A 54,032-nucleotide genomic window follows, 5' to 3' on the forward strand; every position below is an offset into this window, starting at 1 on the left:
GTGTTCGCCCGCCGCCTCCACGAGGGCTGGCGTCGGAAGTCGAACGGCGAGTGGCGCCACTTCCAGTCCCACGAGTTCACCGACAGCACGGTGACGATCGTCGGGCTGGGGTCGATCGGGCAGGCGGTCGTCCGGCGCCTGCAGGGCTTCGAGGTCGAGACGATCGGCGTGCGCTACACGCCCTCGAAGGGCGGTCCGACCGACGAGGTCGTCGGTTTCGAGAACGAGGCGATCCACGACGCGTTCTCACGGAGCGACTACGTCGTGATCGCCTGCCCGCTCAACGACCTCACGCGCGGGCTGGTCGGTCCGGACGAACTCGCCACGCTGCCGCCGAACGCGGTCGTCGTCAACGCCGCCCGCGGCGGGATCGTCGACACCGACGCGCTCGTCTCGGCGCTGCAGTCGAGCGGGATCCGCGGGGCCGCCCTCGACGTCACCGACCCCGAACCGCTCCCGAGCGACCACGTCCTCTGGGACCTGGAGAACTGCCTCATCACGCCCCACACCGGGGGCCACACCCCGAAACACTGGGACCGGCTCGCGGACATCGTCGCCGCGAACGTCGAGGCCCTCGAGACCGGCGGCGACCTCACGAACCGCGTGCGAACGCCGGATCCGGAGTAGAACGCCGCTCGTTCACCCGCCTCCGGTGCGGGCTGCGGTGGGCGCGAGCCGTGGCCGCCGCGACCGCTGCGGGGTTTTTATTCGGCCCGCTCCGATCGACGAGCGTGCGGACCTTCAGAACGCTTCCCGCGGACCGTCCGGATCCGGACACCCTGCCCGACTGGTGCGACGTCGACGTCCGGTCGATCCCGGCGGTTCCGGAGTGGTGCATCGAGACCTTCAGCGACCCCGGGGACGCCGTGATCGACCCCTTCGCGGGCTTCGGCACCACGATCGCCGCCGTTGACCGACTCGACAGGGACGGCTACGGCATCGAACGCGACCCGCGCCGCGTCGCGTACGTCCGCGATCGTGTCGAGCATCCCCGTCGCGTCGTGGTCGGGGACGCCCGCGACGGCCGGTCGGCATTTATAACCGATGCGTCGGCGGATCGGGAGGGATTTATAAGCAGCGACGGGAGCAAGCGGAAATCGCTTATAAATGGTGACGACGATGAGGAGGATCACGAGGGCGGCGGCGTCGATCCGCCGTCGTTCGACCTTTGTTGTACCGCGCCGCCATTCATGCTCGACTGGATGGACACCGACCCCTTCGAGGGATACGACGCCGACGGCTCCTACGAGGCCTACCTCGATGACGCTACCGTCGCCTTCGAGGCGATCGCCGACCTGCTCGCACCCGACGCCGTCGCGGCGGTCGAGGTCTCGAACGTCCGGTTCGGCCCCGGGGTGAGCACTCTCGCGTGGGACCTCGCGGACGCGGTCGACGACGCGGACGGCCTCCGGTTTCGGACCGAGATCGTCCTCGGATTCGAGGACGGCGACGGTAGAGTCGAGGATGACGTCGACCGCGACGATGGGAGCCGGGTGGATGCTGGAAACCGGGCTGTCGACGCGGCCGACGACGACCGGACGTGGAGTCCCGAAACCGGGCGCTACGGCTACGGCTACGACCACTGTTACTGTCTCGTCTTCGACCGCGACGCGTGACCGAGCGCTGAAGGCCGCATCGATGTTCGTTTATAAACAATGCGGGACAGCGTCGACTCGGTTTATAAACACGACCGCCGAGCCCGATCAGTCGTCGGCCGGCGAGGCGGCGGCGCCGTCGCCGGCTCCGAGGTCGGTCGCGACCGGTTCGATCCGGTCATCGGGAAGGGTGCCGTCCTCGCGGAGTCCGCGCGCCTCGTAGTACTCCTGAATGGCTGCCTCCAGGTCCGGAATCTCGTAGGGGAGGGCGTCGGCGTCGGCGTCGATCCCGCGCCGGTTGTTGAAGTGACGTTCGCGCTCGATCGTCCGCGCGCCGACCGCGAGCAGCTCCTCGTAGTCGGTCTCCAACAGCGCGGCGAGGCGCTCGTCGGTGATGTGACCGCTCGCGAAGGCGCAAACGACCGCGGAGTCCCGGATCGCGTTGCGGTTCTCGTGTTCGACGAGGAGGTCGGCCTTGCCGAGCGTCCCTTCGGGGTCGATCTCGCCGGCGTACTCGGGCGAGAGCAGCCCGCCGTACATGTGGTCGGCCCCGCGGTTCGCGACCGCATACGAGAGGCCCTGTCCGTGCAGCACGCGACCGTCGTGGGCAGCGAACTCCATCCCCTTGACGGTGTAGTCGTCGACGCCGAGCTGGTCGTGCACACGGTGCACACCCTCGGCAAGGTCGTCGCCGATCCCCTCGCGGTGGGCGATCTTCTCGACCGTTTCGCGGGCCAGCTCGGCGTTTCCGAACTCGTCCTCGCTCGCGAGATAGGCCGCGACGGTGACCCCCGCGGAAATGGTGTCAAGTCCGAACCGGTCACACAGTTCGTTCGCCTTCATCACGTCGACGATGTCGCCGACGCCCTGGTTCGACCCGAACGCGTAGACCGTCTCGAACTCCGGTCCCTCCGTCTCGAAGCCGGTCTCCTCGTCGCGGGTCGGCAGCTTGCAGGCGTAGGCACACCGCGAGCACGCGCCCTTCTTGTACTTCTTCTCCTCGACGGCGTTTCCGCCGATGTCGGCGGCCGACTCGAACTCGTACTCGGAGAAATAGCGCGTGGGCAACGAGAAGTTCTCGTTGATGAACTCCGTGTTGCCGGTGGTCCCCTGCCGGCGCATCAGGTCGTCGGAGGTGGCCGCCTCCCGGTGGATCTCCATCTCCGGCGGGTCGGGGATCTCGATCTCGGGGGCCGAATCACCCTCGAAGGTGACCGCCTTGAGGTTTTTCGACCCCAGCACCGCGCCCAGTCCGCCGCGCCCGAACGCCCGGGAGTCGAAGGTCATCACCGACGCGAACCGGACCCGGTTCTCGCCGGCGGGGCCGATCGCGATGCAGTTCTCCGGACCGAGATCCCGCGTTTCGGCGACGTGATCGGAGACCTCGGGTACCGTGGCGCCGGCGAGTTCGGGAACCGGCTCGAACTCGACCCCCTCGTCGGTGACGTGGGCGATCAGGAGCTCGTCGCTCGCCCCCGTCACCTCGAGCGTCGAGATGCCCGTCGCGGCGAACTCCCGGGAGAGGAAGCCGCCGGCGTTCGTCGAGACCAGCCCGTCGGTCAACGGCGAGAGGCCGGTCATCGAGAGCCGCCCGGTGAAGGACGTGCTCGACAGCTGCAGCGGGCCGGTCGCGAGGTACGCGCGGTTCTCCGGCCCGAACGGGTCGGCGTCGAACGGGATGCGGTCGTGGGCGAGCGCGGTCGCGACGCCGCGGCCGCCGATGAACGACTCGAGGACGTCGTCGATCGGCGTTCTGGTTGCCGAACGCTCGGTCAGGTCGATGGTGAGCAGTGGGCCCTCCGCGTGAAGCATACGTGTAGCCTCGCGGTAGATCCCCAAATAGCCTTGCCTCGCGGGACGAACGTCGGCCTCGCTATCGACGTTCGGCCCGCGCCGCAGCCACCAACCGATCGACCATCCCGGAATCGACGTGACGGTGTGCGTAGGTGCCGACGGTGCGATACGCGGTCAGCCCGTCGTGGTCGCCGTCGATCCCGTCGCCACGACGGACGTCGAAGGCGAACCTGGCGTCGACGTCGGGATCGATCGTGTGCTCGGAGTAGTGAAACTCGTGGCCGCGATGCGTCTGGCCGTCGGTCGCCGCGGGCGTTCCCCGGACGGCCCGAAGCTCGACGTGGTCGAGCGCCTGATACCGGTCGTGCATTCGGACGTCGCCGGGCAACACGCCGGCCATCGGGTACGTCTCCCCGCCGGCGGTGGTCAACGACTCCGAGAGAGCCATCAAGCCGCCGCATTCCCCGAGGATCGGGAGCCCGTCCGCGGCCCGATCGGCGATCGTCGACAGCGCCGGCGAGTCCGACAGCGCCTCGGCGTGCAACTCCGGATAGCCGCCGGGCAGATAGACCGCGTCGCAGTCGGGCAGGTCGTCCCCGGCGGCCGGCGCGAACGGTTCGATCGTCGCGAGCGCCGCGAGTCGTTCGCGAACCCCCGGATAGAGGAACCGGAACGCGGCGTCCTCGGCGACCGCGATCGTGGGCTCGTCGCCCTCGGTACCTGTCGCCGCTGCCGACGCACCCGGACGCTCCGGATCGGTGGCGGAACGCGTTCCGGAACCGGACTGCGCCTCGAGATCGGAGACGGACCCTGCCGATCGACGGGCGACCGACAGGAGGCGATCCACGTCGAGGGCCGACGCGGCGGTCGTGAGAACGTCCGGATCGATCGGGTCCTCATCGCCCATTCGCAGGCCGAGATGCCGGTCGGGGATCTCGAGGTCCTCCGTCGGCGGGATCCGACCGAGGTAGGCGATCCCGTCCGGCAGTGACTCCCGAATTCCGTCCGCGTGCCGACCCCCGTGAGCGCGTTGGGCGATGACGCCGGCGACGTCGAGGGACGGGGGATCACCGTCGAACGCCGTTCGAACGTCCTCCGGGAGCGGGCTATGCGCGGCATACTCACGGAACCCGAGCGCGGTCGCGCCGACGCTTTGCATTCCGGCGCTCGCGTCGACGACGAGGACGACCGGGAGATCGAGGGCGGCGGCGGTGGCTGCGGTCGAGGTGACGCTGCCGTCGTACAGCCCCATCATCCCCTCGATCACGGCGACGTCCCCGTCGGCACGCGCGATCGAACGACGGACGCCGTCGACGCCCTGCATCCAGGTGTCCAGGGTTCGTGAGGGGGTCCCGGTCACGGCGGCGTGGTGGCTCGGATCGATGAAGTCAGGGCCGGCCTTTGCCGGAACCGGGTCGTACCCGGCGTCGTCAATGGCCTGGAGGACCGCAAGCGTCACGACCGTCTTGCCGACGCCGGAGGCGGTGCCGCCGATGACGATCCCGGCTTCGGGGGCGGTCGTCGGACGAGTATCAACCATAGGAAATCGTTCGCGAGGAACGGGTTCATCCTTCCGGTGGCCGCCGATCCCTCCCCCCGGGCGTCTCGCGGGACGTCTCGCCGATCGTCGCGCGAGGAGCGTGGGCGGGGTGGATCGACCAGAGACCCGCCGATCGACCATCGGTCCGCCGGTGAGAACACGGGAATCGAGTGAACGAAGAAATGCTCTTAGAAACCGTTATGAAGAATCTAAGAGCATCTCAGGCGTTTCTAAAACGTTAGGGTGGCCTTTTGAAAGGTCGTAAAACGTCGCGAGTCGGCGTTAATCGACGTGAATCTGCGCTAACGCTCGTCCTATTATATACTCCTGTGGACCAGTGATGAAATCGAGGCAGGTGACACAGATGTCGAACCACTCCCTCCGACCCAACACGACGCTTCCCACGCGGCTCCGCCGGAGCACCGGCCGACGGCTCCGAGCGGTGGCCTTCTGGGCAGCGGTGTTGCTCCCGCTGACGTACCTCCCGGTCCTGCACGGGATCGTCATCGACGCGAGCGCGGAGCTGTTCCTGCTCCTGCTGGCGTCGAACGTCGTGGCCGCATACGTCGGTCACGACTACAGTCCCCGCACTGACCACGAATCGACCGCCAGGAACGCACACAACCTATGAGCACCAACACCACCAGCACGGACGGATCGTACGGCTCCCCGAAGGCACGGCGACTCGCGGATTTCCTCCGCGAGGAGGCCAAGAACGGCGAAGTGTACATCAAGGGGAAGTTCATCGCCGACGACGTCGACCTCTCGCCGAAGGAGATCGGTGCGCTGATGCTCCAGCTCCAGGGCTCGCTCCCCGACCTCGAGATCGAGAAGTGGTCCTACACCGGCGCGACCACCTGGCGCGTCCAGTCGCAATAGCGACCGGGTACCCCGTCGATCGTCACCGCATCGCGGTTCGGTTTTCGATCGCCGTAACCAACGCACATTTACGCCTGCTCGTCCGAGAACCGGTGAATGAGCGCGGACCCGAGCACGGCCGAAGAGATCATGGCCGGCGTCCATCACGCCCTGCGTGAATACGGGTACGCGGACCTCACGATGCAGGACATCGCCGACGCCTGCTCGAAGAGCAAGTCGCTGTTACACTACCACTACGACACGAAGGAGGATCTGCTCGTGGCGTTCCTCGACCACCTCATTACGACGTTCGAACGGTGTGTCGAGGCCGGACGGGACCGTCCTGCGACCGAGCGACTCGTCGAGTTCATCGCCTGGTTCGGCTTCGATCCCGACGAAACCGACCGGGAACACTTCCACATCGCGCTGTTGGAGTTGCGGTCACAGGGACCGTTCAACGACCGGATCCGCTCCCGGCTCCAGCGGAGCGACCGGGTCTTTCGGGACACGGTCGCGGAGATAATCGAGCAGGGCATCGAGGAGGGCGTCTTCGAACCGGTCGACGTCACCGAGACGGCCGCACTGCTCGTTGCGACGCTCGACGGTGCGCGGACGAGACAGATCACGCTCGGAGAACTCGACGTCGACGGCGACACCTACACCCGGACGGTGGCACGAACCCTCATCGACAGGGTCGTCGACCCGATCCTCGTCGACGGGGTGGAACTCCCCGACGTCTCGAGCGTCGAGGTGCTGCTCCCCCGTGACGAGCCGGTCGCGGTTCCGGCGGTCGACGACTCACCCTCAACCGGCGACGACCGGTGACGATAGTCGTCGGTCGTCGTTGATAGTCGTCGGTCGTCGTTGATAGTCGTCGGTCGTCGTTGATAGTCGTCGGTCGTCGTTGATAGTCGTCGGTCGTCGTCGATAGTCGTCGGTCGTCGTCGATAGTCGTCGATCGACGCCCCGAATTCGTCGGAGCCGATCCGGACCGCCTCACTCGATGTATAACGAGTAGACGATCACGCCGAACCCAAACGCGGTTAGGACGCTGTTTATCGCGATCCCGATCGCGAGATCGAGGTTGAGTACCTGATGGGAGATCCCGCCGAGCATCGCCCCGACCGTCACGACCCCGAAGCCGATCGACAGGGCACGTAACGAGGGATCCCCGGTGCGGCGGTACGCGCGCCCCGCGTAGTACGTGATGCTGCCACCGAGCAGTAGGATGGCGGTCTTCGCGGCGATGATGAGCAGGTTGATGTACACGTCAGTAGCCATTGGTTGGTCCTCCGTGTGCGGGTGTCGTGGGTCGATTCATGTTTCCTCTCTGACCTGTGACCAGAGGGCGGCGAGCCGTTCGTCCGTCGCCCGCTCGGGTCGCGAGAATTCGATCGACAGCGTGTTGTCCTCGTCCAGTTCGACGGTGACCGAATCGAAGGCGACGTCGTACCGCGTCGTATGCTGGCCGTCACGGCGGATCTCCGTCGATTCCTGCAACAGGTCGGCCTCGGTCAGTCGTTCCAGCTTCCGATAGGTGGTCGACAGCGGGATGTCACACTCCTCGGAGAGCTCGCTCGCGGTTTTCGGCGCGTCGAGCGCGGCGATGATGTCGACGGCGTCGTCGTCGCTCAACGCCGACAGCACCGCCTGCGGGTCGGGCGGTTCCTCGTGCCGTGACGGGTCCCGCACCATACACGGGCCTTCCGCTCGGATCGGTTAAAGGCACCCGATCCATCGCGTGGAAGTCGTCCTGAAGACGGCGCCGTGGAACTCGTCCTGGGGACGGCGCCGTGGAACTCGTCCTGGAACACCATCACTCGACGTCGAGACTCTCGATCCCTACTCCCTCCCGGAGCCGGACAGCCGAGCGTACACTGGCCAGGAGGAATCGCCATCCGGCGGACTCGTCTCCTCGCCGTCAATGACGACGCGGACGCTTCCGTCGTCGCCGTTCTCATCGGAATCTCGACGCACCTCGCCGACGATCGCAGCCGGGGTCCCTCGGTCCTGAAGCGCCGCCACGACGTCGCCGGCGACCGATGGGGAAACCGCAGCGAGGAGGGTGCCGGCGGTCGTGGCCCGCCAGGGGTCCATCCCGAGCGCGGTGCAGGTCTCCTTGACTCCGGGTTGCCACGGGACGTGATCGGTGTCGACGCGAAGCCGGACGTTGCCGGCGCTCGCCAGTTCGTGGACCGCGCCCAGCAGACCGCCCTCGGTCGCGTCGTGCATCGCGTGGATTCCATCGTGATCAGCGATCACCATCGCGTCCTCGACGAGTCGAACATCGTCAAGGCGCCGCTGGGCAGTCGCAACCGTTTCGGCCGACAGGCCATCGAGCGCCTCGGGATACAGCGAGGCGAACAGGCCGGTCGCCTCGACGGCCGGGCCCTTGGTCACCACGATCCGGTCGCCCGGGCGCGCGCCGTCCGGACGCACGATCCGGTCGGGATCGCCCCGGCCGATCGCCGTCGCGGCCCCGACCCAGGGAAACGTGCTTCCCGGATACCGCGCGGTGTGGCCGGTCGTCACCGCGATCCCGAGATCGGTACACTCCTCGTGGATCGCGGTCCAGACTCCGTCGAACGCCTCGTCGGTCATTTCCCCGGGCAGCGAGAAGGCGATCGACAGGTGGCTCGGGGCGATCCCCGAGACTGCGACGTCCGAGAGGACGATGTGTAGCGCGAACCGGCCCGCGCGCTCGAACCCGAGATCCGGCAGGATCGAGATCGGGTCCGTCGCGAGCACGGTCGCGGTCTCCTCCTCGGGGCCCCGGATCACCCCGAAGTCGCAGCCGTGTTTCGGTCCGAGCCGGACGTCCTCGCGGTCGGCCCCGAGCCGGGTCGCAATGTGGCGCCGGAAGAACGTCTCGGAAATCTTCCCGTCAGCCGGCATTCCGGTCACCTCGCGCGCCGACGCGTTGCATACGGGATCGTTGCCAGGAACTATTTATAAACGCGGCGAGACGTGTCGATATGCTCCGCGAGGCGATCGCGACACCCGGCCGCGGCCCCGACGTCGTGGCGACGGTGCTCGCCGGAACGGCCCTCCTCGTTCTCGGTCGGATCGCTGCCCTGGCCTGGTTCGTCGGCGTCGCCGTCGATCCCCGTGTCGTGGCCCTCCTCCCGATCGCCGGCGCACCGCTGTTCATCCTGCGCGGCTACGACGTCGCCGTCGTTCGGGCCGGGATCGAGGGCGATCCCGGCGCACCCGCGTTTCGAAATCTTCCGTCGCTGTACGTCGACGGCGTCAAGTCGATCGTGCTTTCGATCGGGTATGCGCTCCCGGTGGCACTCGTTCCCGTGATCGGGATCGCGGCGGTGACCGTTCAGTCCGCCCGCGAGTCGGGCGTCCCGGTCGGTGATGCGCTCGTGTGGCCACGATTCGCAGGCTCCGGCGTGTTCGGAGGCGGGGCGGAGGTCACCCCGATCGGAATCGTGCCGGGGCTGATCGAGGGACTGTGGTCCCTCGCCGTCGCGATCCTCTCCCTCGTTCCCGATCCGGGGAGCGCATCGGTCATCACGATCGCGATCGGCGTCGTGACGATCGCCACGACGTGCAGCGCGGCTGCGGGGGCCATCTACCTCCAGCCGGCGGGGATCGCCTGCTTCGCCGCGACCGGCCGCCTTCGTGACGGACTCCGTCCCCGCCGCATCCTTCGCGTCGCCGGCTCCGGGGAGTACGTCGTCGGCTGGCTCCTGGAGGCGGTCGTTGGCATCGTCGGCACGGCGGCGGCGATTGCGCTGTCGCCGTTCCTCGTCGGAATCGCCGGTCTGTTCGTGGTTCGGGTAGTGACCCGGTCGCTGTACGGTCGCGGTGCCGCCCCCGCGCTCCGGCCCGATGGCGGCGGTAGCGGGGGCGGTAGCGGCGGCGTCGACAACGGCGATGGCGGTGATGATCACGATGGTGACGATGGCGGTGATGGTGACGATGGTGGCAATGACGCTGATCGCAACGACGACGACCGACCTCCAGCGGACGACCGTGTCGCGATCGAACCCGATGATCGGGCGGAGCTCCCGGTCGGTCGCGAGACGGACCCGGCGATCCAGGTCGGACGCCGCGTCGGTCCCGTCGATGCCGGTGGGTCGGACGATGAGTCGGCCGATGGGTCGAGCGGTGAGTCGGCTGACGAGTCGGCCGACGGATTCGTCTGGGGTGCCGGCGGGACGACGGACCGAGAAGCCAAGCGTTGATACCTCGGCGGGCGAACCGTCGGTATGCGAATCACGGAGCGCGGCCACGGGGAGGAGGGACGCGAGCGGATCGCCCTCGTCCCGGAGACCGTCGACGACCTCTGGCACCTCTCACACGTCCTCGAACCGGGTGACCGCGTCGAGGGGGACACGACGCGGCGGATCCAGCGAACCGACGACCGAATGCGGGACACCGGCGGGGAGCGGGAGCACCTGTTCGTCACGCTCGCGGTCGAAACGGTCGAGTTCGCCCGGTTCGCCAACCGACTGCGGGTCGGGGGCGAGATCGTCGGGTGCTCGCGGGAGGACCAGCTCGGACAACACCACACGATCAACGTCGAAGAACACGACGAGATAACCGTCGAGAAACGGTTCAAACCGGACCAACTCGACCGGATCGAGGAGGCGACGGAGGCCGCGGAGAACCCCGACGTCGCGATCGCGACCGTCGAGGAGGGGGCGGCGTTCATCCACACGGTCGAACAGTACGGCACCGAGGAGTACGCCTCCTTCACGCGGCCGACCGGGAAGGGCGAGTACGCCCGCCCGCGGACCGAACTCTTCGAGGAACTCGGGTCCGCGCTCGTCCACCTCGACGCCGACGCGGTCATCCTCGCGGGACCGGGATTCACGAAACGGGACGCACGCGAGTACGTCGCCGAGGAGTTCCCCGAACTGGACGCGTCGATCCGCGTCGTCGACACCGCGAGCGTGGGCGACCGCGGCGTTCACGAGGTCCTCAAGCGGGGCGCCGTCGAGGAGGTACAGACCGAAACCCGGATCGCACGGGAGGCTGAACTCATCGACGAGCTGACCGAACGGATCGCCGAGGGCGCGAAGGCAACCTACGGCCCGGCGGACGTCGCCGAGGCGGCCGAGTTCGGCGCGGTGGAGACGCTGTTGGTCGTCGACGACCGGCTCCGGACCGAGCGACAGGGCGAGGGCGACTGGCCGATCGACGTCAACGACGTGATCGAGTCGGTCGAACAGCAGGGCGGCGACGTCGTCGTCTTCTCGAGCGAGTTCGCCCCCGGCGAGCAGCTCCGCAACCTCGGCGGGATCGCCGCGATCCTTCGGTATCGACTCGAGTGAAGCCTTCCGGGACCGACAACCCGTCTACGCGCGCCTATCGCCCCGTGAGCGCCTCGCTGCCGGGCGATAGGGAGATCGTCTCTCCACGCCCCCGATCGACGGCGCGTTCGTACAGGAGGTGCGCCGCCGCGACGGTCTCGATCCCGGTGCCGCCGGAGTCGAAGACGGTCACCGCCTCCGGGTCCGTGCGACCCGGCGCCGATCCGACGATGATCTCGCCGAGTTCGGCGTGGACGTGTGCCTCCGGGTCCGCCTCGTCGATCAGCCCCGCGTCGATCGCCGCGAGGAACGACCCGGCGTCTTGCATGACACGGTCGCGGAGGTCGGGCACGTAGGTGGCCCGGGCGACCGTCTCCGGCGGCAGTTCGTTCTTGCCGGGCGTGTACTGTCCCATCGCCGTGATGTGGGTCCCGGGCTCGACGTCGGCGTCGTCGATCACCGGGTCCGAGGCGTTCGTCGCCGTGATCACGACGTCGGCGCCCGCAAGCGCCGCGGTGGACGAGTCGACCGCCTCCACGGGAATCGACACCGTTTCGGTCATCTCTGCGGCGAACGTCTCACGGCTTTCGGGGGTCGGCGAGTACACCCGGACGGCCTCGAAATCCCGAACCGTGGCGGTCGCCCGGAGCTGGCCACGGGCCTGTGCGCCGGCCCCGATGACGGCGACCTCGGTGGCATCGTCGCGCGCGAGCGTGTCCACGCCGACCGCGCCTGCCGCCCCGGTCTTGAAGGGGTTCATCGACGCGCCGTCGATGAGCGCAAGCGGCTCGCCCGAGTCGGCGTCGAACAGCGGCGTTATGAACCAGACGTCCTGCTCGCCGAAGCCGGCCGCGTACATATACCCACCCATCGCGCCGGTTTCGGGGAGGATCGCGGCGTAGGTGGTCAACATCCCCGCCGGGTCCCGGTTCACGAGTTTCGTTCGCGGCTCGGCGGGCGCACCCTCGCCGACCTGCCGGTAGCCGTCACGGACGGCGTCGACGTACTCGGCCGGCTCCGCGAGCCCCGCGACCTCGTCGCTAGTGAGAAACAGTGTCTCTGTCACACTCGTCGTTCGGCGGCAAGCGATAAAACGGTTATCGAGATTCGAGATTCGAGATTCGAGATTCGAGATTCGAGATTCGAGATTCGAGATTCGAGATTCGAGATTCGAGACCGAGCGATCGTGGACGACCTCAGTCCGCGTTCTGTGCGGACATCCCGGAGTTACCTGTGGGCGTCCGTGCGGCGTGATCGACGCCGGCGGCGCCGCGACCGTCCCGGTCGATGGAGGGCGTCTCGGGGACTGGACCCTTCACGAACATCGCGTGGCCCATCAACCCGATCGCGACCGTCGCGCCGGCGGGAACCGCCGACACCACGGGGAGGCCCACGAGGGTCAACGCGAGAGTGATCCCGATAAGCGTCGCGGGGATGAGGCCGAGGATGTAGTCGTAGTATCCAGACATAATACATCAGATGGTACGTGAAATGGGTATATAATTGTTTCCCGTGACACCTATATCACAGCTGTATTGTATTTTTATACTATTCTCATAACTTATGAGATCGCCGCGACGGACGGCGACCGCGATCGACGACCACGGCCGTGGATCGGTGCGATAAACAGTCCCCGCCACGGAGCTACCGGGCGTGAACCGCAACGATCGATCCATCACCGCCGTCGTGGTGCTGGGACACGGGATGGTCCACACCTACGAGCTCGCGATCCCGATCTTCGTCACGATCTGGCTGACGAAATTCTCGGTCATCGACCTCGGCGTGGTGACCCTCGAGGTGACGACCGCGACCCTCGGCGTCGTGGTGACGATCGGCTACGGCCTGTTCGGGCTCGGCGCGCTTCCGGGTGGAATCCTGGTCGACCGCATCGGATCCCGGCGGCTCATCACGTGGTGTCTGGTCGGGATGGGCGTCTCCTTCGGCCTGCTCGCGCTCGCTCCAAGCGTGGTGGTGATCACGCTGGCGCTCGTCGTGTGGGGACTCGCCGCCTCGGTGTATCACCCCGCCGGCCTCTCGCTCATCTCGAAGGGGATCGAGGAGCGCGGCACCGGCTTCGCGTATCACGGCATCGCCGGCAACCTCGGTATCGGTCTCGGGCCCCTCATCGCGGCCACGCTGCTTTTGGTCCTCGACTGGCGCGTCGTCGCGGGGGTCCTCGCGATCCCGGCGCTGTTCGCGGCGGTATACGCCTTCCGGGCGAACATCGATCCGGCGGCTGCCGTCGAAACGGACGGAAGCGACGGCGCGGGCGACGCGACGGACGACGACGAAGCGGGCGACGGTACCGAGGACGGCGGCGCGGACGACGCGACGGACGACGACGCCGCGGCGACCGCCGGCGTCGAGTCGCTTGCGGCGTTCCGGTCGGAGTCACGCGCGCTGTTCGCGGGGAGCTTCGCACTCGTCTTCCTGGTCGTGATGTGTTCGGGACTCTACTACCGTGGCTTCCTCACGTTCCTCCCGGAGCTGCTCGGACGTCTCGAGGGGTTCGAACCGATCGCGGTCGCGTCGCTGCTCCCCGAGACCCTCCACGGTCCGCTGGGGATCGACCCGAGCGACGGGAACACGCTCGCGCCGAGCGACTACTTCTACTCCGGGCTGTTGCTGGTCGGCGTGATCGGCCAGTACGTCGGCGGCAAGTTGACGGACCGCCTGCCGGTGGAATACGGGATCGCGGTCGGATTCGGCGGCCTCACGGTGCTTGCGCTCGTCTTCCTTCCAGCGGCCGGGATGGGACTCGTGCCGCTTGCGATCGTCGGGGCGTTGATGGGCGTGTTCCTCTTCGTCGTCCAGCCGCTGTATCAAGCGACCGTCGCGGAGTACACGCCCGCCGGCACGCGCGGGCTCTCGTACGGCTACACGTATCTCGGCGTCTTCGGCGTCGGGGCGCTCGGCGGCGCGATCGCAGGGACCATCCTCGAGTACGCCACCGAACCGACGCTGTTCATCGTCCTCGCCGGATTCGCGGCCGTCGCGTCGATCACCGGGATCGTCCTCGGTCGTCGAAACGCGGCGTAGCGCGGCCCCCACGCGACGACGGCGGAGCAGTCCGTCGTCGTCAGCCCTCGTACCCCGCGTACTCCATCAGGTCGGCGAAGATGTCGGTATCCATCGCGTCGCGGTAGACGATCGCCGAGAGCATCCCGCCGGGATAGACGCTCCCGTTCATCACGTGGTCGACCTTGTGACAGTGCATCGGGTAGATCCCGGGATCGGCGTCCGCCGTGAACTCGACGGTGTGTCGCTCCGCCGGCGCGACGTTACAGACGTCCATCTCGTGGCGCGCGGCCTCCGGGATCGTGCCGCCGTCCTTCTCGGTCCGCGTGAACCGGTGGTTGTGGATGTGCAGCGGGTGGCTCATGTAGCCGGCGTTGACCCAGTGGAGCCGGACCGTGTCGCCGTGGTCGACGATCATCGGCGAACCGTCCTCGGGGTGGAACGTTCGGGGAGCGACCTTGCCGTTGACCGTAAAGACGTCGGGGTTTCGGTTTCGCGGGCTGTAGGAGACGTCCTCGCCGGCCATCATCCGGTTGAGCCGGGAGTCCCAGTCCTTCACCGTCATGAAGTACTCCCGGTCGGCCGGCTCGTAGCCCGCCGGATCGACGCGGAAGACCCCGTACATTCCCATGTCGATGTGCCGCTGGGTCTGGAAGTGGCAGTGGTAGAAGTGCGTGCCGGGGACGTTGGCCGGGATCTCGTAGGTGTGCGTCTCGCCAGGTGCGACCGTGACCCCCGTCGTCGTCGGGACGCCGTCGTCCTTCCAGGCCTTCTGCGAGCCGTGGAAGTGGATCGTGTGGGGTAGGTGGCCGTCGGTGTTGTCGAGGGTGACCTCGATGTCCTCGCCCTCCGTCGTCCGGATGATCGGCCCCGGCACGCTCGGGTCGCCGTCGTCAGCCTGAAACGCCCACACGCGGGGCAGCTCGACGGGGCCGCCCATCGAGTCGAGCGGGTGTGCGGCGTGGACCGCCGGCTGGGTCGACAGCGTCACCGAGCCGCCCTGCTCGTCGACGTCGACGACCTCGGGCGGGCTCGTCCGCGGCAGCGACTCCTCGGACGTCTGTGCCGGCGTCGAGTCGGTCACCGCCTTCGCGCCGCCGCCGTTCGAGGGCGCCTGACAGCCCGCCAGCAGCGCGGATCCGACGCCGCCGGTCGCAGCCAGGAATTCGCGTCGCGACACGTCCGATCCGGGGGCACCGATGCGGTCGTTCATCACGAGTGGAACGAAGAGACCGTCATAAATAGGGGGAAAGCAGGTTCCCGACCCGCGAGAAGGGCGGCGAACGTATTCGACCGGATCCACATAAAGAACGGAACGTGTTCGACGTCGCCTTTATGTATCAATGCGGAACAACCGACACGACCGTCCACGTGACGACTCCGGTCGACGGAACCCGATCGTCGTGACCGGTCCCGAGCCGAACGTGGAACCCACACCGCGGATCGACGTCGATCTCGGGTCCGGCGAGTCGCACCGTCACCTGACCTTGAAGTAGAGGGTCCGCCAGACGGCGAGCGCGACCGCACCGGTCACGACCATCACGACCACGAAGATCGCCTGCACGCCGCCGTGGAAAAACGGGGTCGCTCGGAGCCCGAGCCCGATCAGCGCGGCGGGCACCCACGACCGAACGACGAGCGGAACCGACGCCTTCGCTGACTCGATGGCACCCGGCGAGTACGCGCCGATCAGCGGCGCCACGAGCACCCACCCGATCAGGAAGGGTGCGTAGATCCCGAGCAGATACAGCGGGTTCTCGATCAGGAAGTCGGTCGGATTGTGCTGGTTCGCGCCGATCGTCAACACGATCACGATCGCGACGATATCGCCCACGGCCAGGGGGATCGCCGCCCGGTCCAGGCGGGTCTCGAGGAACGTTTCGACGTCCATACCCTCGATCCGGACGGGGGGCCCTTGGGTCGTGCGGATCGTCGTCGCGGATCCCCCCGTGCGGATCGTCGCCGAACGAATCTCGCCGCAGCGGTCGACGTACGCGGCCCCGCCGCAGCGGTCGACGTACGCAGCCCCGCCGCAGCGGTCGCTCAGCGGTCGGCGTCACCGCGCTCCGGAACTTGCCCGACGACAGTGTAGGTGAATCCCCGGTCGAGAACGGTCGCGTCGAACCCGGTCGTCTCGAGATCGCTGCGGAGGTCGTCGGGCTCGAGGAACGTCGAGTCCATCCCGATCGCTCGTTCCCCGACCGCCAGGACGCGCCCAAGCGGGTGGGACGGATCGAACTCGCGAACCACGACGACGCCGCCGGGACGTATCGCCCGAGATAGTTCCGTGAACGCTCCGGGCACGTCGGGGAAATGGTGGAGCGCGTCGACGATCACGGCCGCGTCAACCGCGTTCGAGTGGACCGGGAGCCGCGCCGCATCGCCGCGAACGGCGCCGAACCCGCGGTCCTGAGCCCGTGTGAGCATCCCGGCGCTCGCGTCGACCACGACCGGTCCGTCGGCGTCCAGGCCGGCGGGCAGCGCTGCGGACGCGCGTCCCGAGCCGCCCCCGACGTCGATCACGCGTCGAACCGGCCCGGTCGCGACCGCAAGCGCGTCCGCGAGGACGTCCGGATCGGCGCCGGGCATCAGAATATCGTACAGCGGGGCAACGAGGTCGAAAAAGTTGACGTCGCCGGGGCCGAACATCGGCGGTTAAGAGAGGCGTTCGACCGGAGCAACGAAGACGATCTCCGTCCCGGCCGGTCCCTCCCGACTCGTCTTGTGGTTGAACCCGTTCGCCCGGTAGAACTCCCGGCTCGTCGGGTCGTCGTGTGGAACCGTCGTGCGGATCGCTTCCACCCCGTCACGGGCCAGCGAGCGCGCGACGTTGCCGAGCAAGGTCGTTTCGACGTCGTCGGTCGCGTGGTCCGGATGGACCCACAGCGCGAGCAACTCGGCCTCGGATCCGTCGGCATCCGGATGGGCGAGCGCCACGCCGATCGGCTTGCCGTCCGATTCGACGAGGAACGAACAGTCGGCCGTCGCCGCGGCCTCACGAACCCCCGCCGCGGAGACGTCGAGCATCGGTGCACCGAAATCGTCGAACACGGCTGTCTCGCCCGCTCGCGAAACCGCCGCCCGTAGTGCCTCGGCATCGCCGGGACACGCCGGTCGGACGTGCATCGTACTGATCATCACGGCCGACGACTTCGAATATCTTTCGGAGGGTCGGTCGTCCGGATCGTCCGGATGGATCCGGCTCTTCAGACGCGGTCGATCCCGATCGTGACGGCGATGCCCTCGACGTCCCACTCCTCGTGGGCGTCGGTCGCGGCGTCGGGATCGTCGAGCCACTCGGTCGCACGGGTCTCCTCGGCGATGAGGTCGCGGTGCTCGTCGACCAGGTCGGCGACGCGGTCGTCGTCGATCGTGACGCCGAGCCGGATGCTCGCGTCGACGTCGAGGTCGAGGTCCTTGCGCATCTCCTGGACGCGGCGGATGACGTCGCGGGCGTATCCCTCGGCCTCGATGTCGTCGGTGAGCGTCGTGTCGACGTAGACCGTGCCGTCCGCGAACGGGGCCGCGCTCACGCCCGCCGGCGGAGTGGCCTCGTACTCGACCATCTCCGGCTCGAGGTCGATCGGCTCGCCGTCCACGGTGACGTCGCCGTTCTCGACCGCGGAACGGGACGCGCCCTCGACGGCAGTCATCACCTCCTGCGCCTGGCCGCCGAAGGCGGGCCCGATCTCGGCCATCTCCGGCTGTGCGAGCTCCTCGAGCTCCGCGAACCGCTCGGTCACCACGAGCGACCGTGCGTTCACGCGGTCGAGGATCAGGTCCTCGAGCGCCGCGACGGCGTCGGCGACGTCGTCGTCCTCGGTCTCGACGATTACGCGCGAAACCGGCCAGCGGAGCTTCCGGCCGGCCTGCTGACGCGCCGTCGCGGCCGCCTCCTCCACCTCGCGCATCACGGCGACATCGTGTTCGAGGTCCGGATCGTGGAGCTCGTCGTCCGCCGTCGGGAACGGAAGCGCGTGGACCGTCGTCGCCTCGCCGTCGAGCGTTCGGTACATTCGCTCCGTGAGGTAGGGCGCGATCGGGGCAAGCATCCGGATCGTCTCGTCGAGGACGGTGGCGATCGTGGCGTACGCGCCGCGTTTGGAGGCCGAGTCCGCCTCCTCCCACATCCGGTCGCGCACCGCCTTGATGTAGAATCGGGAGACGTCCTGGGTGACGAACTCGATCAGCGCGTTGACGGCGTCGCTGACGCGGTACTGGTCCCACGCCTCCGCGACCTCCTGTTCGACCGACTGGAGTCGCGAGAGGATCCACTCGTCGACGAGTTCGAGCTCGCCGTCCTCGAGGGACGCCTCGGCGGGGTCGTAGTCGTCGAGATCCATGTACGGCAGCGGGAACCGGAACGTGTTCCAGAGGATGTTGAGTTTGCCCTGGATCTCGCCGAGCCCGTCCCACTCGAAGGAGAGGTCGATCCCCTGCTGGTCGTGGCTCAACAGATACGTCCGGAGGGGGTCGCGGCCGGCGCGCTCGATCGCCTCCTCTGGCGTGACGATGTTGCCGACCGACTTCGACATCTTGCGGCCCTCGCTGTCGTTGACGAACCCGTGCATCAACACCTGCTCGTAGGGCGTCTCGCCGAAGGCGGCCGTCGCCATCCCGAGCTGGGACCAGAACCAGCCGCGGGTCTGGTCGTGCGCCTCGACGATCAGGTCGGCGGGCCACAGCTCCTCGAAGGCCTCGGTCTCGCCGGGGTATCCGATCGTCGCCCAGGAGGCCACCGAGGAGTCGAGCCAGACGTCGAAGACGTCCTCGACGCGCCGGTAGGTGGTTTCGTCCTCGGTAATCGTGAGGTCGTCGACGGTCGGCCGGTGGAGATCGACCTCGGTCGGGTCGATCGACTGGTCGACGCGCTCGGCGAGCTCCTCGCGCGTGCCGACCACGATCATCTCCTCGTCGAAGGACTCGGGGTCGGCGTCCTCTGGCACCCAGATCGGGATCGGGATGCCCCAGTAGCGCTGCCGGGAGACGTTCCAGTCCGGCGCGTCCTCGATGAAGTCCCGGAACCGCTGGTCGCGGGCCCAACTCGGGAACCACTCCGAGTCGGTCATGTTCTCGAGGAGGTCGTCCTTGACGTCGGTGATCGAGATGAACCACTGGTCGGTGACGAGCTGGATGATCCCCGTGTCACACCGCCAGCAGTGGCCGTAGCTGTGCTCGACCGTGCCGTGGGCGAGCATTCGACCGTCCTCGATCAGGTCCGCGATGATGTCGTCGTTCGCGTCGCGGACGAACTGCCCAGCGTACTCCCCCGCGGCGCCGGTGAACTCGCCGTTCGGCTCGACCGGGCAGGCGATCTCCAACCCGAGCTCGCGGCCGCGCTCGAAGTCGACCTCACCGTGGCCGGGCGCGGAGTGGACGAGACCGGTTCGGTCCGCCTCCACGTAGTCGGCGGCATATACCTGCCCGGCGCCCTCGAAGTCGGGATACTCGGCGAGGTGGTCCGCGAGCGGGTGGTCGTACGCCCAGCCGACGAGCTCGGCACCCGACAGCTCCGCCTCGATCTCGTAGTCGTCGTAGCGGCCCTGCGTGAGGACGTCCTCGACGCAGTCGGCGGCGACGTACAGCAGGTCCTCGCTCGCCGCCTCGCCCCCGTCGCCGTCCGTGGTCGCGCGGACCGCGTTGTAGGTGAGCTCCTCGTCGACCGCGACGAAGGTGTTCGCGGGGATCGTCCACGGCGTCGTCGTCCAGATGACGAGGCTCCCCTCACGACCGCTCAGGGGGAATTTTACGTAGATGGACGGGTCCTCGACGTCCTCGTACTCGACCTCGTTGTTCGCGAGGCCGGTCTCACACCGGGGACACTGCGAAATCGACCGCTTGCCGCGCTCGACGAGGCCGCGGTCGGCGACCTCCGAGAACGCCCACCAGGCGGACTCCATATACTCCGGATCGATCGTCTTGTAGGGGTCGTCCCAGTCCATCCACGCGCCGATGGACTTGAAGTCCTCGTCCATCGCCTCGCGGTTGGACTCGGCAAACTCCATACACTCCTCGATGAACGCCTCCATCCCGTATTCCTCGATCTCGGTCTTGGAGTCGAACCCGAGCTTCTCCTCGACTTTCACCTCGATCGGGAGCCCGTGCATGTCGTACCCCGGCCGGTCAGTCACCCGATGGCCGGTCATCCGCTTGTACCGGATGATCGCGTCCTTCAGCGTCTTGTTCCAGGCGGTTCCGAGGTGCATCTGCCCCGAGGTGTACGGCGGGCCGTCGACGAAGAAGAACGGCGGATCGTCGGCGTGGGCCTCCGTTGCCGCCTCGTAGGCGTCGGCGTCGTCCCAGTACGACTCGACCGTGGACTCGACGTCCGCGGGAGTATACTGGTCGTCGATCTGCTCCATATCCGAGCGTGTTGGGCCGTGTATTTGAATACGACGGAGTCGCGGTCCGCGTCGCCGTCGCGGTCTCCACCCCCGCTCACGGGTCGCCGTCGTGGTGCCTGCAGTCCCCACCCCCGTTCACGAGCCGCTGTCGTGGTGCCTGCAGTCCCTCACGGATCGCCGTCGAGCCCGATGTCGTCGAAGGTCGCCATCTCCCGGTGGGTCGCACAGGCCGATCGATAGATCGGCAGTGCCAGACAGGCGCCGGTTCCCTCGCCCAACCGGAGGTCGTACGCGAACAGCGGGTCGAGGCCGAGCGCGGCAAGTTGGATCGCGTGTGCGGGCTCCGCGCCCGCGTGTGACGGGAGCAGGAAGGGGCGGACGGCGGGATCGAGCGCGTTCGCGACGAGGGCGGCGGCCCCGCTGATGACGCCGTCGACGACGACGGGAGTTCGATCGGCTGCACAGCCCAGCGCGACGCCGGCAAGCACACCGACCTCGAACCCGCCGACGCGAGCAAACGCGTCGATGGGATCTGGCGCGTCGGTGGGGTCAGACGCGTCTGATGGCGACGGGGAGTCCTCGACGGCTGTAGCCCCAGGATCGTTCGCTGTGGAGGCCGCGAGACCGTTCGTCGCGAGCGCGTCCTCGACGACGGCCACCTTTCGTTCGAGCGCCTCGTCGTCGATCCCGGTTCCGTATCCGGTCGCCTCGGCCGGGGCGGCGTCGGTCAGCGCGGCCGTGATCGCCGCTGCGATCGTGGTGTTCCCGATCCCCATCTCGCCGAGCGCGACGACGTCGGCGTCCGCAAGCTCCGATCCCGCGATCCGAACGCCGGCCTCGATAGCCTCGATCGCGTCGGCCCGGGACATCGCCGGGCCGCGGGACGCGTCGTTCGTTCCGGCGTCGATGCGAACCGAGAGTGCTCCCGGAACCGGATCGCCCGCGATCCCGGCATCAACGACGAGCGTCTCGACGCCGACGGCGTCAGCAATCGCGTTGACCGCGGCGCCCCCGTTCAGGAAGTTCTCGAGCATCGCCCGCGTGGCGGCCTGCGGGTACGCGGAGACGCCGCGATCGACGACGCCGTGGTCGCCGGCCGCGACCACGACGGTCGCGTCGTCGAGGGTCGGTTGGGGATCGCCGGTGACCCCGGCGAGCGCGACCGCGAGGTCCTCGAGCCGGCCGAGGCTTCCGGGCGGCTTCGTGAGCGTCGGCTGTCGCTCGAGCGCGGCACGTTCAGCCGTCCCGTCGATCGACGGGATCTCCGGGCGGTCGAGATCGTGGGGTGACGGCTCGTCGTCGACGGCGTGGGTGACGCCGTCAGGATGGTGCCCCACCATCGGTCAGGCGTCGAAGTCCGGAAGGTCGTCCGGCGCCTCGTAGTCGGCTTCCCAGTCGATGTACTCCGCTTTGAGCGTCTCACAGACGATCTGACCGAGCTCGGTCAGGCCGGCGTTGATCCCGGAGACGGTCCCCCACGAGTCGAGGTCGGGGTGGAGATCACGCTCCCGCCAGTCCTCGGGCAGACCGGGAGCGTGGTAGCCGACGCGGTCGGCAAACGAATCCCAGAAGAAGTCGAATCGGGAGACGAGATCGAGGTCGCGAACGATCTGCCACTCGGCCTCGTCGAGGTCGCTCGTCGCCGCCCACTCCTCGAAGGCGTCCGCCCACGCACCCTCCCGGAGGAGGGCTTCGATCTCCTCACGCTTGTACTCCGAGTCTCCGGCCACGTCGGCGTCCTCGTACTCGTTCGGATCGATCGCCGCGAGTTCCGGCGAGTCGGGAACCGGCACGTCGAGAGTCATACACTGGTATTGGGGCGGCGACCGAAAAGACCCGTCGACTCCGGCGGTCGGGACGGACCCCGGCAACCGAGGCGAGGGATTCGATCGATCTACCCGGCTTCCGGGGACTTAACGGGCCGCCGATCGATCCCGACGTATGCAACGAACGCGACGGGAGTTCCTCGGGCTGCTCGGCGGCGGCGTCGCGGCCGGTTCGACGGCGGGCTGTGTGGCTCCGGCACGCAACGATCCGGTCGGTGAGCGGCGGTTCGCGATGCTCTACGAGGACGTCGCACCCTCGGTGGCGCGCGTCCAGACGACGGCGGACGGCCGAACCGGACAGGGGTCCGGGTTTCGATACCGAACGGGACTCGACGATGACTCCTACGTCGTGACGAACCAGCACGTCGTCGGGTCCGATCCCGATGCGGTCCGGATCCAGTACGCCGACGGCGAGTGGGTCGAGGTCGCGGTCGTCGGAACCGACCCCTACAGCGATCTCGCGGTCTTAGATCCGGGTGCGGACATCGGCTCGGAGCCGTTGCCGCTCCGGGAGACCGTGCCGCCGATCGGCACCGAGGTGCTCGTCGTCGGATCGCCGCTCGGCTTCTCGGGGAGCGCGAGCCAGGGGATCATCAGCGGGCGCAACCGGAGCATTCCCGCGGCGGGGAACTACACGATCGCGGACGCGATACAGACCGACGCCGCGTTGAACCCCGGAAACAGCGGCGGCCCCATACTGACGCTCGACGGCGACGTCGTCGCGGTCGCGACCGCCCGCGCGTCCGGAAGCGACAACGTCGGGTTCGGCGTCTCCGCCCCGTTGACCGGCCGCGTCGTCCCGTCGCTGATCGAGAACGGCCGGTACGACCACTCGCATATGGGCGTCGCGATCCGGGACGTCGGACCGTTGCTCGCCGAGGCGAACGGCCTTCCCGCGGCCCGTGGGGTCTACGTCACGGCGACCGAGCCCGGTGGACCCGCAGATGAGGTACTCCAGGGATCGACGGACGAGACGATCGTCGACGGGACGCCGGTTCCGACCGGCGGCGACGTCATCGTCGGCCTCGAGGAGACGTCGATCGACACCCAAAGCGCGCTGTCGCGGTACCTCGCGCTCGAGACGGCCCCAGGAGACGTCCTCGACGTCCGGATCCGGCGGGAGGGGTCCGAACGGACCGTCCAGCTCGAGCTCGGGACGCGACCCGATCCCCCGGCCTGATCGAGGGGTCCGCAGGAGGCCCGACCGAGACGTTCATCCGGGCCCCGCCGAAGGCGTCCGACCCGGTATGCGATCGCAAAACACCGTCAGTACACATCCGTGACGTTTAAGTATCGATGACGGGTTCCTCAACACGCACGTACTGCAGGGGCGCGGCGCCCCGAGTCCGGAAGGGCGACGATACACGCGGGTTGCGGTAGCCAAGTCTGGCCCAAGGCGCAGGGTTGCTAACTCTGTGGCGGTCACGCCTCCGGGGTTCGAATCCCCGCCGCAACGCTCGAATCGAACCGGCGGACGATGGACGTCCATCGTCCGCACCGACACTCCAGACACCAATGAGTGCAGAAGAACCACAGGACGGCTCGGCGGAGGAGGACGAAGACCTCCAGTACTTCGTCCGGATCGGGGGCGCGGACCTCGACGGGACGAAGTCGGTCGAGCGGAGCCTGACAGACCTCAACGGAATCGGCACGCGCACGGCGCGACTCGTCGCAGAGACGGCCGACGTGGACCGCACGGCCACGTTCGGATTGCTCGACGACGACGACATCGACGCCGTCGTCGACGTCGTCGAGAACTTCGAGGACCACGTCCCGGAGTGGATGGTCAACCGGAAGAAGGACTTCTTCACCGGTGAGACCGACCACAAGATCGGGACGGACCTCTCGGAGCAGCGACGACACGACATCAACCGCATGAAGATGATCGACTCCTACAAGGGAGTCCGACACAAGCGCGGACAGAAGGTCCGCGGACAGCGAACCAAGTCCACGGGACGAACCGAGGGCACCATCGGCGTTAACGTCGAGGAGATCCGCGAGGACATGGCTGAGGAAGAGGCAGCGGCCGAAGAGGCCGGTGAGGAAGAATGACGACCGGCAAGAACACCAAGTCCTACGAGACGCCCAACCACCCGTACCAGGGCGATCGGATCGCCGAGGAGGCGGACCTCGTCTCGCGGTACGGCCTCAAGAACAAAGAGGAGTTCTGGCGCGCACAGTCGGAGCTCCGAAACATGCGCCGTGAGGCGCGACGACTGCTCGGCGAGGCACAGGGCGACGTCGAAGCCGCCCAGGAGGCCGGATCGGAGTTCCTCGCGCGGCTCCGTCGGCTCGGCATCCTCGGCGAGAACGACGACATCTCGTCGGTGCTGTCGCTCGACGTCACCGACCTGCTCGAGCGTCGTCTCCAGACGGTCGCCTACCGCAAGGGACTGGCGTCGTCGACGAAGCAGGCGCGGCAGTTCATCGTTCACGGACACGTCACCGTCGACGGCGCACGCGTTACGCGCCCGTCCAAGAAGGTCGATACGGCCGAGGAAGGGACGGTCACCTTCGACGAGACGAGTCCGCTCGCCGACGAACTACACCCGGAACGCGCGGACGCACAGGAGTAACCATCCATGAGCGACTCAGAAGACGGAAAGTGGGGAATTGCCCACGTTTACGCATCGTTCAACAACACGCTCATCACGGTCACCGACGAGACCGGCGCGGAGACGATCGCGAAGTCATCCGGCGGGACCGTGGTGAAACAGAACCGCGACGAGGCGTCGCCGTACGCCGCCATGCAGATGGCCGAGGTCGTCGCCGAGGAAGTCAAGGCGGCCGGCCTCGAGGGCGTGCACGTTCGCGTGCGCGGCCCCGGCGGCAACCTCAACAAGTCGACGGGCCCCGGTGCCCAGGCGACGATCCGAGCGCTCGCGCGCGCCGGCGTGGAGATCGGCCGGATCGAGGACGTTACCCCGATCCCGCACGACGGAACGAAGGCGCCGAAGAACAAACGGATCTAACATGAGCGAGGTCGACTACGACGTGCAGTACATCGAACGCGACGACCGGAGCGCGCGGGTACTGATCCGCGGGCTGTCGCCGGCGTTCGCCAACGGCATCCGCCGGGCGATGATCGCCGACGTCCCGACGTTCTCGATCGACACCGTTCGGTTCGTCGAGAACTCCTCGGTGATGTTCGATGAGATGCTCGGGCTCCGGCTCGGGCTCGTCCCACTTACGACGCCGATCGACGACTTCGAGATCGGCGACGAGGTGACGCTCGCGCTCGACGTCGAGGGGCCCGGAACCGCCTACTCCGGCGACCTCGCGTCCGCGGAGCCGCTCGTGGAACCCGCCGACGAGAACATCCCCATCATCGAGCTGAAGGAGGGGCAACGGATCGAACTCGAGGCGGACGCGGTGCTTGACACCGGCAAGGAGCACGCCAAACACCAGGGCGGCGTCTCCGTCGGCTATCGACACCTCCAGCGCGTCACCGTCGACGGCGACATCGGCGAGTTCGACGAGGAGGAGACGCGGATCCTGCGGGGCGTCATCGAGACGGGGGACGGAGAGATCGTTCCATCCGAGACCTTCGACCACGACCTCACGGAGCGGTATCCCGGAAAGGACCTCACCGTCGAGGACGTTTCCGGCGCCTTCGTCTTCCACATCGAGACCGACGGCTCCGTCGACGTCGAGGAGCTGATCCTGCGGGCGATCGACACGATCGAGGACCGTGCGGACGAGCTGCGAACCACCATCGCCGTCTGAATAGCCAATGTCCCTTCATCCCACCACTCCGACGCGCTCGCTCGCGACCGTCCATCAGGGGCGGCCCGCGAGCGACGCCGAAATCGCCGGCAAACGCGACGGGGCGGCCCCGACGGACCGATCGACGCGGTCGACGATCTCGTCCGGACGGACCGAAAGTGGTTTGAAGGGCGCCGAAGTACCGTGGAGTGCACGCAGGGATAGCCAAGTCAGGCCAACGGCGCAGCGTTCAGGGCGCTGTCCTGTAGAGGTCCGCAGGTTCAAATCCTGCTCCCTGCACTCCACTTCTCGCGACCCGGCGACGCGACCGGTCGCCACCACCGACATCTTTGAGACCTTCATTTCGGAGGAGACCAATGAGTAGCAAGACGAATCCACAACTACAGAACCTCATCGCCGACCTCAAGTCGGCATCCCGCGACGCCGACGCCGCGGTCTGGCAGGACGTCGCGGATCGGCTCGAAAAGCCACGGCGCACGCACGCTGAGGTCAACCTGGGGCGCATCGAGCGCTACGCCCAGGAAGACGAGACGGTCGTCGTCCCCGGCAAGGTGCTGGGCAGCGGTGTGCTCGAAAAGAACGTCACCGTCGCCGCCGTCGACTTCTCGGGAACGGCCCGACGAAAGATCGACCAGGCCGGCGATGCGGTGTCGCTTGCACAGTTCGTCGAAGAGAACCCCGCCGGATCGAACGTTCGGGTGATCCGATGAGTCTCGCCGAGTTCGACGCGGACGTCGTCGTTGACGCCCGCGACTGCATCCTCGGTCGCGTCTCATCCATCGTTGCCCAGCGCGCGCTCGACGGCGAGCGCGTCGCCGTGGTCAACGCTGAACACGCGGTGATCACCGGCAACGAGGAGGACACGATGGACACCTACCACACGCGTGCGAACCTCGGCTCCGACAGCGGGCCCTACTACCCGAAGCGTCCCGACCGGATCTTCAAGCGAACGATCCGAGGGATGGTTCCGTACAAGAAGAAAAACGGCCGCGAGGCCTTCGAGAACGTCCGCGTGTACGTCGGCAACCCCTACGAGCGCGACGACGACCACGAGGCGACCGTTCTCGATGGAACCTCGCTTGACCGCCTGTCGAACATCAAGTTCACGACGCTCGGGGACGTCTCCGAGAGTCTGGGTGCTAACGTCACATGGTAACCAACACATCTGGCAAGAAGAAGACGGCCGTCGCCCGCGCAACCGTGCGCGATGGTGAGGGTCGCGTACGAATCAACTCCCAGCCGGTCGAGCTGGTCGACCCGGAACAGGCCCGCCTCAAGATGCTCGAACCGTTCCGCATCGCCGGCGAGGACCTCCGCGACCAGGTCGACATCGACGTCACTGTCGACGGTGGCGGGTTCAGCGGCCAGGCGGACGCCACGCGAACGGCGATCGCCCGCGGGCTGGTGCAACACCTCGGTGACGCGGAGCTTCGCGACGCCTACATGAACTTCGACCGGACGCTGCTCGTCAACGACGTCCGACAGTCCGAACCCAAAAAATGGGGCGGACCCGGTGCACGCGCCCGGTACCAGAAGTCCTACCGCTGAGGTGATCCATCCATGATGATCCCTGTCCGGTGTTTCACGTGCGGCAACGTCGTCGGTGAACACTGGGACGAGTTCAAAGCGCGCGCCCGTGAGGGCGATGAGGACCCCGGCGAGGTCCTCGACGACCTCGGTGTCGACCGCCACTGCTGCCGGCGGATGATGGTCAGTCACACCGATCTCGTCGACGTCGTCTCGCCGTACCAGTAACATATGTCAACGAACCACAACCGCTACGAGAAGGCGCGTATCCTCGGTGCACGGGCGCTACAGGTATCCTACGGCGCGCCAGTGCTGATCGACACCGACGAGACGCAGCCGATTCTCGTCGCCGCCGAGGAGTACGACGCCGGCGTGCTCCCGTTCACGGTCCGGCGGGAGGAGGCGTAGTGACCCGCATCACGTCCGTCTCGCTGCGTCGCGTGCTCGACTCCCGGGGGAACCCGACGGTCGAGGCCGACGTGCTGACCGAATCCGGCGGGTTCGGACGTGCTGCGGCACCCTCGGGCGCCTCGACCGGCGAGTACGAGGCGGTCGAGCGGCCGCCGGCGGAGGCGATCGCCGCCGCCCGTGAACACGCGGTGCCCCGACTCGAGGGCGCCTACGCGGGCGATCAGCGCGCGGTCGACGCCGCGCTGCGTGCGGCCGACGGGACCGAGGACTTCTCCGCGATCGGGGCCAACTCGGCGGTCGCGATCTCGATGGCCGCTGCCAAGGCGGCCGCGGACGTCATCGGTGCGCCGCTGTACCAGCACCTCGGCGGTGCGTTCCGCGGCGAGAACTTCCCGATCCCGCTCGGGAACGTGATCGGTGGCGGCGAACACGCCGCCGACGCGACCCACATTCAGGAGTTCCTCGCCGCCCCGACCGGCGCGCCGAGCGTCTCGGAGGCGGTCTTCGCGAACGCGGCGGTCCACGACGCGGTCGCGGAGATCCTCGCCGATCGGGGCGTTCCCGCGGCGAAGGGTGACGAGGGCGCCTGGGCGCCGTCAATAGACGACGCCGAAGCCTTCGAGGTGATGGCGACGGCGACGGAGCGCGTCGAAGAGGACGTCGGCTTCACGGTCCGGTTCGGCCTCGATATGGCCGGCGCGGAACTGTACGATGCCGACGCCGAGGCATACGTCTACGGCGACCGGACCCGATCGCCGGACGACCAGGTCGCGTACGTCGCCGAACTCGTCACGGAGTACGACCTCGCGTACGTCGAGGACCCCCTCGACGAGGACGACTACGACCGGTTCGCCGAACTCACCGACCGAGTGGGCGACCGGACGCTGATCTGCGGGGACGACCTGTTCGTCACGAACGTCGACCGACTCCGAACGGGGATCGAGACGGGCGCCGGAAACAGCATCCTGATCAAGCCGAACCAGATCGGGACGCTCTCCGACGCCGTCGACGCCGTCGAGCTGGCGGTCCGAAACGGCTACGACCCCGTCATCTCTCACCGCTCCGGCGAGACCGAGGACACGACGATCGCCCACCTGGCCGTCGCCACCGACGCCCCGTACATCAAGACGGGGACTGTCGGCGGCGAGCGGACGGCGAAGCTCAACGAACTGATCCGCATCGCCGAGGACGCGGTGTGATGCCGAACCGACATCCAACGACACCCACCACCCACTCATGACTGAGGACAACGACACGGTCGAACTCGACGCGGACACGGACGCCACGGCGGACGACGCCGCGGCGGACGACGCCGACCTCGAGGACGCGGCCGACACGACAGCCGAACAGCCAGACGACGCGGCGGACGCCGCGGAAGCGGCCGACGCGGAAGCAGCCGATGCCGACGCCGAGGCGGACGAGGAGCCCCGCTTCGACGACGACGTGATGCCCGACGAGGACGCCGACCTGCTCATCCCGGTCGAGGAGTATCTCGGCGCCGGGGTCCACATCGGGACCCAACAGAAGACGAAGGATATGGAGCGGTTCATCCACCGCGTCCGCGACGACGGCCTCTACGTGCTCGACGTCTCGAAGACGGACGAGCGCATCCGCGTGGCCGCCGACTTCCTGTCGGGGTACGCCCCCGAGCAGGTGCTCGTCACCTCCTCGCGACAGTACGGCCGCTTCCCGGCCGAGAAGTTCGCCGACGCGATCGGCGCCCGCGCCCGGACCGGCCGCTTCATCCCGGGGACGCTGACGAACCCCGATTACGCCGGCTACATCGAGCCGGACGTCCTGGTCGTCACGGACCCGATCGGCGACGCCCAGGCCGTCAAGGAGGCCATCACCGTCGGGATCCCCGTGATCGCGATGTGTGACTCCAACAACCAGCTGTCGAACGTCGACCTGGCCATCCCGACGAACAACAAGGGTCGCCGCGCGCTCTCGGTCGTCTACTGGCTGCTCGCCAACGAGACGCTCGACCGCCGCGGCGCCGACACGGTCTACGCCCTCGAGGACTTCGAGGCGGACCTGTAGCTGTCCGAAGATTTCCTTTCGGTTCCGTTCGTCACCGTCGACACGTGTCTCGACCGATGAGCGGCTGCGTCGGCAGAACGATGGGACGGCGACGCCCGTCCGCCCGGGATCACCGTCCGCGACATCGGTGCCGTCGACGTCGCCGACCGCAAGCCACGGTGAGCGGCGGACGGGATCGTCGACGTGTCGGACGCGTTGCGTCCATTCCCCAGTTCCCCCGGTGACCGCCCGAACGGGTCGGACCGTCACCTCACCCGTTCTCCGGGTGGCGGGTATATAAGAACCAGCCCGTTGACTCGCGATCACACGGCATCGTCGTTCCGCGATCGGCTCGGTGGGCGGATCCGATATGCGCCCACAAGCGCAACGCCTGTTATCGCTGAACCAGTGAGGTGGAGTATGACCGTCTGTAGCGCACCGGGGAAGGTGTACCTCTTCGGCGAGCACGCCGTGGTCTACGGGGAACCGGCGGTGCCGTGTGCGATCGAGCGCCGCGCCCGCGTGACCGCCGAGCCGCGCAGCGACGACCACGTTCGCGTCGAGGCCGAGGACCTCTCGCTCGACGGCTTCACCGTGGAGTACGACGGCGCCGTCGGCGACCACCCCGACGTGGACGTCGAGCGATCGCTGCTCGATGCGGCGATGGGATACATCGATGCCGCCGTCTCACAGGCACGCGAGGCGGCCGGGGAACCGGACGCGGGCTTCGACATCGCCGTCGAGAGCGACATTCCCCTCGGGGCGGGGCTTGGATCCTCGGCCGCGGTCGTCGTCGCGGGGATCGACGCGGCCACGCGCGCGCTCGGAGAACCGTTATCGCCGCGGGAACTTGCCGATCGAGCCTACCGCGCGGAGTACGACGTCCAGGACGGGCAGGCGTCGCGGGCGGACACGTTCTGTTCGGCGATGGGCGGCGCGGTGCGCGTCGAGGGCGACGACTGTGAACGGATCAAGACGCCGAACCTCCCGTTCGTCGTCGGCTTCGACGGCGGCGCCGGCGACACCGGCGCGCTCGTGGCGGGCGTCAGAGAGCTCAAGGCGGAGTACGACTTCGCCGCCGACACGGTGACGTCGATCGGCGACATCGTCCGCGAGGGCGAACGGATCCTGGAGACCGCGGATCCCGACGCGGAGCCCGAGTCCGAGCTCCTCGCGGAGCTCGGCGACCTGATGAACTTCAACCACGGGCTGCTGTCGGCGCTCGGCGTCTCCGCGCGCTCGCTCGATTCGATGGTCTGGGCGGCACGCGACGCCGGCGCCCACGGCGCGAAGCTGACGGGGGCCGGCGGGGGCGGGTGCATCGTGGCGCTGGACCCGACGCCGGAGACGGAGACGGCGCTGTCGTTCACACAGGGATGTGCCGACGCGTTCCGGGCCGAACTGGCGACCGAGGGCGTTCGCGTGGAGGCGCCGTGATGACGGGTGAGACGGTCGTCTGCAAGCTCGGCGGCAGCGTGATCACCGAGAAGGATCGGTCCGAGACGCTCGATGCGCCCGCGCTCGATGCTGCCTGCGACGCGATCGCCGGGGTGCTGGCGGACGACGCCATCGACCGACTCGTCGTCGTTCACGGTGGCGGGAGCTTCGGCCACCATCACGCCAGCGCACACGGGATGACCACGACCGCGGGGACCCATAACGTCGACGCCGTGATGGACGTTCACGGCGCGATGACGACGCTCAACCGGTTCGTCCTCGACCGGCTGCACGAACGGAACGTTCCGGCGCTTCCAGTCCACCCGCTATCGGTCGGCGCACGGACGGGCGGGCCGGACGGGGAGCTGACGCTGCCGTCGGAGCCCGCCGCGACGCTGCTTGCGGAGGGGTTTGTTCCGGTGTTACACGGTGACGGGGTCGCCACCGCGAGCGAGGGCGTGACGGTGATCTCGGGCGACGAACTGGTCGTCGAGCTGGCTGCCGACATCGATGCGGACCGGGTCGGCCTCTGTTCGACGGTTCCCGGCGTCCTCGACGGCGACGGTGACGTGGTTCCCCGGATCGACGCCTTCGAAGACGTCGCCGACCTGCTCGGCGCGAGCGAGTCGACGGACGTCTCGGGCGGGATGGCGGCGAAGGTCGAGGAGCTGCTCGGGCTCGGATCGCCGGCGTTCATCTTCGGCCCGGACGACCTCGAGGGATTTCTGCGAGGCGACTCGCCCGGGACGCGGATCGGGTAGGGACGGCCGCTCTCCGTGTCGCGGTCACTCGGTCGCGTCGATCGCTTGCTCGAGCAACCTCGTCGCGCGGTCATACAGGGCGTCGGCGTCCGCATCGGTCCGCGCCTGAGCGGTCAGCCGGATCAGCGGCTGCGTGCCGGAGGCGCGAACGAGCATCCAGCCGTCGTCGGTCTCGATGCGGACGCCGTCGAGAGTGCTCCGGGCGTCGGGCGGGAACTCCTCGGCCGCCAGCGCCTCAACGGCCGTCATCACGGCCGTCTTTCCGGTAACCTCGCGGTTTCCGCGCCGGATCGGGTACGAGGGGAGCTCCGCGACCCGTTCGGCGAGGGAGCGTTCGGCGGCAAGCGACGCGATCCGAACCGCCGCGAGCGGGCCGTCCGGACACAGCGTCTCGGACGGGAAGATCCAGGCGCCGGAGGGCTCACCACCGAAGACAACTCCGTCCGTTGCGGCACGTTCGGCGACGGCGACGTCCCCGACGCGGGTTCTGACGAGTTCGGCACCGACGTCGGCGAGCGCGTCGTCGACCGCGAGGCTCGTGTTGAGCGGCGCGGCGACGGTGGGATGATCGATGCCCTCGGCGCCGGTACCCGCATCGGCCACGGCGGCGCGCGCGAGCAGCGCAAGCAGCGTGTCACCCTCGAGGAACCGCCCGTCGTCCGCGACCGCCATCATTCGGTCGGCGTCGCCGTCGTGAGCGATCCCGAGGTCGGCGTCGGTTTCAGCCACGTGCGTTCGAAGCGACGCGCACGTCTCGGCGGTCGGCTCGCTGGGCCGACCCGGGAACCGACCGTCCCGCTGGCCGTTGAGCGTCTCGACGGCCGCGCCGAGTTCGACGAGGGCGTCGGCGGTGACTCGCCCGGCCCCGTTTCCCAGGTCGACGACGACGCGAGTTCCCGAAAGCGGGGCGGCCGACCGCTGGTCATCACCCGCTTCCGCCCCGCGGTCAGCGGACGCAGCCAGCGCTCGCCGCCCGGCTGCCACGATCGCAGCCCGGTGGCTGGCGGTCGCGGAGCGCTCGAAGACGTCGCCGAACCCGTGACGCCGACCGTGGTCGTTCGGGTCGGCCGGCTCGAAGGCGTCGGACCGAACGCGGTCGGCGATCCGGTCCTGATCGTCGGCGTCGAACGCCTGACCGGAGGGCGTCCAGAGTTTGAAACCGTTGTCCGCGGGCGGATTGTGCGAGGCAGTGACGACGACGCCGGCATCCGCGCCGGCGCCGGAAACCGCTCGGGCGATCGTCGGCGTCGCGGCGACGCCGACGTCAAGGACGTCGGTCCCCGATTCGACCAGTCCCGCAGCGAGCGCGTCGACGAACGCCCGCCCGGAATCGCGGACGTCGCGACCCACGACGACGGCGTCGGTTTCCATCCCGAGCGCACGGCCGATCGAAACCGCGAGGGCTGCCGTGATCTCCTCCCCGACCGGACCGCGAACGCCGCTCGTTCCGAACATACCGTCGGGTGGCGGAGACGGCCTAAAAGCGATCGGGTCACGTCCGTCGGCGGCGACGGCGGCAACCGTGGCGGGCGACGGCAACCGTGGCGGGCGGTGGCTGATGGACGGGCCCGCCCGCGGGCCGGATCCTCACGTGACACAACCCTTATTCGCCCGACACGCCTTCCCTGGGGTATGGACGAATCCGGCGTACGCGATCTCCTTCGGTCGGTGACCGACCCCGACCTGGACGGTGACATCGTCTCCCTCGGGCTCGTGAACGACGTGACGGTGCGGGAGGACGGTACGACCGTCAGCGTCTCGCTTGCCCTCGGCGCACCCTACTCGTCGACCGAGACGGCGATCGCCGAGGAGGTTCGATCGACGCTGTCGGATGCCGGCCTCGAGCCGGAGCTATCGGCGCGGATCCCGACCGCGGTCACGCCGGACGAGCAGGTCCTTCCAAAGGTAAAAAACGTCATCGCGGTCGCCTCCGGCAAGGGCGGCGTCGGGAAGTCGACGATGGCGGTCAACATCGCGGCCGGCCTCTCGGATAGGGGTGCAAGCGTTGGCCTCTTCGACGCCGACGTCTACGGGCCGAACGTGCCGCGGATGGTCGGCGCCGAAACGCCGCCGCGGACCGACGGCGAGACGATCGTGCCCCCCGAACAGTACGGGATGCGCGTGATGAGTATGGACTTTCTCACCGGCGAGGACGACCCCGTCATCTGGCGCGGGCCGATGGTCCACAAGATCATCACCCAGCTCGTCGAGGACGTCGACTGGGGCGAACTCGACTACCTCGTGCTGGACCTGCCACCGGGGACCGGCGACACGCAGCTGACGATCCTTCAAACGCTACCGTTGACCGGCGCGGTGATCGTGACGACGCCGGAGGAGGTGGCGCTCGATGACGCGGTCAAGGGCCTTCGAATGTTCGGGAAACACGACACGAACGTGCTCGGCGTGGCGGAGAACATGGCCGGGTTCCGGTGTCCGGACTGCGGGAGCGTCCACGACGTCTTCGGCGAGGGTGGCGGCGAACGGCTCGCCGCCGAACACGACCTGCCGTTCCTCGGCGGCGTTCCCCTCGACCCGGCCGTTCGAACCGGCGGCGACGGCGGGGAACCGATCGTGTTGGACGAGGGGGAGACGGCCGACGCGTTCGCGGCCATCAGCGAGGCCGTCGCGAACAACGCCGGCATCGTCCGCCGTCGGCGGGCAAGCGACCAGCCCTGAGGATGACTGACGACGAAGACCGGGAAACGGGGGACGACAAAGACCGGGAAACGGGGGACGACAAAGACCGGGAAACGGGGGACGGGGATCGAGGGATCGACGCCGCCGGGATGGCTGGATCCGGCGTGATCCTCGACGGCGACGCCGAAACCCGGCGGGCACTCCGAGCGATCGCGGAGGACGTCCGCGGGGAGAGCTCGGAGAGCCAGCAGGTCGCGGCGATCCTCTATCGGGTCTCGGACCTGTACGACCCAGCCGAGGACACCTCGCCGGAGGCGATCTATCGGAACGTCAGGCAGATTATGCGCGTCAAAGCTCGGGGCGGCCTGGACCGCTGACCCTGCGGACTCGAGCCGGACGAATTCGGCCCGACGAGTTCCGGATCACCGCATCGAGCGGAACGTAACGACTATGCCACCCGATCGCGAAACCGGGGTATGGACTGGCCACACGACCCCGACGGCGAGGAGGGGAGCGAGGGCAAGCGGAAGTACGGCCACGCGGTCCTCGCGAAGAAGATCGACGAGGAGGAGGACTTCCCGCTGTCCGCCGCCGAGTACGTCGAACAGTACGGCGACCACCCGGTTCGGATCGACTACGAGACCGTCGTCTCCGTCGAGGAGATCTTCGATCACGTCGATCAGGAGGAGTTCGCGGACTTCATCGAGTTCCACCAGGAACTCGGCCGGGCGATGCGCGAGGCGGGATACTGGTTCTACGAGGGTTCCGATCAGTTCGTCAGGTCCCGGGCATAACGGCCGTCAACAGCCGGTTCGATCATCGACCGAGAAACTAGAACGCGACACGGCATAACTGTACTGGAGACAGGTTTTACACCTTCCCGTCCGATCTAGTGGTATGAACAGTGATACCAGTACACGTGATCTGATGCACCGGGAGTTTCCGGGCGTCAGCGAATCGGACACGCTGGACGAGGCCGCAACACTGCTGGTCTCCGAGTCGGCCGACTGTCTCGTGGTCGTTCGTGGCGAGGAGCCCGTCGGGTGTCTGTCCCTTCGCGATGCGCTTGCAGCGGTGATCGACGGCTCCGAACCGGCGACGACGACCGTCGGAGACGCGATGAGCCGGTCGACGCCGACGATCGACGCCGGCGAGCCGATCGACGTCGCCGAGGAGCGATTGGTCGCCGAAGGCACGAGCCGGCTGATCGTGACCGACGGGGAGCGTGCGGTCGGGCTCCTCACCGAACACGACGTCCTCGCTGCGCGGCCAGCACAGCGGCTCGAGGAGGCGAGCGCCGGGGCGGGTACGAACGGGGCTCGGCGGACGAGCGCTTCGGAGCCGGCCGCCGAGCGAGCGACCGCCGAGGAACCAACCCAGAGCATCTGTGAGGTCTGTGGTTCCCTGGCTGCGACTCTTGAGACCCACAACGGCCAGCTGGTGTGTGCTGACTGCCAGGAAGTCTAGTTGGCCGGCGGGACCCGATCCGGATGGGAACGACCGATCGTCCGATCGACGACTCGAAGAGAATCGAAAATCCCGGATCGCCACGGACCACGCGTGTTTCGCATTGTACCGGATATTTATTACCTAGTGCGTTGTTGTACCGAACCGATATGACGCGTACAATTCGACGACGTGACGTGCTCTCCGGCGCGGCCGGCCTCAGCATCGTTTCCATCGCGGGCTGTTCCGGGAACGGAAACGGCGGCGGCAACGGCAATGGCGGCGGGAACGGAAACGGTGACGGGAACGGCGGTGGCAACGGAAACGACGGCGGCAACGGAGACGGCGCGGTCCCGACGATTGACTACGGGGTTCTAATGCCCGAAACCGGCGATCTCGGGAGCCTCGGCGGTCCGATCCGTGACGGCGCACTGTTGCCCGCCCATCAGCTCGAAGGTGAAACCGGATTCACCGTCGACACTGACACGGGCGACACGCAAACGAACCCGCAGACGGGGATCTCGGAGGCGAACAGCCTCGTCAATGCGGGCATCCCCGCCGTCGTGGGACCTGCAGCATCCAACGTCAACCTCCAGGTCGCACAGCAGATCTACATTCCGAACCAGATCGTCGGGATCTCGCCGGCCTCCACCGCACCGGCGGTGACCGACCTCGAGGACGACGACTACGTCTTTCGAACGTGTCCATCCGACGCGCTGCAGGGACCGGTGCTCGCGGATCTCGCCGTCGATCGGTTCGAGGCGTCGACGGTCGGCACGCTCTATCTCAACGACAACTACGGACAGGCGCTCGAGGACGAGTTCGTCTCCGCCTTCCAGGACAACGACGGGCAGGCGGTCAACCGCGTCTCCTTCGAGCCCGAACAGGCGTCCTACTCCTCACAGATCAGCGAGGCGCTCAACGACAACCCGGACGTGTTGATGATCGTCGGGTTCCCGCAGTCGGGGATCACGCTGTTCCGCGACTTCTACAACGAGTACGCGAGCGATTACGACGTTCCGATCCTCGTCACCGACGGGCTCAACGACTCGACGCTCCCCGAGGAGGTCGGCAATCCGATGAACAACGTCTGGGGGACCTCTCCGGGATCCACCGGTCCCGGCAACGATCGGTTCACCGAGCTGTACCAGGACCAGTACGACCTCGAACCCGGCGTGTTCAACGCTCACGCCTACGACGCCGCCGCCGTGATCATCCTCGCGAGCGCCGCGTCCGACACGGACGACCCGACCGGAACCGACGTCCGTGACTCCCTCCGAGCGGTCGCCAACCCCGACGGCACGGAGGTGACGCCGGAGAACCTCGCGGAGGGCGTCGAGATGGCTGCCGCCGGCGAGGCGATCAACTACCAGGGCGCGTCCTCACAGGTGAACTTCGACGATAACGGCGACATGCAGGCGGTCTCGTACAACGTCTTCCGGTACCAGGACGGGGACGTCGTGAACGTCGAGACGATCGATGTCGAGTAGGGCGGCCGGAGACCACCCACGCCGGACTATCCACCCAGGAACTGCTGGCGGACTTCCTCGTCCGCCAACAGCCGGGTACCGGCATCGGTGTACGCGTTCTGCCCCTGCGTCAGGACGTAGCCGCGGTCACAGCGCCGCAGCGCCTCCGTGGCGTTCTGTTCGACCATCAGGACCGCGGTTCCGTTCTCGTTGATCTCGTCGATCCGATCGAACATGTCGTCGACGAGGTCCGGCGCGAGCCCGGCGGAGGGCTCGTCCAACAACAGGAGGTCGGGATCGAGCATCAGGGCACGTCCCATCGCGACCATCTGTCGTTGGCCACCCGACATCGTCCCCGCCTTTTGATCGCGTCGGTCACGGAGGACGGGGAACCGGTCATACACCGCCTCGATCCGTGATTCGGGGACCGTATCCAGAATGTACGCACCCATCTCGAGGTTCTCGCGGACGGTCAAGCCGTCGAAGACGTTGTTCGACTGTGGGACGTAGCTGATCCCCTTGTGGATGATTCGTTCGGGCGGCAGTTCGTGGATCGGTTCGGACTCGAAGGAGATCGTCCCGCCGAGATACGTCGTCAACCCGAAGACGGTCTTCATCACGGTCGATTTGCCGGCGCCGTTCGGGCCGACGATCGTCACGTACTCGCCGTCGCCGACGTCCAGATCGATCCCCGAGAGGATCTGGAGCTCGCCGTATCCGGCATCGAGATCGCGAACACGAAGGATCGCGTCATCGGGGGCGCCAACGTCGGCGTCCGTTCGCGTTTCGTCGGCGCCAGCGTCCCGCGTTCGGTCGACCGGCTCGGGATCGCTCATTCGGAACTCCCTCCGAGGTACGCGTCGATGACCTGCTCGTTCGATCTGATCTCCGTCGGTGGCCCCTCCGCCAACAGCGATCCCTGGTGCATAACGATGACGTGTTCACAGTGGTCCATAATCACGTCCATATCGTGTTCGACGAGCAGGAACGTGTACCCCTGATCGCGGAGGTCGTGGATCCGATCGAGCAACTTCTCCTCGAGGGTCGGGTTCACCCCCGCAAGCGGTTCATCGAGCAACAGGAGGTCCGGATCCGTCATCAGCGCACGCGCCATCTCCAGCAGTTTCCGTTGCCCGCCGGATAACGCTCCGGCCTTCTGACGGGCGAGGTGGTCGATCTCGAAGAACTCGAGAGTCTCCCAGACGCGCTCGCGAAGCTCGCGTTCCTGGTCGATCACGGACCCGCGGGCGCCGGGCATCACCGACCGCCACAGCTGCTCGCCGACCTGGTCGGTCGGCGCGAGCATCAGGTTCTCGAGGACCGTCATCTCCGGCAGCTCGCGAGCGATCTGGAACGTCCGGACCAGTCCGCGGGTCGCGATCTGGTCCGGCCGGAAGCCGGTCACGTCCGCGCCGTTGAACCGAACGGATCCCGAGTCGGGCTCGAGCGCACCCGCGATACAGTCGAACGTGGTCGATTTGCCGGCTCCGTTCGGGCCGATCAATCCGGTGATGGTGCCGGCCTCGACCGCGAAGCTCACGTCGTCGACGGCCACGATGCCGCCGAAGGTCTTCCGGAGGTTTCGAACCTGCAGGGGGACGTCCGGCGGCGTCTCCGCGGCCTCCCGTTCGACCCGTGAATCCTGCGTTTCGGGCGCTGTAGACGCGTTTTCCTCGGAGGCGGCGTTCGTCGTGCCCGCCGCGTCCGCGATGGTGGCCGCGTCCGCATCGACGGCCGGTTCCACACCGACGTCATCGGTCTCCTCGCCGGCGTCGGCATCCTTACTCATCCCCGTCACCCCCGGTCTCTCCACCGTGGTCAGCAGCAGCCGTCGTGTCGGGTCGGGAGGTGGGTTCCTCCCCTGACCGTGCGGCCGGGGCGTTTCCCTCGGGACGGACGCCGAGGTCGATCGCCGCGGCGGTTTCGGTTCGATGGCCGAGAACGCCCTCTGGCCGACGTTGCATAATCACGATCAGGACGACGCCGAGGAGCACGAACTGGAGCGCACTGATGTTCTCGAGGGCGTACGCCAGGAACGGAATCGGATCGAGCCCGAACAGCGGCCCGACGGCGCCGGCGAACGTCGCCGGAGCGCTTCCCAGGTCCATCGCGTTCTGGACGATGCCGCCGAACTGTCGCGGGCCCTCGAACAGCAATCCGACGAACAGGATGGCCCCGACGATGCTCCCAGTGTTCGATCCCGACCCACCGATGATGACCGCGACGAAGACGTAGAACGTGACGATCGGCCGGAACGAGTTCGGATTCACGTAGCCGTACGACCCCTGCCAGAGGATCCCGCCGAGCCCCATCAGCGCACAGCCCACGATGAACACCTTGATCTTGAAGAGCCGGGTGTCCTTGCCGAGCGACTGTGCCACGAGCTCGTCGTCCCGGATCGCCTTGAGAACGCGGCCGAACGGCGAGGCACCAACCCGCGAGAGCAGCCAATAGACGCCGACGACGAAGGCGACGACGACGAGCGTGTAGGCGGCATCGACCACGATCGATCGTCGTATCCCGGCTCCGGTCAGCACCGTAAGCAGCGCCTCGCCGGCACCGCCGTCGAACAGCGCGTCCGTCGGACGGGCGGGGAGGTTGAGTCCGGACCCGCCGCCCGTTCCGAATCCGAACGTCGAGACGGTCCAACTCGACAGCTGGCTCGAGTTCATCGTCAAGCGGATGATCTCCGAGAGTCCCAGCGTCACGATCGCGAGGTAGTCGGCCTCGAGCCGGAGCGCCGGGAGCGCGGCGATCAACCCGACGAGTCCCGCGGCGATCATCCCACCGAGGACCCCGACCGGAAGCGGAAGTCCGAGCCCCATTCCGGACGTGGCGTCCGGCGGCGTCGAGAGCAGACCCATCGTGTAGACGCCGACCGCCATAAATCCAGCAACGCCGATGTTGAACAGGCCGGTGTATCCCCAATGAAGGTTCAACGCGAGCGCAAGCACCGCGTAGGAGGCAGCGAAGAACGTGAGCAGCCGGAGGGTACTGGCGATCGCATTGATCGTGTTCGTCGTGAGCTCGAAGTCGTTGGCGACGAGCACGAACAGCGTAAACAGCCCGTATATCGAGGCGAGCGTGGCGAGAACGATCGCGAGATCGTGTCCGCCGAACGCCCGAGCGATCGCCTCACGGAGGACATCGGCGACCGATTCGGGCCCCGCCGATACATCGTCGGCGTCGCCGCCGACGCTACCGCTGCTGTCGGCGCTACCGCCGCCATCCGGACGGGGACCGTCACGTATGCGGTCCTCGCCGCTCATGCGGTCGTCACCCCACTGAAGAGCCCCTCCGGACGATACAACAGCACGATGACCATGATCAGGAACGCCGCTGCGGCGTTGAAATCGCCGGAGATCCACACGAGCGAGACCTCGTGCACGAGCCCGATGACGAGCCCGCCCGCGATCGCGCCGTAGATCGATCCGATCCCGCCGAGGATGACGGCGGCAAAGATGAACAGCAGGAGGAACCAGCCGATGTTGAACTCGATGGTTCCGCGCTCGAGCACGTACAGGTATCCCGCGACGCCGGCCAACGCGCCGCCGAGGATCCAGGTCGCGGTGACGACCCGTTCGGTCGGGATGCCGGTCACGAGCGCGAGGTCCTTGTTGTCGGCCATCGCCCGCATCGCGGTCCCCAGTTTCGTTCGCTGTAGAAGCAAGTGCATTCCTCCCATCAGGACGAGCGCGACGACGAACAGCGTCAGCTCGTGGAGGTTGACGCTGACGCCTGCGATCGTGGTTCGAACGCCGTCGGTGGCCGTCACGCCGCGGCTTCGGGAGCCGAAGACGAACTGTACGACGTACCGTAACCCGAGCGCGACGCCGATGCTGGCGATGAGCAGCGCGATCCCGCCGCGGTCACGCATCGGTCGGTAGACGACCCGATCGATCGCGACGGTTACGAGCACCGTCGCGACGGCCGCGACGACGACACCGATCGCGATGGCAAGCGGTGCCTGGATGATCGAGGCCCCGATCTCGTTGGGGCTCGGGCCGCTGGCCGCCCGCACGAGGAGAAGCGTTCCCGCTTCGGCGAGTCCCCATCCCGAGACCAGCAGCGCCGCCCCCCAGCCGGTGAACGCGCCCGTCGTGATGAGGTCACCGTGTGAGAAGTTCGCGAAGTTGAGAATGCTGTACGTCATCGAGAGTCCGATCCCGGCAAGCCCGAAGATGAGTCCGACGATCACGCCGTTCCAGACCAGCCCGCCGAACTGCGCGACCGACATCGATCCACCGAAGGTACGGCCCGCGGCAAGCGGTATCTCGACGCCAGCGAGGCGAGCACCGATGTCCAAAACGAGAAGGATCCCCACGAGCCACGCGAGCAGAAGCGGAAGAGACCGGGAGCCCCGACCCCGATCGAGGAGTTTAGTAGCGCCCATGCGTTAGGTTCACACGATTGTGGGAGCGGCGAACATAAATAACTCTTCGCTCTGACCCCCGAATCCCGAATGCACTCACGCCAACCGTCGCCGACCCGGAGGAACGATCACGCCACGTCGATCCCGCCGTGCCGTGAGTGGGTCGTCCGGAGACGCCTCGGATCCACGGCCCGGATCGAACGATGACCGGATCGAAAGCGGGATCGACGAACGGGGACGAGTCCTCCGACTCGATCGTCGCCGCGACGATGACCGACCTCGATGTGCTCGTCGATCTCTGGGTCGAACTCGCCGCCCACCAGCGCGGTGAGGGCTCCCACCTCCGGGCAGCCCCCAACGAGCCGGTCGTTCGGACCGTCCTCGCCGACCACATCGTCGCGGACGAAGCGTTCCTCGCGAGGGCGACGCCCGAGGGCGCGCCGGTCGGATTCATCACGGTCTCCCGCGAACACGGGCCCTTCGAGCAGGACGTCGATCGGGGATTCGTGGACGCGTTGTTCGTTCGCCCCGACGACCGCGGACGCGGTATCGGGTCACGACTGCTCGACCGGGGGGAGGAACGGCTCGCCACGATGGGGGTAGAGACCGTCGCGCTCGAGGTGTTGGCGAGCAACGTCGACGCGCGTCGGCTGTATCGCCGTCACGGATACCAGCCACACCGGGTCGAACTCGAAAAGGATCTGTCCGACCGGTGATGGCGCTCCCCGTCGATCGAACGAACGGCCGGCCGAATCAGGCGACGACGCCGCCCGACCGGATCGAAAACCGATACTGACTCAAAGGAGGGTCGACAATCCGGACCCGTGCCAGGGGAGCATGGGCGGTTCATGCACTCGACTTGTAATCGAGACTTCCGGGGTTCAAATCCCTGCCCTGGCTTCGTTCGGTGCACGTTCGTCACGCCCTGCGATTCGTCCCCCCTCCTGACGACCCGTTCGACGCATTGGCCCCGGTTCGTGAAGTCTCCCCCGAGATCGGCGCCGTCGCTGCCCGGCGTTTCGGTTCGGTTGAACGCGGAACAGATCCGTTCGACCTTACAGCCGACCGACGTTCTCGACTGAGACGGACTCGACGCCCTCGACGCCGCTGAACGCCTCCTCGACGGCCTCCGTGCCGCCCGCATCGTCGGGGACGATCACGGTCGGCAGCAGCGCGACGAGACCGAAGGCGACGTCGTCGCGTTCGAACCCGCGGATCTTCGCGCCCTGGGGCAGCGAGTCCTCGAGCAGCTCCTGGAGCTCGTCGAGGTCGACCTCGGGGCTGTTCGGCATTACCTTGACCTTGGCTGCGACGTCACCCATCGTTAGGGCCCCCGGAAGCCGCAGTCGGGACACTCATACAGGTTGCTCTGCTTGCGGCATTTCGCACACCGGCTGATGTTCGTGCCGCACTCGGGGCAATCGAACCGAGCGGCGTTCATTCCGGCGACCTGTATCCCACAGGAGACACACTGGTTGGCCGCCTGCTGCTGACTGTCGCTCATACACTGATAAACCGGTGCGCGACTTTTAACCGTTGTTCTTTGCGTCCGTACCCTCGTCACGGATTCACCGGCTTCGAGACGATCCGGGTACGATCACCGGACGAAGCGAAGCGACTCCCTTAGGAGGCCACGAGCAACGGGCCGATCAACACCCCCATCAAGTGGACGCGGCGGGTCCCGAGCCGTGGCGGAACGAGCCCGAGAACGGTGGCCACCACGAGCGTGGCGACACCGACGACGCCCGCAAACAGGAACGAGAGCCCGACGAGGAACGCGAGCACGCCGATCGAGACCCGCGTGTAGTCGGCGTTTCCGACGACCCGAAGGTACGTGTCCCCGACCAGCAGCAGCACACAGAACCCGATCCCGGCGGCCATCGCGGTCGCCGCAAGCAGCACGGGAAGGGCGAGCGGGACGGCGATCTCCTCGAGCGCGACCATCACGCCGGTCCGGGGCGTGCCGAGCGCGAACAGCGCGAACAGCGCGAAGACCGTGTTGCTCGTTGATGCACCGCTCGTGGCGACCACGAAGCCCCGGTCGGCCTCGGACCGCGGGATGGCGGGAACCGCGGCCGTCGCGGCGATCGCCGCCGACACGCCCGGGAGGTAGCCGACGATCGCTCCCGCAACCGATCCGGCGGTGGCGGTGATGCCGAGGGAGCGGCGCTCCATAGCGATCCGGGCATCGGACTGCGGCGGCACGCCGGCCCCGTCGATCGCGTCGATAAGGACCGGCGCGCCGAACAGTCCGGTAAAAAGCGGCGCAAGCATCCCGCCGGCGGCAAGCGGCGCGTTGGGCTCGATGTCGAGCGTCGCCATCCCAAGTGCGGCACTCGCGAGAAAGGTTCCGAACCCGGCAAGCGCCGCTCGACGCGAGGACTCGGTCACGAGGAGGAACCCGACGATCGCCGCGAGGACGAGGCCGATGTGGGCCCGTATCGTCGGATACGCGTGCACCATCACCCAGGTGATCGGGACCGCGATCGGGACCGCAAGCAGGACCGCAAGCCCCGAACCGACGGCCGACAACCGGAGCGCTTCACGCCCTCGGCCGGCGATCACCAACCGGTGGCCGGGGAGGGACGCGATCGCCATCGCGGCATCGGGAACGCCGAGCGCGAGGGAGGGAACGATGTCGAGAAACGTGTGGACGACGCCCGCACCCAGCATCGCACAGCCCACGAGCAGCGGATCAGCGGGAATGCCGGGTGCGGCGCTGGCGAGAACCAACGCGAAGTTGTTCGCGTGAAGGCCGGGTATCAGCCCGCTCACCGTGCCGAGAACGGCGCCGCCGGCCACGAACGCGAGCGCGGCGACGGCGAACGTCGGGTCGACGACCGGCCGAAACACGGGGTCCATCCCGACGAGATGGCCGCGGCTTCGGGGATAAACCCTCGGTGAGATACGGGTGGCTGAAGCGGAGCCCGGACCGGGACTGGGACCGGATCGAGACGTCGATCAGGCCGCGCCGGCCGCCGACTGGGCCTTCTTGCGCGTGACGTAGCCGGCGATACGGTTTCGAACGCCCTTGGACTCGACGGTCGTGAGCGCCTCGACGCTCTCCTTGTTCGTCTCGAAGTCGGTGTTGAACGAGTCGGGGTACTCCTGGATGAGGACGGTCCCCAGCTGCTTGATGTACTTGGGTTTGATGGCCATACCGTCGATATCGGCGGCGCAAACTAAAAGGGTTCGTTCCGCCACGAGCCCCTCGTTCGGCGCCACCGAGCCCGTTCAGCATCGATCTCGAAGGAGTCCATCAGCGCCGGTTGCGCCATCCGGTTACGTCGTCGATGCGCTCGAACGCCGCCCGTTCACGCGGTCCGCCGCAGCGGTCGACCGTGTCGGCGAAATACCGCAGCCGATCGAGCAGTTCGTCCTCACCGAACCCCTCGACGTCGAGGCGCGAGGCGGCCACGGTCGCGTCGATGACCGCGCCGTAGCCACGATTCGTCCGCGGGACCCGCTCGTCGAGGGTCCGTCCCGCAACCGGGGCCAGCGCCCACGTGTGAATCTCGGTTCCGGCGTCGGTGGTACGGTCGATCCGTGTGAACTCGACCTCGACGTACGCGTCCGTATTCGCCAGGATGGGGTCCGATCGTTCGTCGATCGTGAGCGCCGCGTCCACGAACGCCAGCGGGTCGCTCGTGAACTGGATCACGCCGCGCCCGGTACGCTCGACGTTTCGGCGCGTCCGCGTTCGGCCGTAGGTCCGGGCAGTCGCCATCGGCTCGGTCGTCACCGACGGCGTCGAGTCGTCCGCCGCCGCGTCCGCCGCCGCTTCAGCCACCGATTCAGCCGTCGCTCCGTCCTCCGTTCCGCCATCCCACTCGTCCGGGTCCGGGGCGTGGACCCCGAGCGCAGCCATATTCCACCGTCCGTTGGGGCCACGCGTCGCGACGATCGTCTCCGTCACCCCGCGGAGATCGACGGGCCAGGTAGGCCCGGTCGCTCGGGGCACCACGCGCGTGTGCTGGTCCCCGAATCGGTCGGGATCGACGAGCCGCGGTTCCGACCGGGCGTCGTCATCATCATTATCATCATCGGTCAGTGTCCCGTCGACGGCGTCCCGATCGCGTCCGTCGTCGGGACGGGTCATACCGATAGCCCCCGTTCGAGCGCGACGAAGAGCCCGGCCGCGACCGTATCGGCCGTCGTCCCGGGATTGATCCCCTCCTCAACGAGCGCGTCCGCGAGCGCGTCCGCGGCCTCGAGATCCCCTCGAACGTCGGCCGCGCGTTCGGAGACATCCCGTGCGACCGCCGGTCCGTGGGAGGTTGCAACCAGGGTGTCCGGCCGATCGGCGAGGACCTCCAGGAACGCACGGGCGGTCCGGTCGCCGATGGGTCCGGTATCGTCACGGATCGATGCGGCGACCGCGAACGGTCGTTCGAACCCGGTCGTCCAGTCGACCGCGTTCCAGTCGGGGATCCCTCGCGTTCCCGCCTCCGTCTCTGCACCTGGCTCCCCATCCGTCTCTCCCCGTGCCTCTTCCTCCATCCCTCCCCCTGCCGCGTCCCCCGTCGACAGCGCCAACACGTCCGAAAGCGTGAGCCCCCGCTCACGGAGCGTCGGCGCTGCCGCCTCGCCGCGGCGAACGTCCAGATCGTCCATCTCGGCGGGCGGATCGCGGACGGCAACGTCGACGTGCTCGAAGGCGCGATAGAACGACACCGCGTCCTCGACGGTCGTGTCGGCGACGACGCGGTCGAGCCCGTCAGGGGTGAGATCTCCTCGGGCGGCAGCGGAGACGAGTGGAACGAGCAGCAGCAGGCAGCCGAACTGGGTGTTCCCGCCGGACTGTCGGCTCATCCCGGCGACGGCACGTTCGAACGCGATGCCGACCCGAGCGCCGTGCTCGGCGCGACGAAGCCCCTTGCCGGCCCCGACCGTGCCCGCGAGGAAGTGTTCGAACCGAAGGTCCTCGAGATCTCGACGCCGATCGACGTTCCCGGGTTTGGGGGTCCCGGCGACTTCGAGCAACAGCGCCAATTGCGCGTTCTCGGCGGGCGTTCGCCGCGTGGCTCCGGAGTTCCGTCCAGTCACAGGGGCGCATCCTCCGGTATCGATCCGGTTTCAGAGTCCGATTCCCCTCCCGAGCCGGGGGCGGATTCGGAGTCCGAATCCGGGCCCAGATCGAGCGCGGCTGCCGCACTCGCGACGCGATCGAGAACGATCGGGTCGTCGCTCGGTCGACCGACGCTGACCGCGTCAGCCCCGTACTCGGCGTACTCGCGAACGCTCTCGCGGTCCCGTACCTCGTTGTTCGCGATCACGAACAGGTCGGTCGCGGCAGTCACGTCGGCGACTGCGCGCTCGGTGTCCATCGCGTCCAGATGGAGGATGTGACCTCCCGCATCCTCGACCGTTCGGGCAACCGCCGGAAGGTCGACACCCGACACGCCGGCCCGAGCCTTCACGCTTACCGTCACGCCCGCAGTGGCCGCCGCCGCGACGTACTCCGAGAGCCGGTCCCGGTCGGCAAGGAGCGACTCGCCGCAGCCGACCGCACACAGTTCCGGCTGCCGGCAGTGTGCGTTCACCTCGAGGATCGCGTCGTGGGACGTACAGACCGCCGCAGCGCGCTCGATCGGGGGGAGCGTCGTACTCCGAACGTTGACGGCCGGTCGCAGTGGCACGTCCTCGAGAGCCGCCACCTGTGAGTCGATGAACGCGAACGGATCGTTCGGGAGGAACTCCTCGCGACCGCGTTCAACGAGGTCACGTGCGGCGGCCCGGCTCGCGGGATCGAGCGCGATCCCGCCGAGGACGGCACAGCCGACGTACGGAGCCGCGGCACTGGCCCAGGCGGCGTCGGAACGACCGCTGAGGCTCGCGATCGCCACCGGCGGGACGAAGGGGACGACGGCGTCACTGCCGCCCGGATCCACCTCGCTGCGTTCGGGAACCATCTCGTCGTGTTCCTCGTGAGCCATCCATTTTACGCCATCGCTCACCGAACGGCAGCAAGCGCCGACTGGCAGGCACGCGCGACGCGTTCGGCGTCGGCGGCGTTCTCGATCCGGGTGTTGGTCCGGACGACCTCGCGATCGAGATCGGTCCCGTCGTCGGCGTCGAGAACGAACGCGTCGGCAAAGGGGTAGGCAGCCGCCACGCCCGCGGTGCTCGGATCGATCCCGACCCCTGCCATCAGTTCCGCTGCCGGCCCCGAGAAGACTACGTCCTCGACGAACGGCGAGACGGCGACCACGGGCGTTTCCTGCAGAGCGGCCTCGACGCCGGGGAGTGCGAGCATCGGACCGATGCTCGTGACCGGGTTCGAGGGACCGATCACGACCGGCTCCGTGAGGGCCTCCTCGACCGCTCGCGTCGGCGTCGCCTGCGTCGTCTGCGTCGGCGTCGTCTGCGTCGGCGTCGCCTGCGTCGTCGTGGTTTGCGTCGGCGTGGTTTGCGTCGGCGTCGTCTGCGTCGGCGTCGTCTGCCTCGTCGAGATCTGCGTCGATGGGTCCGGGTCGGTGCCGCGGAATTCGACGGCCTCGACGGCAGGATCCGCCCGGCGATCGACCCAGTACTCCTGGAAGTGAAGCGGACCGTCGTCGGTGTGGACGATCGTTGCGACCGGGTCATCCGACATCGGCACGAGATCCACGGCGAGACCGAAGGCGTCCGCGAGCGTGCGCGTGACCTCGGTGAGTGACCGTCCCTCATCGAGTAGTCCCGTCCGCGTGATGTGAACCGCGCGGTCGCGGTCGCCGATCTCGAGGAACTCCGCGACGCCGGAGAATCGCCGCCAGTTCGCGATCCGCCGGCCCGCAGTCTGTGCGTCATCGGGGAGATAGCGTGGACCGTCCTCGAGGCCTGCCGCCGACGCGATCCGCGAGAGTTCCTCGTGGGTCGCCGTCGTGTCGTTGTCGATCCCCCACCACGTCTCGCGGTCGAGAACGTCACCGCCCCAAAAGAGAACCGTATCGATGTCCGGACAGACGAGATGGCCCCCGATCTCGACGTCGTCCCCGGTGTTTCCGACGACCGTGATCGACGCCGCGTCCCAGACGGTCGTCGCTCCCTGCAACAGCTTTGGCGTCCCGGTGCCGCCGGCGAGAAACGTGACCATACGGTGGGGTTGAGCGGCGTCGGCTTGTAAGCTCCGCCCTCGGGCCGGACGGCGACCGACGGGGAACCGCTCGTCGGGAACGGCATCGACGGCGGAACGCCTATCTCGATGCGTCGATCAGGACTGTGTATGGACACGCGTCGCGCGCTGTTGGACGCGCTCGAATCGGGGCCCGTCTCCGGTCCCGAACTCGCCGATCGGCTCGGCGTCTCCCGTGCGGCGGTCTGGAAACACGTCGAGGCGCTCAGGGATCAGGGGTTCGAGATCGAAAGCGGGGACGAGGGGTACCACATCACTGAAACGCCGAATTACGGTGCGGCCGCGATACAGTACGGATCGACTGCGCCCTACGGGATCGAGTTCCACGACACGATCAACTCGACGAACGATCGGGCTCGCGAGCTCGCCGACGCGGGCAACACCGGTATCGCCGTGGTCGCGGACGAACAGACCGGCGGACGCGGGCGACTGGACCGCGACTGGGCGGCCCCCGCCGGCGGGATCTACGTCTCGGTGGCGATCAGCCCGGATCTCCCGCCGGCACAGGCGCCGATCGTCACGCTTGCGGCGGCCGTCGCGGTAACCGACGCCTGTCGGGACGTCGGCGCTGACGCACACATCAAGTGGCCAAACGACGTCCTCGTTCCCGATCCAACCGCCGAGCGGGGCGGCACCAAACTGGCCGGAATCCTCACCGAAATGCAGGGAGAGGCCGACCGCGTCTCGTGGATCGTCGTCGGAATCGGCATCAACGCGAACGTCGACCCCGACGCACTTCCGCCCGGAGCGACGAGCCTTCGCGCGGCGACGGGCGACCGTATCGACCGCAGCCGAGTGACGCGAACGCTGCTCGAACGGTTCCACGAGTTGACAGCCGCCCCCGAATCGGTTCTCCCCGCGTGGCGTGACCGAGCTGCCACGATCGGACGGGACGTTCGGGTCGAAACCACGACCGGAGCCGTCGAGGGAACCGCCGTCGACGTCGAGTTTCCCGGCGCCCTCGTGCTCGAGACCGATGATGGGACCGAAACCGTCCTCTCCGGGGATTGTGAACACCTCCGACCGATCGACTGAGTGTCGAGTTCCTCATCCCGTCGTCCCGATAGTGGTCGTGTCCGCAGCTACCCACTTCCGGAGGCTTCCGATTCAGGTGTCCCGTCGGCGGAATTCCGGTCGGCGTCCGCGGTCTCGGGCGTTTCCGTCGATCCGGCCACGCCGGCCGTCTCGGCCGCGTTGGACGCCGCCGTGTCACCCGCCTCGCCGACGCGAACGGTCAAAACCGGGACCGAGGATCCACGGACGACCTTTTCGGCCACGCTACCGAGGAGGAGTCGGTCGATGCCGCCGCGGCCGTGTGTCCCCATTACGATGACGTCGCACCCGTGCCCTTCGGCGTAGTCGATGATCTCCCGGCTCGGTGACCCCTCGACGACTGCCGTCTCCACGGGAACGTCGACCCCGACGCCGTCGGCGATCGACTGCACCTCCTCGACGGCCGCGTCGGCATCCGACTTCAGGAGATCGTCGATGCCGTCCCAGGATGACTCCATCGGCAGCCCGGCGTAACTCGAGACGTTGATCACGTAGAGTGCGTGCACCTCGGCGTCGTGGATCGCTGCCAACCGTAACGCGTGCTCGACGGCGCGCTCGCCCTCCGGTGACCCGTCGGTCGGAACCAGAATTCGGTTGTAGAGTGACATATGTTATCACAGGACTGTATCGGATGCGAGTGTATAACTGTTTGCACGTTTTGCCGGTTCTCGCACGTCGGTCTCCGGACCACTCGGCCCGTGATACCGGGCCCGGTCGAATCCAGCCGTGGTACCGAACCGGTCACACCCGCTCGGAGCGGGCCCGGTCACGCGCCCTTGTTCTGGCCGCTTTCGAACGTCGATGGCTCCGGCTCGATCGACCGATAGGCGACGACACGGTCGCCGAGGGTCTCGACGCGGTCGCGGAGATCGACGTCGGTGAACTGCCCGTTCTCGATCGCGGCGTCGGCGCGTGGAATGGCGGCCTGATACGGGAGTACCCAGGCGTTGAGTGCGCGACAGACAGACCGCAGATGCTCGAGGGCCGTGATCGGGAACGAGCCGCCGGCGACGGCGAGTAGCCCGACGGTGACGCCCTCGAACTCCTCGAACCCACAATGGTCGAGCGCGTTCTTCAGCACGCCCGAACAGGAGCCGTGATACACCGGCGTCCCGAGGACGATCGCGTCGGCCGTGCGGATCGTGGACCGGAAATCGGCGCCGTCCCCCTGGTCGTCGACGTCCGGATTCAACGGCGGCAGATCGTACGCACGGATATCGACCAGTTGCGTCGACGCGCCGGCGGCTTCGGCACCCTCGAGGGCTGCTCGGACCGCAGTGCGTGTATGACTCCGTGACCGCAGGCTCCCCACGACGCCGGCCACGTGCGTGTCGCTCATACCACCTCCCTCGGGGGACGGCCTGAAAAATCGGATGGGTCCATCCCGTCCAGTGCTCCCTGGCAGCAGTCCGACGAGTCGAGGGCGACGCGAGCCGACCGGACGTTTATCCCGGATACCGACACAGCGCCCCCGTGACCTGAGGCTCGCTCGCGATGGCCGAGGCGGGTGTTCGGCGCCCCGTCGCGAGACCGGATCCGTTCCACGTCCCCGGATCCACGCTTCCGCGCCGACTGTTCGCCAGATCGCGTCGATGTGGTCGTCATCGTCACCGCTCCGCCGAGCGTTGGCTCCGTCAACCACCCCCTCCGCCCACAGCTACCCGTCCACGTTCTCACTGGCCGTGCGGATGACCCGATATCGGCCGCCACACTCCCCACAGCGGTATCGATCGGGCTCCGTGACGAGTTTCGATCGTCGATAGCGGGCGATCTCGGCGTCGCAGTCGCGACAGCGCACCCACCACGTTGGGTCGACGAACCGGTCGCAGTGTACGTGCGTTTCGAGCGTCGCCGCCAGTCGTCGAAAAGTCGGCCCGTGGCTCGGGTCGCCGCGTTCGTTCAGCAGGTGTGCGTGGAGGAGCTCGTGCCGGATCGTCGCCGCCGTCGCCCGCCAGCCGCGATTGCGGAACTGCAGCCAGGCGAGAACGATCGCCGTCGGCTCGCCGTCACGGTATCGCACCGCTCCCGCACGCCGTTTGGCGCGGCGGCTGACCTCCCACTCGAGGCGGCTCACCGAGACGGAGAGACCGTGGCTCTCGACGACTGCCCGCGCATAGACCCGCGCGGTTGCGAGAAGTTCCGTCGGGGTCGCATCCGGTCCGATGTGGTACCGTTCGACCGGAACGGATAGCGCCGACGCATCGTCGCCGTTTCGATCGGGATCGGATCCCTCGCCAACATCGGGTTCTGACCGTCGCTCCGCCATCAGTCACTCCCGAAGCCGAACCCGAACGCCGTCCTCCCCGTCGCGAACCGCCACGAGCCCGTCATCGGACAGATCCGCGAGGAGCCCACGGAGCCACTCCCGTCCGTGGTCGCCGTCGGGCGTGTAGTCAACCCGGATCCGGTGGCCGAGGTCGTCGATCGGGAGTTCGTCGTACTTCCGGAGCGTCGCGACGATCCGGCCGCGGAACTGTCGCCGACTCCCCTCGAAACTCGGCTGTGTGGGAACGTCGGGCGCGGTGAAGTCGCCGGTCCCGTAGGCGTGACACCACTGACGCCACGGGCATCCCTCCTCCTCACACCGCGGGGTCGTGCCACAGGCGACCCCGCCGAGTTCCATGATCGCGTTGTTCCACACCCGGGACCGGCCATCGGGCAGCAGCGTCGAGGCGGCCTGCTCGAAGGCGTCGTCCGAATCGGGGACGCCGAACGCGCGGTACAGCACGCGTTTGACGTTCGTGTCGACGACGGCGTCGCCGGCGTTGAACGCGAAGGAGGCGACCGCGTTGGCGGTGTAGGGACCGACGCCCATCAACTCCTCGAGGTCGACGGGCGTCCGCGGGAACTCCCCGTCGAACTCCTCGTGCACCTGCTGTGCGGCCTCGTGAAGGTACTTCGCACGGTTGTTGTACCCGAGCGAGTGGCTCGACCAGAACCCGACGACGTCGCTTCTGTCGGCCGCAGCCAACGCGGCGGCGGTCGGCCACTCCTCGAGAAACGCCTCGTAGGCCGGCCGAACTCGGTCGAGTTGGGTCTGCTGGCTCATCACCTCGCAGACGAGGATCGCGTAGGGGTCCTCGGTCTCCCGCCACGGGAACTCCCGATGGTCGGCCTCGTACCAGTCGATGAGCGACGATCGAACGTCCTCGAGGGCGGCAGGAAGCTCGACGGCCTCCCTCCCGTCCGCCGCTCCCGACGTTTCGTGCTCGTCCCCGGAAGGCGTCATACATCGTCGTTGTGCCGGCGAGCGTTTATAATCCTGGCCGATTCGACGATCGTCCGTCGCCTGGCGTATTGCGACCGCGAGGACGGCGACGCCGACGAGACGATCCGAAACCGGTTTCGGCGGCAGGACGCTGCGGGAAGCTATGACGCTTGAGGATCTGACGACCGCGGTTGAGGGAACGTACGGCGAACTCGGTGACTCCACGGACGTCGAACTCGATCGGGAAACTCGAACCGAACTGGCGATGCTGGTCGCTGCGACCGGTGCCGACGCGGATGAGCTCGTCCGGCGGGGGATCCACGCGCTGTTCCGAACGACGGTGGACACCGGCGATCTCGACTTCCAACTGCGAAACGAGTACGACGTGTCCTACGACGAGTACCTGATGGGAATGTCCGTCGACGAGATGACGGGGGACGCACAGTATCCGCAGCAGGACGACGATCGCCGGTACCGGATGTAGACGTTTCCGGTGATGAGTCAAGAAAGCGGTGCGTCGATCGCCCCGTTTGGTGCCGCGGTCAGATGTCGACGTACTGCGACTCCCACTCCTGGCGGGCGTCGATCTCACGCTGACCACGTCGTGTGA

The 54,032-nt window shown here is 67.7% G+C and carries 62 protein-coding genes and 3 tRNA genes (2 of these 65 only partly in view); 33 read left to right on the plus strand and 32 right to left on the minus strand.

Translation table 11 applies throughout. The annotated features are described in order from the left end of the window. Both BLW38_RS06780 and BLW38_RS16200 read left to right on the plus strand, forming a co-directional pair. Positions 1-627, plus strand: partial view of an NAD(P)-dependent oxidoreductase gene (locus tag BLW38_RS06780; protein WP_092816261.1) — the 3' portion only. It extends 345 nt beyond the left edge of the window; the window shows 627 of its 972 coding nt (coding positions 346-972); its start codon lies beyond the left edge, outside the window; its stop codon occupies positions 625-627. A 104-nt stretch (positions 628-731) separates the two neighbouring features. Beyond that, positions 732-1,616, plus strand: a complete 885-nt coding sequence (locus BLW38_RS16200; protein ID WP_177167455.1) for a DNA methyltransferase — start codon at positions 732-734, stop codon at positions 1,614-1,616. A gap of 87 nt (positions 1,617-1,703) precedes the next feature. On the opposite strand, the gene BLW38_RS06790 is transcribed toward BLW38_RS16200, so the two are convergent. Together BLW38_RS06790 and BLW38_RS06795 are read right to left on the minus strand one after the other, a co-directional pair. Continuing rightward, the gene (locus BLW38_RS06790; protein ID WP_092816263.1) at positions 1,704-3,407 is read right to left on the minus strand and encodes an aldehyde ferredoxin oxidoreductase family protein; all 1,704 of its coding nucleotides are present in this window, start codon (positions 3,405-3,407) and stop codon (positions 1,704-1,706) included. 61 nt (positions 3,408-3,468) lie between these two features. Beyond that, entirely contained in the window at positions 3,469-4,929 is a 1,461-nt protein-coding gene (locus BLW38_RS06795) for a cobyrinate a,c-diamide synthase (protein ID WP_092816265.1), read from the minus strand. Between the two features lie 364 nt (positions 4,930-5,293). On the opposite strand from BLW38_RS06795, the gene BLW38_RS06800 reads away from it, so the two are divergent. The 3 genes from BLW38_RS06800 (at position 5,294) to BLW38_RS06810 (ending at position 6,612) form a co-directional block, all read left to right on the plus strand. Then, positions 5,294-5,560 carry a hypothetical protein gene (locus tag BLW38_RS06800; RefSeq protein ID WP_092816267.1) on the plus strand — a complete coding sequence of 89 codons (267 nt, stop codon included), beginning with the start codon at positions 5,294-5,296 and terminating at the stop codon, positions 5,558-5,560. Then, entirely contained in the window at positions 5,557-5,808 is a 252-nt protein-coding gene (locus BLW38_RS06805; protein WP_092816269.1) for a DUF7123 family protein, read from the plus strand. The genes BLW38_RS06800 and BLW38_RS06805 overlap by 4 nt, the downstream gene beginning before the upstream one ends. Before the next feature lie 96 nt (positions 5,809-5,904). Then, positions 5,905-6,612, plus strand: a complete 708-nt coding sequence (locus tag BLW38_RS06810; RefSeq protein WP_092816271.1) for a TetR/AcrR family transcriptional regulator — start codon at positions 5,905-5,907, stop codon at positions 6,610-6,612. Between the two features lie 171 nt (positions 6,613-6,783). Here the strand turns inward: BLW38_RS06810 and BLW38_RS06815 are convergent, their stop codons facing one another. The 3 genes from BLW38_RS06815 to BLW38_RS06825 all read right to left on the minus strand — a co-directional run bounded on the left by BLW38_RS06815 (position 6,784) and on the right by BLW38_RS06825 (position 8,682). Beyond that, positions 6,784-7,068 carry a DUF7521 family protein gene (locus tag BLW38_RS06815; RefSeq protein ID WP_092816273.1) on the minus strand — a complete coding sequence of 95 codons (285 nt, stop codon included), beginning with the start codon at positions 7,066-7,068 and terminating at the stop codon, positions 6,784-6,786. A gap of 36 nt (positions 7,069-7,104) precedes the next feature. Next, a complete protein-coding gene (locus BLW38_RS06820; RefSeq protein ID WP_092816275.1) occupies positions 7,105-7,482 on the minus strand; it encodes a winged helix-turn-helix domain-containing protein in 378 nt (125 codons plus the stop codon). 147 nt (positions 7,483-7,629) lie between these two features. Beyond that, positions 7,630-8,682 (minus strand): AIR synthase family protein, encoded by a 1,053-nt coding sequence (locus BLW38_RS06825; protein ID WP_092816277.1) that lies wholly within the window; start codon positions 8,680-8,682, stop codon positions 7,630-7,632. Positions 8,683-8,762: 80 nt separating this feature from the next. On the opposite strand from BLW38_RS06825, the gene BLW38_RS06830 reads away from it, so the two are divergent. Continuing rightward, positions 8,763-9,983 carry a DUF4013 domain-containing protein gene (locus BLW38_RS06830; RefSeq protein WP_092816279.1) on the plus strand — a complete coding sequence of 407 codons (1,221 nt, stop codon included), beginning with the start codon at positions 8,763-8,765 and terminating at the stop codon, positions 9,981-9,983. Between the two features lie 24 nt (positions 9,984-10,007). Further along, a complete protein-coding gene (locus BLW38_RS06835; RefSeq protein ID WP_092816281.1) occupies positions 10,008-11,075 on the plus strand; it encodes an mRNA surveillance protein pelota in 1,068 nt (355 codons plus the stop codon). A gap of 34 nt (positions 11,076-11,109) precedes the next feature. Here the strand turns inward: BLW38_RS06835 and BLW38_RS06840 are convergent, their stop codons facing one another. Further along, the gene (locus BLW38_RS06840; protein ID WP_092816283.1) at positions 11,110-12,120 is read right to left on the minus strand and encodes an ornithine cyclodeaminase family protein; all 1,011 of its coding nucleotides are present in this window, start codon (positions 12,118-12,120) and stop codon (positions 11,110-11,112) included. A gap of 130 nt (positions 12,121-12,250) precedes the next feature. Then, positions 12,251-12,523, minus strand: a complete 273-nt coding sequence (locus BLW38_RS06845) for a hypothetical protein (RefSeq protein WP_092816285.1) — start codon at positions 12,521-12,523, stop codon at positions 12,251-12,253. 235 nt (positions 12,524-12,758) lie between these two features. Here BLW38_RS06845 and BLW38_RS06850 point away from each other — a divergent pair, with 235 nt between their 5' ends. After that, positions 12,759-14,093: an MFS transporter gene (locus BLW38_RS06850; RefSeq protein ID WP_092816457.1), complete on the plus strand. Its 1,335-nt coding sequence runs from the start codon at positions 12,759-12,761 to the stop codon at positions 14,091-14,093. Between the two features lie 40 nt (positions 14,094-14,133). On the opposite strand, the gene BLW38_RS06855 is transcribed toward BLW38_RS06850, so the two are convergent. The 7 genes from BLW38_RS06855 to BLW38_RS06885 all read right to left on the minus strand — a co-directional run bounded on the left by BLW38_RS06855 (position 14,134) and on the right by BLW38_RS06885 (position 22,221). Further along, positions 14,134-15,285 (minus strand): multicopper oxidase domain-containing protein, encoded by a 1,152-nt coding sequence (locus BLW38_RS06855; RefSeq protein ID WP_092816287.1) that lies wholly within the window; start codon positions 15,283-15,285, stop codon positions 14,134-14,136. Positions 15,286-15,549: 264 nt separating this feature from the next. Continuing rightward, on the minus strand, positions 15,550-15,963 hold the full coding sequence (locus BLW38_RS06860) for a DUF3054 domain-containing protein (RefSeq protein ID WP_092816289.1): 414 nt from the start codon (positions 15,961-15,963) through the stop codon (positions 15,550-15,552). A gap of 152 nt (positions 15,964-16,115) precedes the next feature. Beyond that, entirely contained in the window at positions 16,116-16,721 is a 606-nt protein-coding gene (locus BLW38_RS06865) for a class I SAM-dependent methyltransferase (RefSeq protein WP_092816291.1), read from the minus strand. A 6-nt stretch (positions 16,722-16,727) separates the two neighbouring features. Then, positions 16,728-17,198: a GNAT family N-acetyltransferase gene (locus BLW38_RS06870; protein ID WP_092816459.1), complete on the minus strand. Its 471-nt coding sequence runs from the start codon at positions 17,196-17,198 to the stop codon at positions 16,728-16,730. 80 nt (positions 17,199-17,278) lie between these two features. Then, positions 17,279-20,434, minus strand: a complete 3,156-nt coding sequence (gene ileS / locus BLW38_RS06875) for an isoleucine--tRNA ligase (protein ID WP_092816293.1) — start codon at positions 20,432-20,434, stop codon at positions 17,279-17,281. A gap of 149 nt (positions 20,435-20,583) precedes the next feature. Beyond that, positions 20,584-21,756 (minus strand): nicotinate-nucleotide--dimethylbenzimidazole phosphoribosyltransferase, encoded by a 1,173-nt coding sequence (locus BLW38_RS06880; RefSeq protein ID WP_092816295.1) that lies wholly within the window; start codon positions 21,754-21,756, stop codon positions 20,584-20,586. Positions 21,757-21,759: 3 nt separating this feature from the next. After that, positions 21,760-22,221, minus strand: coding sequence for a hypothetical protein (locus BLW38_RS06885; protein ID WP_092816297.1), 462 nt, complete (start codon positions 22,219-22,221; stop codon positions 21,760-21,762). Between the two features lie 136 nt (positions 22,222-22,357). Here BLW38_RS06885 and BLW38_RS06890 point away from each other — a divergent pair, with 136 nt between their 5' ends. From BLW38_RS06890 to BLW38_RS06965, 16 genes are all read left to right on the plus strand, one after another. Continuing rightward, the gene (locus BLW38_RS06890) at positions 22,358-23,422 is read left to right on the plus strand and encodes a S1C family serine protease (protein ID WP_092816299.1); all 1,065 of its coding nucleotides are present in this window, start codon (positions 22,358-22,360) and stop codon (positions 23,420-23,422) included. A 190-nt stretch (positions 23,423-23,612) separates the two neighbouring features. Beyond that, positions 23,613-23,698, plus strand: a tRNA-Ser gene (locus BLW38_RS06895). 59 nt (positions 23,699-23,757) lie between these two features. Next, positions 23,758-24,294 (plus strand): 30S ribosomal protein S13, encoded by a 537-nt coding sequence (locus BLW38_RS06900; RefSeq protein ID WP_092816301.1) that lies wholly within the window; start codon positions 23,758-23,760, stop codon positions 24,292-24,294. Then, positions 24,291-24,818 carry a 30S ribosomal protein S4 gene (locus BLW38_RS06905; protein WP_092816303.1) on the plus strand — a complete coding sequence of 176 codons (528 nt, stop codon included), beginning with the start codon at positions 24,291-24,293 and terminating at the stop codon, positions 24,816-24,818. The genes BLW38_RS06900 and BLW38_RS06905 overlap by 4 nt, the downstream gene beginning before the upstream one ends. Positions 24,819-24,824: 6 nt before the next feature. Next, positions 24,825-25,214, plus strand: coding sequence for a 30S ribosomal protein S11 (locus BLW38_RS06910; protein WP_021074203.1), 390 nt, complete (start codon positions 24,825-24,827; stop codon positions 25,212-25,214). Position 25,215: 1 nt separating this feature from the next. Continuing rightward, the gene (locus BLW38_RS06915) at positions 25,216-25,968 is read left to right on the plus strand and encodes a DNA-directed RNA polymerase subunit D (RefSeq protein WP_092816305.1); all 753 of its coding nucleotides are present in this window, start codon (positions 25,216-25,218) and stop codon (positions 25,966-25,968) included. A gap of 194 nt (positions 25,969-26,162) precedes the next feature. Continuing rightward, a tRNA-Leu gene (locus BLW38_RS06920) sits at positions 26,163-26,247 on the plus strand. A 77-nt stretch (positions 26,248-26,324) separates the two neighbouring features. After that, positions 26,325-26,678, plus strand: a complete 354-nt coding sequence (locus tag BLW38_RS06925) for a 50S ribosomal protein L18e (RefSeq protein ID WP_092816307.1) — start codon at positions 26,325-26,327, stop codon at positions 26,676-26,678. Further along, positions 26,675-27,124: a 50S ribosomal protein L13 gene (locus BLW38_RS06930; protein ID WP_092816309.1), complete on the plus strand. Its 450-nt coding sequence runs from the start codon at positions 26,675-26,677 to the stop codon at positions 27,122-27,124. Before BLW38_RS06925 ends, BLW38_RS06930 begins: the two co-directional genes overlap by 4 nt. Next, entirely contained in the window at positions 27,118-27,516 is a 399-nt protein-coding gene (locus BLW38_RS06935) for a 30S ribosomal protein S9 (protein ID WP_092816311.1), read from the plus strand. The genes BLW38_RS06930 and BLW38_RS06935 overlap by 7 nt, the downstream gene beginning before the upstream one ends. Positions 27,517-27,528: 12 nt before the next feature. Further along, the gene (locus tag BLW38_RS06940) at positions 27,529-27,723 is read left to right on the plus strand and encodes a DNA-directed RNA polymerase subunit N (RefSeq protein ID WP_039401999.1); all 195 of its coding nucleotides are present in this window, start codon (positions 27,529-27,531) and stop codon (positions 27,721-27,723) included. 3 nt (positions 27,724-27,726) lie between these two features. Next, positions 27,727-27,903, plus strand: coding sequence for a DNA-directed RNA polymerase subunit K (locus BLW38_RS06945; protein ID WP_092816313.1), 177 nt, complete (start codon positions 27,727-27,729; stop codon positions 27,901-27,903). Continuing rightward, positions 27,903-29,105, plus strand: a complete 1,203-nt coding sequence (eno, locus tag BLW38_RS06950; protein ID WP_092816315.1) for a phosphopyruvate hydratase — start codon at positions 27,903-27,905, stop codon at positions 29,103-29,105. The genes BLW38_RS06945 and eno overlap by 1 nt, the downstream gene beginning before the upstream one ends. A 37-nt stretch (positions 29,106-29,142) precedes the next feature. Next, on the plus strand, positions 29,143-29,946 hold the full coding sequence (gene rpsB, locus BLW38_RS06955; RefSeq protein ID WP_092816317.1) for a 30S ribosomal protein S2: 804 nt from the start codon (positions 29,143-29,145) through the stop codon (positions 29,944-29,946). Between the two features lie 399 nt (positions 29,947-30,345). Next, entirely contained in the window at positions 30,346-31,362 is a 1,017-nt protein-coding gene (gene mvk, locus BLW38_RS06960) for a mevalonate kinase (protein WP_092816319.1), read from the plus strand. Then, positions 31,362-32,123, plus strand: a complete 762-nt coding sequence (locus tag BLW38_RS06965; protein WP_092816321.1) for an isopentenyl phosphate kinase — start codon at positions 31,362-31,364, stop codon at positions 32,121-32,123. Before mvk ends, BLW38_RS06965 begins: the two co-directional genes overlap by 1 nt. Before the next feature lie 24 nt (positions 32,124-32,147). Here BLW38_RS06965 and BLW38_RS06970 read toward each other — a convergent pair whose 3' ends face one another. Then, a complete protein-coding gene (locus BLW38_RS06970) occupies positions 32,148-33,578 on the minus strand; it encodes a phosphohexomutase domain-containing protein (protein WP_092816323.1) in 1,431 nt (476 codons plus the stop codon). Positions 33,579-33,755: 177 nt separating this feature from the next. Between BLW38_RS06970 and BLW38_RS06975 the strand changes: the two genes are divergently transcribed. From BLW38_RS06975 to BLW38_RS06995, 5 genes are all read left to right on the plus strand, one after another. Beyond that, positions 33,756-34,799 (plus strand): Mrp/NBP35 family ATP-binding protein, encoded by a 1,044-nt coding sequence (locus BLW38_RS06975; RefSeq protein WP_092816325.1) that lies wholly within the window; start codon positions 33,756-33,758, stop codon positions 34,797-34,799. A gap of 2 nt (positions 34,800-34,801) precedes the next feature. Further along, complete coding sequence (locus BLW38_RS06980; protein WP_092816327.1) at positions 34,802-35,137, plus strand: hypothetical protein; 336 nt, start codon at positions 34,802-34,804, stop codon at positions 35,135-35,137. 99 nt (positions 35,138-35,236) lie between these two features. After that, positions 35,237-35,554 (plus strand): DUF5785 family protein, encoded by a 318-nt coding sequence (locus tag BLW38_RS06985; RefSeq protein ID WP_092816329.1) that lies wholly within the window; start codon positions 35,237-35,239, stop codon positions 35,552-35,554. A gap of 103 nt (positions 35,555-35,657) precedes the next feature. Then, positions 35,658-36,227 carry a CBS domain-containing protein gene (locus BLW38_RS06990; RefSeq protein ID WP_092816331.1) on the plus strand — a complete coding sequence of 190 codons (570 nt, stop codon included), beginning with the start codon at positions 35,658-35,660 and terminating at the stop codon, positions 36,225-36,227. Positions 36,228-36,376: 149 nt separating this feature from the next. Beyond that, a complete protein-coding gene (locus BLW38_RS06995) occupies positions 36,377-37,696 on the plus strand; it encodes an ABC transporter substrate-binding protein (protein ID WP_092816333.1) in 1,320 nt (439 codons plus the stop codon). 26 nt (positions 37,697-37,722) lie between these two features. On the opposite strand, the gene BLW38_RS07000 is transcribed toward BLW38_RS06995, so the two are convergent. Genes BLW38_RS07000 through BLW38_RS07015 form a run of 4 tightly spaced genes read right to left on the minus strand, consistent with a single transcriptional unit; the run spans position 37,723 to position 42,068 of the window. Beyond that, a complete protein-coding gene (locus tag BLW38_RS07000; RefSeq protein ID WP_092816335.1) occupies positions 37,723-38,511 on the minus strand; it encodes an ABC transporter ATP-binding protein in 789 nt (262 codons plus the stop codon). Beyond that, positions 38,508-39,464: an ABC transporter ATP-binding protein gene (locus BLW38_RS07005; protein WP_092816461.1), complete on the minus strand. Its 957-nt coding sequence runs from the start codon at positions 39,462-39,464 to the stop codon at positions 38,508-38,510. The genes BLW38_RS07000 and BLW38_RS07005 overlap by 4 nt, the downstream gene beginning before the upstream one ends. Further along, entirely contained in the window at positions 39,457-40,944 is a 1,488-nt protein-coding gene (locus BLW38_RS07010; protein ID WP_092816337.1) for a branched-chain amino acid ABC transporter permease, read from the minus strand. The genes BLW38_RS07005 and BLW38_RS07010 overlap by 8 nt, the downstream gene beginning before the upstream one ends. After that, a complete protein-coding gene (locus tag BLW38_RS07015; protein WP_092816339.1) occupies positions 40,941-42,068 on the minus strand; it encodes a branched-chain amino acid ABC transporter permease in 1,128 nt (375 codons plus the stop codon). Before BLW38_RS07015 ends, BLW38_RS07010 begins: the two co-directional genes overlap by 4 nt. Before the next feature lie 182 nt (positions 42,069-42,250). On the opposite strand from BLW38_RS07015, the gene BLW38_RS07020 reads away from it, so the two are divergent. Beyond that, a complete protein-coding gene (locus BLW38_RS07020) occupies positions 42,251-42,763 on the plus strand; it encodes a GNAT family N-acetyltransferase (RefSeq protein WP_092816463.1) in 513 nt (170 codons plus the stop codon). Positions 42,764-42,873: 110 nt separating this feature from the next. Beyond that, positions 42,874-42,947 (plus strand) — tRNA-Thr (locus tag BLW38_RS07025). A 155-nt stretch (positions 42,948-43,102) separates the two neighbouring features. Here BLW38_RS07025 and BLW38_RS07030 read toward each other — a convergent pair. The 8 genes from BLW38_RS07030 to BLW38_RS07065 form a co-directional block, all read right to left on the minus strand. Continuing rightward, a complete protein-coding gene (locus BLW38_RS07030) occupies positions 43,103-43,369 on the minus strand; it encodes an elongation factor 1-beta (protein ID WP_092816341.1) in 267 nt (88 codons plus the stop codon). A gap of 2 nt (positions 43,370-43,371) precedes the next feature. Then, positions 43,372-43,551 carry an HVO_2753 family zinc finger protein gene (locus BLW38_RS07035; protein ID WP_092816343.1) on the minus strand — a complete coding sequence of 60 codons (180 nt, stop codon included), beginning with the start codon at positions 43,549-43,551 and terminating at the stop codon, positions 43,372-43,374. A gap of 119 nt (positions 43,552-43,670) precedes the next feature. Continuing rightward, a complete protein-coding gene (locus BLW38_RS07040) occupies positions 43,671-44,909 on the minus strand; it encodes a tripartite tricarboxylate transporter permease (RefSeq protein ID WP_092816345.1) in 1,239 nt (412 codons plus the stop codon). 99 nt (positions 44,910-45,008) lie between these two features. Next, on the minus strand, positions 45,009-45,206 hold the full coding sequence (locus BLW38_RS07045) for a 30S ribosomal protein S17e (RefSeq protein ID WP_092816347.1): 198 nt from the start codon (positions 45,204-45,206) through the stop codon (positions 45,009-45,011). 100 nt (positions 45,207-45,306) lie between these two features. Further along, a complete protein-coding gene (locus tag BLW38_RS07050) occupies positions 45,307-46,146 on the minus strand; it encodes a DUF447 domain-containing protein (RefSeq protein ID WP_092816349.1) in 840 nt (279 codons plus the stop codon). Then, positions 46,143-47,093 (minus strand): triphosphoribosyl-dephospho-CoA synthase, encoded by a 951-nt coding sequence (locus BLW38_RS07055; RefSeq protein WP_092816351.1) that lies wholly within the window; start codon positions 47,091-47,093, stop codon positions 46,143-46,145. Before BLW38_RS07055 ends, BLW38_RS07050 begins: the two co-directional genes overlap by 4 nt. After that, complete coding sequence (locus BLW38_RS07060) at positions 47,090-47,959, minus strand: tRNA-dihydrouridine synthase (protein ID WP_092816465.1); 870 nt, start codon at positions 47,957-47,959, stop codon at positions 47,090-47,092. The genes BLW38_RS07055 and BLW38_RS07060 overlap by 4 nt, the downstream gene beginning before the upstream one ends. A gap of 41 nt (positions 47,960-48,000) precedes the next feature. Beyond that, positions 48,001-49,122, minus strand: a complete 1,122-nt coding sequence (locus BLW38_RS07065) for a 2-phospho-L-lactate transferase CofD family protein (protein ID WP_092816353.1) — start codon at positions 49,120-49,122, stop codon at positions 48,001-48,003. A 129-nt stretch (positions 49,123-49,251) separates the two neighbouring features. Here BLW38_RS07065 and BLW38_RS07070 point away from each other — a divergent pair, with 129 nt between their 5' ends. Then, positions 49,252-50,196, plus strand: a complete 945-nt coding sequence (locus BLW38_RS07070; RefSeq protein WP_092816355.1) for a biotin--[acetyl-CoA-carboxylase] ligase — start codon at positions 49,252-49,254, stop codon at positions 50,194-50,196. 47 nt (positions 50,197-50,243) lie between these two features. Here BLW38_RS07070 and BLW38_RS07075 read toward each other — a convergent pair whose 3' ends face one another. From BLW38_RS07075 to BLW38_RS07090, 4 genes are all read right to left on the minus strand, one after another. Next, a complete protein-coding gene (locus tag BLW38_RS07075) occupies positions 50,244-50,822 on the minus strand; it encodes a universal stress protein (protein WP_092816357.1) in 579 nt (192 codons plus the stop codon). A 158-nt stretch (positions 50,823-50,980) separates the two neighbouring features. Further along, positions 50,981-51,553 carry an NADPH-dependent FMN reductase gene (locus BLW38_RS07080; RefSeq protein ID WP_092816359.1) on the minus strand — a complete coding sequence of 191 codons (573 nt, stop codon included), beginning with the start codon at positions 51,551-51,553 and terminating at the stop codon, positions 50,981-50,983. 318 nt (positions 51,554-51,871) lie between these two features. Beyond that, positions 51,872-52,480, minus strand: coding sequence for a SprT-like domain-containing protein (locus BLW38_RS07085; RefSeq protein ID WP_092816361.1), 609 nt, complete (start codon positions 52,478-52,480; stop codon positions 51,872-51,874). Between the two features lie 3 nt (positions 52,481-52,483). Further along, the gene (locus BLW38_RS07090) at positions 52,484-53,443 is read right to left on the minus strand and encodes an HhH-GPD family protein (protein ID WP_092816363.1); all 960 of its coding nucleotides are present in this window, start codon (positions 53,441-53,443) and stop codon (positions 52,484-52,486) included. Between the two features lie 142 nt (positions 53,444-53,585). Here BLW38_RS07090 and BLW38_RS07095 point away from each other — a divergent pair, with 142 nt between their 5' ends. Further along, positions 53,586-53,906 (plus strand): hypothetical protein, encoded by a 321-nt coding sequence (locus BLW38_RS07095; protein ID WP_092816365.1) that lies wholly within the window; start codon positions 53,586-53,588, stop codon positions 53,904-53,906. Between the two features lie 58 nt (positions 53,907-53,964). Here BLW38_RS07095 and BLW38_RS07100 read toward each other — a convergent pair whose 3' ends face one another. Then, positions 53,965-54,032 carry the 3' portion of a PadR family transcriptional regulator gene (locus BLW38_RS07100; protein WP_092816367.1) on the minus strand. The gene runs 208 nt beyond the window's last position, so the window shows 68 of its 276 coding nt (coding positions 209-276); its start codon lies off the right edge, out of view; it ends in the stop codon at positions 53,965-53,967.

It is taken from the genome of Halopenitus malekzadehii (assembly GCF_900108505.1).
Classification (GTDB): domain Archaea; phylum Halobacteriota; class Halobacteria; order Halobacteriales; family Haloferacaceae; genus Halopenitus; species Halopenitus malekzadehii.

What these genes read in the sequence shown, in the direction of transcription:
- BLW38_RS07050 (WP_092816349.1), bottom strand. Translation starts at nt 46,146, where the DNA reads ATGACCCGTCCCGACGACGGACGCGATCGGGACGCCGTCGACGGGACA.
- BLW38_RS07030 (WP_092816341.1), bottom strand. Translation starts at nt 43,369, where the DNA reads ATGGGTGACGTCGCAGCCAAGGTCAAGGTAATGCCGAACAGCCCCGAG.
- BLW38_RS07090 (WP_092816363.1), bottom strand. Translation starts at nt 53,443, where the DNA reads ATGACGCCTTCCGGGGACGAGCACGAAACGTCGGGAGCGGCGGACGGG.
- BLW38_RS06905 (WP_092816303.1), top strand. Translation starts at nt 24,291, where the DNA reads ATGACGACCGGCAAGAACACCAAGTCCTACGAGACGCCCAACCACCCG.
- BLW38_RS06825 (WP_092816277.1), bottom strand. Translation starts at nt 8,682, where the DNA reads ATGCCGGCTGACGGGAAGATTTCCGAGACGTTCTTCCGGCGCCACATT.
- BLW38_RS06925 (WP_092816307.1), top strand. Translation starts at nt 26,325, where the DNA reads ATGAGTAGCAAGACGAATCCACAACTACAGAACCTCATCGCCGACCTC.
- BLW38_RS06965 (WP_092816321.1), top strand. Translation starts at nt 31,362, where the DNA reads ATGACGGGTGAGACGGTCGTCTGCAAGCTCGGCGGCAGCGTGATCACC.
- BLW38_RS07095 (WP_092816365.1), top strand. Translation starts at nt 53,586, where the DNA reads ATGACGCTTGAGGATCTGACGACCGCGGTTGAGGGAACGTACGGCGAA.
- BLW38_RS06820 (WP_092816275.1), bottom strand. Translation starts at nt 7,482, where the DNA reads ATGGTGCGGGACCCGTCACGGCACGAGGAACCGCCCGACCCGCAGGCG.
- BLW38_RS06790 (WP_092816263.1), bottom strand. Translation starts at nt 3,407, where the DNA reads ATGCTTCACGCGGAGGGCCCACTGCTCACCATCGACCTGACCGAGCGT.
- BLW38_RS06815 (WP_092816273.1), bottom strand. Translation starts at nt 7,068, where the DNA reads ATGGCTACTGACGTGTACATCAACCTGCTCATCATCGCCGCGAAGACC.
- BLW38_RS06915 (WP_092816305.1), top strand. Translation starts at nt 25,216, where the DNA reads ATGAGCGAGGTCGACTACGACGTGCAGTACATCGAACGCGACGACCGG.
- BLW38_RS06910 (WP_021074203.1), top strand. Translation starts at nt 24,825, where the DNA reads ATGAGCGACTCAGAAGACGGAAAGTGGGGAATTGCCCACGTTTACGCA.
- BLW38_RS06900 (WP_092816301.1), top strand. Translation starts at nt 23,758, where the DNA reads ATGAGTGCAGAAGAACCACAGGACGGCTCGGCGGAGGAGGACGAAGAC.
- BLW38_RS06810 (WP_092816271.1), top strand. Translation starts at nt 5,905, where the DNA reads ATGAGCGCGGACCCGAGCACGGCCGAAGAGATCATGGCCGGCGTCCAT.
- BLW38_RS06995 (WP_092816333.1), top strand. Translation starts at nt 36,377, where the DNA reads ATGACGCGTACAATTCGACGACGTGACGTGCTCTCCGGCGCGGCCGGC.
- BLW38_RS06970 (WP_092816323.1), bottom strand. Translation starts at nt 33,578, where the DNA reads ATGTTCGGAACGAGCGGCGTTCGCGGTCCGGTCGGGGAGGAGATCACG.
- BLW38_RS07045 (WP_092816347.1), bottom strand. Translation starts at nt 45,206, where the DNA reads ATGGCCATCAAACCCAAGTACATCAAGCAGCTGGGGACCGTCCTCATC.
- BLW38_RS07070 (WP_092816355.1), top strand. Translation starts at nt 49,252, where the DNA reads ATGGACACGCGTCGCGCGCTGTTGGACGCGCTCGAATCGGGGCCCGTC.
- ileS (WP_092816293.1), bottom strand. Translation starts at nt 20,434, where the DNA reads ATGGAGCAGATCGACGACCAGTATACTCCCGCGGACGTCGAGTCCACG.
- BLW38_RS06990 (WP_092816331.1), top strand. Translation starts at nt 35,658, where the DNA reads ATGAACAGTGATACCAGTACACGTGATCTGATGCACCGGGAGTTTCCG.
- BLW38_RS07000 (WP_092816335.1), bottom strand. Translation starts at nt 38,511, where the DNA reads ATGAGCGATCCCGAGCCGGTCGACCGAACGCGGGACGCTGGCGCCGAC.
- BLW38_RS07020 (WP_092816463.1), top strand. Translation starts at nt 42,251, where the DNA reads ATGACCGGATCGAAAGCGGGATCGACGAACGGGGACGAGTCCTCCGAC.
- BLW38_RS06930 (WP_092816309.1), top strand. Translation starts at nt 26,675, where the DNA reads ATGAGTCTCGCCGAGTTCGACGCGGACGTCGTCGTTGACGCCCGCGAC.
- BLW38_RS06795 (WP_092816265.1), bottom strand. Translation starts at nt 4,929, where the DNA reads ATGGTTGATACTCGTCCGACGACCGCCCCCGAAGCCGGGATCGTCATC.
- BLW38_RS07065 (WP_092816353.1), bottom strand. Translation starts at nt 49,122, where the DNA reads ATGGTCACGTTTCTCGCCGGCGGCACCGGGACGCCAAAGCTGTTGCAG.
- BLW38_RS06870 (WP_092816459.1), bottom strand. Translation starts at nt 17,198, where the DNA reads ATGCACGTCCGACCGGCGTGTCCCGGCGATGCCGAGGCACTACGGGCG.
- BLW38_RS06880 (WP_092816295.1), bottom strand. Translation starts at nt 21,756, where the DNA reads ATGGTGGGGCACCATCCTGACGGCGTCACCCACGCCGTCGACGACGAG.
- mvk (WP_092816319.1), top strand. Translation starts at nt 30,346, where the DNA reads ATGACCGTCTGTAGCGCACCGGGGAAGGTGTACCTCTTCGGCGAGCAC.
- BLW38_RS06845 (WP_092816285.1), bottom strand. Translation starts at nt 12,523, where the DNA reads ATGTCTGGATACTACGACTACATCCTCGGCCTCATCCCCGCGACGCTT.
- BLW38_RS06985 (WP_092816329.1), top strand. Translation starts at nt 35,237, where the DNA reads ATGGACTGGCCACACGACCCCGACGGCGAGGAGGGGAGCGAGGGCAAG.
- BLW38_RS07010 (WP_092816337.1), bottom strand. Translation starts at nt 40,944, where the DNA reads ATGAGCGGCGAGGACCGCATACGTGACGGTCCCCGTCCGGATGGCGGC.
- BLW38_RS06855 (WP_092816287.1), bottom strand. Translation starts at nt 15,285, where the DNA reads ATGAACGACCGCATCGGTGCCCCCGGATCGGACGTGTCGCGACGCGAA.
- BLW38_RS06935 (WP_092816311.1), top strand. Translation starts at nt 27,118, where the DNA reads ATGGTAACCAACACATCTGGCAAGAAGAAGACGGCCGTCGCCCGCGCA.
- BLW38_RS07085 (WP_092816361.1), bottom strand. Translation starts at nt 52,480, where the DNA reads ATGGCGGAGCGACGGTCAGAACCCGATGTTGGCGAGGGATCCGATCCC.
- BLW38_RS07080 (WP_092816359.1), bottom strand. Translation starts at nt 51,553, where the DNA reads ATGAGCGACACGCACGTGGCCGGCGTCGTGGGGAGCCTGCGGTCACGG.
- BLW38_RS06980 (WP_092816327.1), top strand. Translation starts at nt 34,802, where the DNA reads ATGACTGACGACGAAGACCGGGAAACGGGGGACGACAAAGACCGGGAA.
- BLW38_RS06850 (WP_092816457.1), top strand. Translation starts at nt 12,759, where the DNA reads ATGGTCCACACCTACGAGCTCGCGATCCCGATCTTCGTCACGATCTGG.
- BLW38_RS07035 (WP_092816343.1), bottom strand. Translation starts at nt 43,551, where the DNA reads ATGAGCGACAGTCAGCAGCAGGCGGCCAACCAGTGTGTCTCCTGTGGG.
- rpsB (WP_092816317.1), top strand. Translation starts at nt 29,143, where the DNA reads ATGACTGAGGACAACGACACGGTCGAACTCGACGCGGACACGGACGCC.
- BLW38_RS06885 (WP_092816297.1), bottom strand. Translation starts at nt 22,221, where the DNA reads ATGACTCTCGACGTGCCGGTTCCCGACTCGCCGGAACTCGCGGCGATC.
- BLW38_RS06940 (WP_039401999.1), top strand. Translation starts at nt 27,529, where the DNA reads ATGATGATCCCTGTCCGGTGTTTCACGTGCGGCAACGTCGTCGGTGAA.
- BLW38_RS07060 (WP_092816465.1), bottom strand. Translation starts at nt 47,959, where the DNA reads ATGGTTCCCGAACGCAGCGAGGTGGATCCGGGCGGCAGTGACGCCGTC.
- BLW38_RS06800 (WP_092816267.1), top strand. Translation starts at nt 5,294, where the DNA reads ATGTCGAACCACTCCCTCCGACCCAACACGACGCTTCCCACGCGGCTC.
- BLW38_RS06945 (WP_092816313.1), top strand. Translation starts at nt 27,727, where the DNA reads ATGTCAACGAACCACAACCGCTACGAGAAGGCGCGTATCCTCGGTGCA.
- BLW38_RS07015 (WP_092816339.1), bottom strand. Translation starts at nt 42,068, where the DNA reads ATGGGCGCTACTAAACTCCTCGATCGGGGTCGGGGCTCCCGGTCTCTT.
- BLW38_RS06890 (WP_092816299.1), top strand. Translation starts at nt 22,358, where the DNA reads ATGCAACGAACGCGACGGGAGTTCCTCGGGCTGCTCGGCGGCGGCGTC.
- BLW38_RS06860 (WP_092816289.1), bottom strand. Translation starts at nt 15,963, where the DNA reads ATGGACGTCGAAACGTTCCTCGAGACCCGCCTGGACCGGGCGGCGATC.
- BLW38_RS06805 (WP_092816269.1), top strand. Translation starts at nt 5,557, where the DNA reads ATGAGCACCAACACCACCAGCACGGACGGATCGTACGGCTCCCCGAAG.
- BLW38_RS06835 (WP_092816281.1), top strand. Translation starts at nt 10,008, where the DNA reads ATGCGAATCACGGAGCGCGGCCACGGGGAGGAGGGACGCGAGCGGATC.
- BLW38_RS07005 (WP_092816461.1), bottom strand. Translation starts at nt 39,464, where the DNA reads ATGAGTAAGGATGCCGACGCCGGCGAGGAGACCGATGACGTCGGTGTG.
- BLW38_RS06830 (WP_092816279.1), top strand. Translation starts at nt 8,763, where the DNA reads ATGCTCCGCGAGGCGATCGCGACACCCGGCCGCGGCCCCGACGTCGTG.
- BLW38_RS06975 (WP_092816325.1), top strand. Translation starts at nt 33,756, where the DNA reads ATGGACGAATCCGGCGTACGCGATCTCCTTCGGTCGGTGACCGACCCC.
- BLW38_RS07040 (WP_092816345.1), bottom strand. Translation starts at nt 44,909, where the DNA reads ATGGACCCCGTGTTTCGGCCGGTCGTCGACCCGACGTTCGCCGTCGCC.
- BLW38_RS06865 (WP_092816291.1), bottom strand. Translation starts at nt 16,721, where the DNA reads ATGTTCGGCCCCGGCGACGTCAACTTTTTCGACCTCGTTGCCCCGCTG.
- BLW38_RS07075 (WP_092816357.1), bottom strand. Translation starts at nt 50,822, where the DNA reads ATGTCACTCTACAACCGAATTCTGGTTCCGACCGACGGGTCACCGGAG.